Source organism: Blautia sp. AM42-2 (assembly GCF_003480245.1).
Taxonomy (GTDB): Bacteria; Bacillota; Clostridia; order Lachnospirales; family Lachnospiraceae; genus Fusicatenibacter; species Fusicatenibacter saccharivorans.
In genome coordinates this window covers 55,602-113,272 of the sequence record NZ_QUIM01000010.1, presented here as the reverse complement: position 1 = coordinate 113,272, position 57,671 = coordinate 55,602, and the positions used below count along the sequence as shown (strand labels likewise).

52 protein-coding genes, 2 tRNA genes, 1 other RNA gene and 1 pseudogene (1 of these 56 only partly in view) are annotated in these 57,671 nt (G+C 46.8%); 11 read left to right on the top strand and 45 right to left on the bottom strand.

From position 1 onward, the window contains the following. From DW915_RS11785 to pheA, 3 genes are all read right to left on the bottom strand, one after another. Positions 1–1,448 carry the 5' portion of a Ppx/GppA phosphatase family protein gene (locus DW915_RS11785; protein WP_117510294.1) on the bottom strand. The gene continues 94 nt to the left of window position 1, outside the view, so the window shows 1,448 of its 1,542 coding nt (coding positions 1–1,448); its start codon is at positions 1,446–1,448; the stop codon falls past the left edge of the window. 83 nt (positions 1,449–1,531) lie between these two features. Next, complete coding sequence (locus DW915_RS11780; protein ID WP_055222098.1) at positions 1,532–2,860, bottom strand: ATP-binding protein; 1,329 nt, start codon at positions 2,858–2,860, stop codon at positions 1,532–1,534. A gap of 77 nt (positions 2,861–2,937) precedes the next feature. Next, on the bottom strand, positions 2,938–4,068 hold the full coding sequence (gene pheA / locus DW915_RS11775) for a prephenate dehydratase (protein WP_118742177.1): 1,131 nt from the start codon (positions 4,066–4,068) through the stop codon (positions 2,938–2,940). Between the two features lie 413 nt (positions 4,069–4,481). Between pheA and pyrB the strand changes: the two genes are divergently transcribed. Together pyrB and DW915_RS11765 are read left to right on the top strand one after the other, a co-directional pair. Further along, positions 4,482–5,402, top strand: a complete 921-nt coding sequence (pyrB, locus tag DW915_RS11770) for an aspartate carbamoyltransferase (protein WP_022462762.1) — start codon at positions 4,482–4,484, stop codon at positions 5,400–5,402. Between the two features lie 19 nt (positions 5,403–5,421). Continuing rightward, positions 5,422–5,859 (top strand): aspartate carbamoyltransferase regulatory subunit, encoded by a 438-nt coding sequence (locus DW915_RS11765; RefSeq protein WP_022462761.1) that lies wholly within the window; start codon positions 5,422–5,424, stop codon positions 5,857–5,859. A 60-nt stretch (positions 5,860–5,919) separates the two neighbouring features. On the opposite strand, the gene DW915_RS11760 is transcribed toward DW915_RS11765, so the two are convergent. Further along, the gene (locus DW915_RS11760; RefSeq protein WP_118742176.1) at positions 5,920–7,101 is read right to left on the bottom strand and encodes an MFS transporter; all 1,182 of its coding nucleotides are present in this window, start codon (positions 7,099–7,101) and stop codon (positions 5,920–5,922) included. Positions 7,102–7,296: 195 nt separating this feature from the next. Between DW915_RS11760 and DW915_RS11755 the strand changes: the two genes are divergently transcribed. Both DW915_RS11755 and DW915_RS11750 read left to right on the top strand, forming a co-directional pair. After that, positions 7,297–7,581, top strand: a complete 285-nt coding sequence (locus tag DW915_RS11755; protein WP_055222119.1) for an autorepressor SdpR family transcription factor — start codon at positions 7,297–7,299, stop codon at positions 7,579–7,581. Continuing rightward, a complete protein-coding gene (locus tag DW915_RS11750) occupies positions 7,565–8,197 on the top strand; it encodes an SdpI family protein (RefSeq protein ID WP_055267355.1) in 633 nt (210 codons plus the stop codon). Before DW915_RS11755 ends, DW915_RS11750 begins: the two co-directional genes overlap by 17 nt. A 179-nt stretch (positions 8,198–8,376) precedes the next feature. Here DW915_RS11750 and nadC read toward each other — a convergent pair whose 3' ends face one another. The 4 genes from nadC to DW915_RS11730 form a co-directional block, all read right to left on the bottom strand. Further along, positions 8,377–9,237: a carboxylating nicotinate-nucleotide diphosphorylase gene (gene nadC / locus DW915_RS11745; RefSeq protein WP_055228378.1), complete on the bottom strand. Its 861-nt coding sequence runs from the start codon at positions 9,235–9,237 to the stop codon at positions 8,377–8,379. Then, positions 9,203–10,579 (bottom strand): L-aspartate oxidase, encoded by a 1,377-nt coding sequence (locus DW915_RS11740; protein WP_055228379.1) that lies wholly within the window; start codon positions 10,577–10,579, stop codon positions 9,203–9,205. Before DW915_RS11740 ends, nadC begins: the two co-directional genes overlap by 35 nt. 40 nt (positions 10,580–10,619) lie before the next feature. Then, entirely contained in the window at positions 10,620–11,528 is a 909-nt protein-coding gene (nadA, locus tag DW915_RS11735) for a quinolinate synthase NadA (RefSeq protein ID WP_118742175.1), read from the bottom strand. A 379-nt stretch (positions 11,529–11,907) separates the two neighbouring features. Then, positions 11,908–13,122, bottom strand: a complete 1,215-nt coding sequence (locus tag DW915_RS11730; protein ID WP_243033829.1) for an AI-2E family transporter — start codon at positions 13,120–13,122, stop codon at positions 11,908–11,910. Between the two features lie 275 nt (positions 13,123–13,397). Between DW915_RS11730 and DW915_RS11725 the strand changes: the two genes are divergently transcribed. Beyond that, complete coding sequence (locus DW915_RS11725; RefSeq protein ID WP_022462754.1) at positions 13,398–14,552, top strand: DUF4317 domain-containing protein; 1,155 nt, start codon at positions 13,398–13,400, stop codon at positions 14,550–14,552. A gap of 94 nt (positions 14,553–14,646) precedes the next feature. Here the strand turns inward: DW915_RS11725 and DW915_RS11720 are convergent, their stop codons facing one another. The 18 genes from DW915_RS11720 to DW915_RS11635 all read right to left on the bottom strand — a co-directional run bounded on the left by DW915_RS11720 (position 14,647) and on the right by DW915_RS11635 (position 32,705). Continuing rightward, positions 14,647–15,069 (bottom strand): flavodoxin, encoded by a 423-nt coding sequence (locus DW915_RS11720; protein WP_022462753.1) that lies wholly within the window; start codon positions 15,067–15,069, stop codon positions 14,647–14,649. Positions 15,070–15,160: 91 nt separating this feature from the next. Next, positions 15,161–15,715, bottom strand: coding sequence for a DUF3793 family protein (locus DW915_RS11715; protein WP_055228382.1), 555 nt, complete (start codon positions 15,713–15,715; stop codon positions 15,161–15,163). Positions 15,716–15,733: 18 nt separating this feature from the next. Continuing rightward, a complete protein-coding gene (locus DW915_RS11710; protein WP_022462751.1) occupies positions 15,734–16,024 on the bottom strand; it encodes a DUF2325 domain-containing protein in 291 nt (96 codons plus the stop codon). Between the two features lie 364 nt (positions 16,025–16,388). Continuing rightward, positions 16,389–18,476: a heavy metal translocating P-type ATPase gene (locus tag DW915_RS11705; protein ID WP_118742173.1), complete on the bottom strand. Its 2,088-nt coding sequence runs from the start codon at positions 18,474–18,476 to the stop codon at positions 16,389–16,391. A 97-nt stretch (positions 18,477–18,573) separates the two neighbouring features. Next, positions 18,574–18,885 carry a DUF6110 family protein gene (locus DW915_RS11700; RefSeq protein WP_022462749.1) on the bottom strand — a complete coding sequence of 104 codons (312 nt, stop codon included), beginning with the start codon at positions 18,883–18,885 and terminating at the stop codon, positions 18,574–18,576. Positions 18,886–19,061: 176 nt separating this feature from the next. Next, positions 19,062–19,517, bottom strand: a complete 456-nt coding sequence (locus DW915_RS11695; RefSeq protein ID WP_022462748.1) for a transcriptional repressor — start codon at positions 19,515–19,517, stop codon at positions 19,062–19,064. Positions 19,518–19,550: 33 nt separating this feature from the next. Then, entirely contained in the window at positions 19,551–19,685 is a 135-nt protein-coding gene (locus DW915_RS11690) for a FeoB-associated Cys-rich membrane protein (protein ID WP_022462747.1), read from the bottom strand. A gap of 97 nt (positions 19,686–19,782) precedes the next feature. Continuing rightward, entirely contained in the window at positions 19,783–21,933 is a 2,151-nt protein-coding gene (gene feoB / locus DW915_RS11685; protein WP_022462746.1) for a ferrous iron transport protein B, read from the bottom strand. Between the two features lie 116 nt (positions 21,934–22,049). Next, the gene (locus DW915_RS11680) at positions 22,050–22,271 is read right to left on the bottom strand and encodes a FeoA family protein (RefSeq protein WP_022462745.1); all 222 of its coding nucleotides are present in this window, start codon (positions 22,269–22,271) and stop codon (positions 22,050–22,052) included. 19 nt (positions 22,272–22,290) lie between these two features. Next, positions 22,291–22,500, bottom strand: coding sequence for a FeoA family protein (locus DW915_RS11675; protein ID WP_022462744.1), 210 nt, complete (start codon positions 22,498–22,500; stop codon positions 22,291–22,293). A gap of 232 nt (positions 22,501–22,732) precedes the next feature. Further along, positions 22,733–24,907: a M3 family oligoendopeptidase gene (locus DW915_RS11670; protein ID WP_055228385.1), complete on the bottom strand. Its 2,175-nt coding sequence runs from the start codon at positions 24,905–24,907 to the stop codon at positions 22,733–22,735. A 16-nt stretch (positions 24,908–24,923) separates the two neighbouring features. Then, on the bottom strand, positions 24,924–25,520 hold the full coding sequence (locus tag DW915_RS11665; protein WP_055228386.1) for a Maf family protein: 597 nt from the start codon (positions 25,518–25,520) through the stop codon (positions 24,924–24,926). Positions 25,521–25,702: 182 nt separating this feature from the next. Beyond that, an RNA gene (gene rnpB / locus DW915_RS11660) (RNase P RNA component class A) lies at positions 25,703–26,053 on the bottom strand. A 100-nt stretch (positions 26,054–26,153) separates the two neighbouring features. Beyond that, positions 26,154–27,809 carry a nucleoside kinase gene (locus DW915_RS11655; protein WP_055267351.1) on the bottom strand — a complete coding sequence of 552 codons (1,656 nt, stop codon included), beginning with the start codon at positions 27,807–27,809 and terminating at the stop codon, positions 26,154–26,156. A 117-nt stretch (positions 27,810–27,926) separates the two neighbouring features. Next, positions 27,927–28,625 (bottom strand): tRNA (adenine(22)-N(1))-methyltransferase, encoded by a 699-nt coding sequence (locus tag DW915_RS11650; protein WP_022462740.1) that lies wholly within the window; start codon positions 28,623–28,625, stop codon positions 27,927–27,929. 29 nt (positions 28,626–28,654) lie between these two features. Next, positions 28,655–29,797 (bottom strand): RNA polymerase sigma factor RpoD, encoded by a 1,143-nt coding sequence (gene rpoD, locus DW915_RS11645; protein WP_022462739.1) that lies wholly within the window; start codon positions 29,795–29,797, stop codon positions 28,655–28,657. Between the two features lie 105 nt (positions 29,798–29,902). After that, on the bottom strand, positions 29,903–31,681 hold the full coding sequence (gene dnaG, locus DW915_RS11640) for a DNA primase (protein ID WP_022462738.1): 1,779 nt from the start codon (positions 31,679–31,681) through the stop codon (positions 29,903–29,905). A 16-nt stretch (positions 31,682–31,697) separates the two neighbouring features. After that, a complete protein-coding gene (locus tag DW915_RS11635) occupies positions 31,698–32,705 on the bottom strand; it encodes a deoxyguanosinetriphosphate triphosphohydrolase (RefSeq protein WP_022462737.1) in 1,008 nt (335 codons plus the stop codon). Between the two features lie 203 nt (positions 32,706–32,908). Between DW915_RS11635 and DW915_RS11630 the strand changes: the two genes are divergently transcribed. Continuing rightward, a tRNA-Leu gene (locus tag DW915_RS11630) sits at positions 32,909–32,993 on the top strand. Between the two features lie 25 nt (positions 32,994–33,018). Next, a tRNA-Leu gene (locus DW915_RS11625) sits at positions 33,019–33,103 on the top strand. A 124-nt stretch (positions 33,104–33,227) separates the two neighbouring features. On the opposite strand, the gene ilvA is transcribed toward DW915_RS11625, so the two are convergent. The 11 genes from ilvA to pta form a co-directional block, all read right to left on the bottom strand. Continuing rightward, positions 33,228–34,439 (bottom strand): threonine ammonia-lyase, encoded by a 1,212-nt coding sequence (gene ilvA, locus DW915_RS11620; RefSeq protein WP_117802587.1) that lies wholly within the window; start codon positions 34,437–34,439, stop codon positions 33,228–33,230. A gap of 35 nt (positions 34,440–34,474) precedes the next feature. Beyond that, positions 34,475–35,416 (bottom strand): signal recognition particle-docking protein FtsY, encoded by a 942-nt coding sequence (gene ftsY / locus DW915_RS11615; protein ID WP_022462735.1) that lies wholly within the window; start codon positions 35,414–35,416, stop codon positions 34,475–34,477. 60 nt (positions 35,417–35,476) lie between these two features. Further along, positions 35,477–39,037 carry a chromosome segregation protein SMC gene (smc, locus tag DW915_RS11610; RefSeq protein ID WP_118742172.1) on the bottom strand — a complete coding sequence of 1,187 codons (3,561 nt, stop codon included), beginning with the start codon at positions 39,035–39,037 and terminating at the stop codon, positions 35,477–35,479. 7 nt (positions 39,038–39,044) lie between these two features. Then, entirely contained in the window at positions 39,045–39,737 is a 693-nt protein-coding gene (gene rnc, locus DW915_RS11605; RefSeq protein WP_022462733.1) for a ribonuclease III, read from the bottom strand. Between the two features lie 105 nt (positions 39,738–39,842). Continuing rightward, complete coding sequence (gene acpP, locus DW915_RS11600) at positions 39,843–40,076, bottom strand: acyl carrier protein (RefSeq protein WP_022462732.1); 234 nt, start codon at positions 40,074–40,076, stop codon at positions 39,843–39,845. Further along, entirely contained in the window at positions 40,066–41,106 is a 1,041-nt protein-coding gene (gene plsX, locus DW915_RS11595; RefSeq protein WP_022462731.1) for a phosphate acyltransferase PlsX, read from the bottom strand. Before plsX ends, acpP begins: the two co-directional genes overlap by 11 nt. Positions 41,107–41,334: 228 nt before the next feature. Then, positions 41,335–42,120 carry a hypothetical protein gene (locus DW915_RS11590; protein ID WP_022462730.1) on the bottom strand — a complete coding sequence of 262 codons (786 nt, stop codon included), beginning with the start codon at positions 42,118–42,120 and terminating at the stop codon, positions 41,335–41,337. Between the two features lie 207 nt (positions 42,121–42,327). Continuing rightward, complete coding sequence (rpmF, locus tag DW915_RS11585; protein WP_022462729.1) at positions 42,328–42,507, bottom strand: 50S ribosomal protein L32; 180 nt, start codon at positions 42,505–42,507, stop codon at positions 42,328–42,330. Between the two features lie 2 nt (positions 42,508–42,509). Beyond that, positions 42,510–43,037, bottom strand: a complete 528-nt coding sequence (locus DW915_RS11580) for a YceD family protein (protein ID WP_022462728.1) — start codon at positions 43,035–43,037, stop codon at positions 42,510–42,512. A 74-nt stretch (positions 43,038–43,111) separates the two neighbouring features. Then, entirely contained in the window at positions 43,112–44,308 is a 1,197-nt protein-coding gene (locus DW915_RS11575; protein ID WP_022462727.1) for an acetate kinase, read from the bottom strand. Positions 44,309–44,407: 99 nt separating this feature from the next. Next, positions 44,408–45,403 (bottom strand): phosphate acetyltransferase, encoded by a 996-nt coding sequence (gene pta, locus DW915_RS11570; protein ID WP_022462726.1) that lies wholly within the window; start codon positions 45,401–45,403, stop codon positions 44,408–44,410. Positions 45,404–45,618: 215 nt separating this feature from the next. Between pta and DW915_RS11565 the strand changes: the two genes are divergently transcribed. After that, on the top strand, positions 45,619–46,869 hold the full coding sequence (locus tag DW915_RS11565) for a tRNA(Met) cytidine acetate ligase (RefSeq protein WP_118742171.1): 1,251 nt from the start codon (positions 45,619–45,621) through the stop codon (positions 46,867–46,869). Positions 46,870–47,244: 375 nt separating this feature from the next. On the opposite strand, the gene DW915_RS11555 is transcribed toward DW915_RS11565, so the two are convergent. The 3 genes and pseudogenes from DW915_RS11555 to DW915_RS11545 all read right to left on the bottom strand — a co-directional run bounded on the left by DW915_RS11555 (position 47,245) and on the right by DW915_RS11545 (position 50,743). Then, a complete protein-coding gene (locus DW915_RS11555) occupies positions 47,245–47,550 on the bottom strand; it encodes a response regulator (RefSeq protein WP_055228394.1) in 306 nt (101 codons plus the stop codon). 257 nt (positions 47,551–47,807) lie between these two features. Further along, a pseudogene (locus DW915_RS16575) lies at positions 47,808–48,487 on the bottom strand (substrate-binding periplasmic protein). A gap of 54 nt (positions 48,488–48,541) precedes the next feature. Then, the gene (locus DW915_RS11545; RefSeq protein WP_118742169.1) at positions 48,542–50,743 is read right to left on the bottom strand and encodes a hybrid sensor histidine kinase/response regulator; all 2,202 of its coding nucleotides are present in this window, start codon (positions 50,741–50,743) and stop codon (positions 48,542–48,544) included. A gap of 349 nt (positions 50,744–51,092) precedes the next feature. Between DW915_RS11545 and tnpA the strand changes: the two genes are divergently transcribed. Continuing rightward, on the top strand, positions 51,093–51,377 hold the full coding sequence (gene tnpA, locus DW915_RS11540) for an IS66 family insertion sequence element accessory protein TnpA (RefSeq protein WP_243033828.1): 285 nt from the start codon (positions 51,093–51,095) through the stop codon (positions 51,375–51,377). Between the two features lie 18 nt (positions 51,378–51,395). Here the strand turns inward: tnpA and DW915_RS11535 are convergent, their stop codons facing one another. From DW915_RS11535 to DW915_RS11515, 5 genes are all read right to left on the bottom strand, one after another. Then, positions 51,396–51,839 (bottom strand): N-acetylmuramoyl-L-alanine amidase family protein, encoded by a 444-nt coding sequence (locus tag DW915_RS11535; protein WP_118742168.1) that lies wholly within the window; start codon positions 51,837–51,839, stop codon positions 51,396–51,398. A 134-nt stretch (positions 51,840–51,973) separates the two neighbouring features. Continuing rightward, complete coding sequence (locus DW915_RS11530) at positions 51,974–52,585, bottom strand: Ig-like domain-containing protein (RefSeq protein WP_279220270.1); 612 nt, start codon at positions 52,583–52,585, stop codon at positions 51,974–51,976. Between the two features lie 123 nt (positions 52,586–52,708). Then, positions 52,709–54,622, bottom strand: a complete 1,914-nt coding sequence (locus tag DW915_RS11525; protein WP_118742166.1) for a hypothetical protein — start codon at positions 54,620–54,622, stop codon at positions 52,709–52,711. 216 nt (positions 54,623–54,838) lie between these two features. Next, complete coding sequence (locus DW915_RS11520) at positions 54,839–56,134, bottom strand: tyrosine-type recombinase/integrase (RefSeq protein ID WP_005608354.1); 1,296 nt, start codon at positions 56,132–56,134, stop codon at positions 54,839–54,841. A gap of 86 nt (positions 56,135–56,220) precedes the next feature. Continuing rightward, positions 56,221–56,850 (bottom strand): helix-turn-helix domain-containing protein, encoded by a 630-nt coding sequence (locus tag DW915_RS11515; protein ID WP_005608353.1) that lies wholly within the window; start codon positions 56,848–56,850, stop codon positions 56,221–56,223. 171 nt (positions 56,851–57,021) lie between these two features. On the opposite strand from DW915_RS11515, the gene DW915_RS11510 reads away from it, so the two are divergent. Both DW915_RS11510 and DW915_RS11505 read left to right on the top strand, forming a co-directional pair. After that, positions 57,022–57,252, top strand: coding sequence for a helix-turn-helix domain-containing protein (locus tag DW915_RS11510; RefSeq protein WP_004843519.1), 231 nt, complete (start codon positions 57,022–57,024; stop codon positions 57,250–57,252). A 140-nt stretch (positions 57,253–57,392) separates the two neighbouring features. After that, the coding region (locus tag DW915_RS11505) for a DUF3847 domain-containing protein (RefSeq protein ID WP_243033826.1) at positions 57,393–57,671 on the top strand (279 nt) is incomplete at its 3' end.

Sequence of the window (57,671 nt, the reverse complement as noted above, 5' to 3'; positions counted from 1 at the left end):
AAATCGCGGTTGACCGTGAGCGAAAGCTGCAGCTCGCGCTCCTTTAATGTGGCGCGGATCGCCTGAATCTTCTGCAAATGACTCCGGTCGAGCGCATTCGCCAGACGGACGATTGCGGTCAGTTCGGATACTGTCAGATACTGCTCGGCACTCAAGGACGATTCCATCACCAGCTCATCGTAGGACGGGAGCGTAACCGTGTTGTATCTTGCAATCAATGCCACCATCTCACGCTCAATGTGCGACAATCCGATGATTTCATTTGACATGATAATATTATAGGAAGAATCCGCCACATTATTGAAACTGATGTATTTTCCAACGTCATGCAGCATCACTGCCATCTGGAGAAGCAGCCGTTCGCGCTCTTTCATACCGTGCATCTTTTTCGTCGCATCAAACATGGCAAGCGCTGTCATCTCCAGGTTCTGGACATGCGGACGGTTCACTGCGTACCGTTTTCCGATATTTTTTGCCGCCATCAGAATATCATTTTCGAAATTATGACCGCCTTTCAGCAGTTTCATCTGCTCCGCATACTCGTATGCAATACCACGTGTCATATGCACGCCCGGAATCCAGATATGCTCCGCACCCATCATATCAATCAGACATTTATAAATCACAGCAGACGGATACATCAGTGAAGCGTTTTCCAGCGGAATACCAAGTTTTACGGCGAGCTCCATCGGTGACTGGCGGATAATTTTCTCATACCAGGTATTAAAGTTTTCGCGGGAAATGATTTTTGTCGTTTTTTCTTCAATGTTCTGATAAACACTGTCGGTGAAAACATCGCCGATCAGCATAATGTTTTCAATTTTGCGGTCTTTCAGATACATCTTTTTAAAGCTTGATACTTCGTTCCAGATCAGCTCCTCGACCATCTCTTCGTAATGTTCCGTCTCACTCTGAATTCCGGCAAGACGCTCGCGGATGCGAAGACTTCCCATGCGGATGTTCTGTGTTGTGACAAGTGCATCCTTGTCGAACAGGGAAATCTGAAAACTGCCACCGTCAAGATCGAGAATCGCAGTTCCCTTTTCAATGATCTTGTTAAAATTGTCCTCCATCGCCGCGAGCGCTTTATAGCTAAGAAAACGCTGCTCCGAGTTGGAGAGAACAGTGACAGAAAGACCGGTCAGCTGATGAATTTTTCCAAGGACATAGAGACTGTTCGACGCCTCACTGATCGCACTGGATGCCGTTGCACGGTAATCGTCCACGCGATAGCCTTCCATAATCCGCACAAAATCTGCGAGTACACGGCACAGCTCTTCTTCCATTTCCGGGCGAATTTTTCCCAGCGTGTACGTATCTTTTCCAAGCTCCATCCGGTGGCAGATCTTATCCACGCTCCGGATCCCCTGCTTTTTGGAGATCTCGAAAATCTCCAGAATGACGTCGTAGCTGCCGATATCAATGGCAGCAAATGTGGAATACTGCATATATGCTTTTCCTCCTTCTTTTTCAAAGGATATCCCAAAAAGCCCGCTCCCAATACCAAGCGGACTTTTTGACCTTTTTCTTTTTACTGTTTTCCGAGCAGATAATCGATAAACTGCTGTGCGGTACGGCCGGACAGACCGCCGTGGGACAGTTCCCATTTGTTCGCTTCTGCCAAAAGCTCTTCCTCACGCAGCGTCACGCCGTATCGTTCGGCCAGTGTGGAAACAATCTTCTGGAATTCTTTCTTATCCGGTGCACCAAAATAGATGCTGACGCCGAAACGGTATACCAAGGATAGTTTCTCCTGTACGGTGTCGGAAGTATGCATATCCTGTCTTGTTCCTTCTTTATCACTGTAATCCTCTTTAATCAGATGGCGACGATTGGAGGTTGCATAAATAAGAATATTGTCCGGACGTTTTTCCAGGCCTCCCTCAATGACAGCTTTCAGGTATTTGTACTCAATCTCAAACTCTTCAAAGGAAAGGTCATCCATGTAAATAATGAATTTATAATTTCTGTTTTTGATCTGTGCAATCAGCTCATTCAAATCCTGAAACTGATGCTTGTAAACCTCGATCATTCGGAGTCCCTGATCGTAATATTCATTCAGGATGCCCTTGATGCTGGAGGATTTTCCGGTTCCGGCATCACCAAAAAGCAGACAGTTGTTTGCTTTCTTGCCCTCGACAAACGCTTTCGTGTTGTCGATCAGCTTCTGCTTTGGAATTTCGTAGCCGACAAGATCAGAAAGGCGCACATCCGGAATGTTGGTAATCGGGATAATCTCAACGTTCTCTCCTGTATGCGCAATACGAAATGCCTTGTGAAGTCCCAGTTTTCCCACTCCGAAATCTTTGTAAAACTGAACCATATCAGCCATAAATTCATCTGCGGATGCAGCCTTTGCCAGACGGATGGCCAGCTCACAGATACGATCCCGGACTTCTTTGTTGAACAGTTTATTCGGACTGTCCGTGTTCTCATAGGAACTGATGACAGAGGCATCGCCGGACTCAAAAATTTCATCAAAAACACAGATATCAAAATCAAACAGTTCTTTGAAACGGACAAAGTCGTGTTTTGCCATCTGGTTGATGCTTCCCTCTACTTTTCCGACAATCTCGCACGAGGTAGAGAATGCATTTTCTTTGTTTACCAACAGATACGTCAGATAATCATGCCAGAGATTTCCGGAGAAGCCGTAGCGGTTTGCCATCTCGACAAGGCGGTTCAGTGCCTCGTAAAACTGCGGCTCATATGCGCTCATATTCTCACGGAACCGGCGGTCCTTCAGGGAAATCTGAGCATTGACCAGTTTTTTGTAGGTCTCCACCAGTATCGTCATATCGCGCAGTACCTCTCCCTCTGCGAAATCGCGGTAGAGGATACATTCTTCTATTCTAATCATCTTTTTGTCTCTTCCTTCCTGTCATTTTTCATTTTATTTATGCGAAAAGGCCGCTTGGTACGGCCCTCTCTTCTGGATTAATAATTTCCGAAAATCCGGAATTTCGCGGATTCTGCCTGCAATCCGCGCAGTGCGTTTTTGACTGCCGGATCGCTTAAGTTCCCCTCGAAATCCACGAAGAAACGGTACTCCCATTTCCGCTGCGGAATCGGGCGGGACTCGATTTTGGTCATGTTCAGATCGTTGTAAATAAAATGTGCCAGTGCATTGTAAAGAGAACCGCTTTGATGCGGCAGTTCCATGCATACGCTGATTTTCTGTGCATCCTTTACAAAGCGTTTCTGACCGGAAATAATAACAAAGCGTGTCGTATTGCCCCGGGCGTCAAAAATGCCTTCTTTTAAGATCTGCAGTCCGAAGTGTTCTGCTGCATATGGGCTTCCGACGGCTGCCATCGTCAAATCCCCGCTCTCAGATACTTCTTTTGCAGCGGCGGCCGTATTCAGTCGTTCCTCTGTTTTCCAGTTTTCATTGGAATCGAGAAAACGGCGGCACTGGGCCAGTGCCTGCGGGTGGGAAATCACGGTACGGATGTCCTCAACTTTCGCACCCGGCAGTGCCATCAGCACATGCTCGACCGGCAGCTCCTGCTCGCCGACGATGTAGTGCGGGTATTCCACGAGAAGATCGTAAATGTCGGATACGATGCCTGCGGTGGAGTTCTCGATCGGAAGCACAGCGTAATCAGCCTCGCCCTTTGTGATCGCCTCCATCGCCTCTTTCCAGGTGTCTACGTGGAAACTGGTGATCGTATCATCGAAAAATTCTTTCATGGCACCGAAGCTATAGGCGCCCTCCACACCCTGGAAGACAACTCTTCTGCCGTGCGTCGGGAGGTGGTCAACCTGTGTGTAATCGGTCATCTCCTCGCCGCCGTTCTCGGTCAGCAGCTGATACTGGCGCTTCCGGCTGATCGACATGATCTGCTGGAACAGCTCCTGGATGCCTTTTGTATTGAATGCATTTGTTCCCTCGCCTGTCAGCTTTTCCAGCTTCTGGCGCTCACGTTCCGCATCAAAAACGGCTTTTCCTGTCTCTATCTTGTACTGCGCAACCTCCGCCGTCAGCGCCATCCGGTGCTGGAACAGGCGGACGATCTCGTCATCGGTGGCATCGATCTCGTCGCGGATTTTTCCTAAGTCTAGCATATCTGGTCCTCCTGATACTCTGCATTTGTTGCAGATATCAATATTTTACTCCATCTCCGTTTAATTTACAAGAAAAGATCTTCCGAAATTCGGCTTTTGTACAATCTTTTTCCTTTTTGACTGCTATTTCACTTTATTTTTTCACATTTCATATTACTCTGCTTTTCGACCTTTTTCCTGCCATTTTTTATCTTGCATTTATCCTGTTTTTGTGTTAAGGTGGAACACAGAAAAAATAAGTTACTGTTCACTCAGCAGGGAAACACCTGCTGTTTCGCTGCGTAAGAAAGTGATTCAGGCGTGAGCAACCCTCCTTTTGCGAAGCAAAACTTTAAATGAGGGCTGCGAATGTTACCGTTCGCAGGGAAACTGTGAACGGTAACAAAAATAAGGATCTTCATAGGAGGTAATATATGCGACACTTAATGAGTCCCCTTGATTTCTCGGTCGAAGAACTGGATCAGTTAATGGATCTGGCGAACGATATTGAAAAGAACCCGGAGAAATATGCACATGCCTGCGATGGCAAAAGACTTGCTACTTTATTTTATGAACCAAGCACACGCACCCGTCTCAGCTTTGAGGCTGCCATGATGAATCTTGGCGGTACTGTTCTTGGTTTTTCTTCTGCCAATTCTTCTTCCGCTTCCAAAGGTGAAAGCGTAGCCGACACCATCCGCGTGGTATCCTGCTTTGCAAACATTTGTGCCATGCGTCATCCGAAAGAAGGCGCTCCGCTCGTTGCATCGATGTACTCCCGCATTCCTGTCATCAACGCAGGTGACGGCGGACACCAGCATCCGACGCAGACTCTTACCGATCTTCTTACCATCCGTTCTTTAAAAGGCCGCCTGAACAATCTTACCATCGGCTTCTGCGGCGATCTTAAATTCGGCAGAACGGTTCATTCCCTGATTGAAGCGCTGGTTCGTTATACCGGCATTAAAATTGTATTAATCTCCCCGGAGGAGCTTCGTCTCCCGGATTACATCCGTGATGATGTGCTGCGCGCAAACAATGTTCCGTTTGAGGAAGTTATTAAAATGGAAGATGTTCTCCCGAAGCTGGATGTCCTTTATATGACCCGTGTCCAGAAGGAACGTTTCTTCAACGAGGATGATTACATCCGCATGAAGGATTTCTATATTCTGGATCAGTCCAAAATGGATCTTGCTTCTCCGGAAATGCTGGTTCTGCATCCGCTGCCGCGTGTCAATGAGATCTCCGTCGACGTGGATAATGACCCGCGCGCTGCTTACTTTAAACAGGTTCAGTACGGTGTTTATGCACGTATGGCCCTGATTCTGACGCTGCTGAACATCAAAGTCGATTAAGAAAGGAGCATCTTTCGCTATGCTGAACGTAGGACGTATTGAAGAGGGCTTCGTGCTCGACCATATTAAAGCAGGAAAGGCTATGACCATTTACCATGATCTGGGACTGGACAAGCTGGACTGTACCGTAGCCATTATTAAAAATGCCAAAAGTGAAAAAATGGGAAAAAAGGACATTTTGAAAGTTGAGTGTTCGGTTGATAAGATGGATCTTGACATCTTAGGCTTTATCGATCACAATATCACTGTCAATGTCATTAAAGACGGCGAGATTACGGAGAAAAAAGAACTTCATCTGCCGAAACAGGTGGTTGATGTGATTAAATGTAAAAACCCGCGCTGTATCACCTCTATTGAGCAGGGATTAAAACATGTCTTTATCCTGGCTGACCCGGAAAAAGAGGTTTACCGTTGCAAATACTGTGACGAGAAGTATACAGGAAACAGAAATAAATAAGTTCTGTACGGCAAAGCGCCCTGAACCACGTTCGGTTTCGGGCGCTTTCTTTTATCTTTCCTATGCAGTTTTTGCTTCCTTCGAACCCAGGCACACAATCAGCCAGCCGATGAAGGCCGCCAGGGATGCACAAATCAACATCGCGCCAACTCCTGCTGCGTCAATGAGCCAGCCGCCAAACAGGGAGCTCATCACATTTCCTACGGTGATGGTCAGCGCCATATATGCCTGTCCTTTAATCGAATCCTGCGGCTCCATGATGCCGTCCACGTAATAGACGCAGGCGACGTTGATCAGCGCCCAGCCGAACATCTGGAACGGCTGAGCAGCGTAATACGTCGGAATATTAAAGGCCAGGAAGGTTCCCATGCTTTTCAGGGCAAAAAACAGGCCGGAAAGGCGGAACCAGAAAACACTGCTCTTCTTTTTCAGCAGATAGCCGAACAGAAACATCGTCGGCAGCTCGGAAACCGCAGAGATGGTCATTGCATTTCCCATCTCACCGCTGCCGCCTCCTTTTGCCATTGCAATCTGATAATTGAAGCTGTTGATCAGGTTATGCGACGTAAAGATCAGAATACAGCCAAGCAGTACTACCGCGAAGGACGGATACCGTTTCAAAAAATCGACAGGACCTGCTGCGCCTGTCTTTTCTTTTTCTGCTTCTGCTTTTTTCCTGTCCTTTTTAAACGGAAAGCAAAATACGCAGATGAGAAAAAGAATGGTCAGTGCGACAGCCCAGATCGGAATGACATCTGCCCCAAACGATGCGGTCAGTCGGCCGAGCAACCATGATGCAATCGCATACGCAACAGAACCCATGCCGCGCCCGATTCCGTAATCAAGTTTCTCTCCCTGGCGGATTGTCTCCATACCAAGGGAATTTACAAACGGAATCATCAGCATCAACATCGTAATGCTTGCGCCGTACAGCAATGCCCTTACCATTATTGAGCTGCTTCTGGCCGTTGCTGCAAGGAAAATGACGAGAACAAGCTGAACCAGGTTCGCTCCAAGGAGCATTGTTCGTACAGACGGGCTTTCCGGCCGATCTGCGTAGGATGCCAACGCAGGCTGCAGAACCGCTGACAGGATACAGCCAACTGCCGTCAGAAGGCCGATTTGTGTGTTTGTGAAGCCTTTTTCAAGAAGATAGACGCTGGCATACCCCATCAGTGCCGATAATCCCATCCAGTAGCAGCCCTGAATCGTGCCATAGCGCACGGACAGGTGTTTTTTCATGTTTTTTGTCCCCCTTTTTCTACAGCTTTTCCCTTATCGTAGCGTATTCCGCTGAAAATAGCAACTCAAAATCAATCACAAAACTATTTAGAATTTTTTCGAAATGCTTATTGACTTTTCGCTTTCCCTGTGATAAAAAGTATTTAGATGAATTTCTAATTAATTTGCATTCATACTGCCGGAAAGGAGGTTTCCATGGCATTCGCAGAAACGTTTAAAGCTCTCTCCGATCCTGTCCGGCGAAGGATTCTGGAGCTTCTGAAAAACGAAAGACTTTCTGCCGGGGAGATCGGATCGCACTTTGATATGACAGGTGCAACCATCTCCTACCATCTCGGTATTCTGAAAAAAGCAGACCTTGTGCTGGAATCCCGGGAGAAAAATTTTATTTATTATGAACTCAACACTTCCGTCCTGGAAGAAATCATGCTCTGGATTTCAGAGCTCAAAGGAGGCACTTCTGATGTGGAAAAAATATAAAACAACACTGATTCTGACAACACTCATTTCTCTTTTTCCGATGGTGATCGGACTTCTGCTCTGGAATCGCATGCCGGACACCATTGCCACCCATTTTGGCACAAACAATGTTCCAAACGGCTGGAGCAGCAAAACGATGGCAGTGATCGGTATTCCTCTGTTTCTTGCCGCTCTGCAGATTTTTACCGCTGTTCTCACTTTTTCTGATCCGAAGCGGCAGAACATCGGCCCGAAGATGATCCGTCTTGTTCTGTGGATCATACCTGTAACCTCCCTGATAATCTGCTGCTCCATCTACGCAAACGCAGTCGGCATCGCAGTTGATATCGGTTTTGTTAGCAATGGGATTGTCGGCCTTCTCTTTATTCTCATCGGCAATTACATGCCAAAATGCAAACAGAACTACACAACCGGCATCAAGGTTCCATGGACCCTTCACAGTCAGGAAAACTGGAACCGCACTCACCGCCTCGCCGGCTGGGTTTGGATCATCGGCGGCGTTGCCATGATCGTAAACAGCTTTCTGCAGCTTGAATGGATTTTATTTCTCACGATCGCAGCGCTGGTTTTGATTCCGATCGGATATTCCTTTCTCCTGTTTCAGAAAGGAATCTAAACCCGGAGGTTTTTTTACAAGAAACTTCAACGAAACTTCCTAGTCAAAGCGGATATTCGCAATCCGCTTCGCTACTTGCTTGATTCGATTAAAAAAAGCTTCTGTTCTTTCCCCTTCGCCGGGAACAGAAGCTTTTTTGTTTTTTGATTTTTGTATCTGCAAGGAAATGATTCTGGTTTTTATACTTGTTCTATCGGATGCAGATTTTTCAATGATACATCGAGGATCGGTGCAGAATGGGTCAGCGCACCGCTGGAAACATAGTCCACGCCGGCATCAAGGATCATGGCAATATTTTCTTTTGTCACATTTCCGGAGCACTCGGTTTTTGCTCTGCCGTTGATAACGGCTACCGCCTCTTTCATCTGCGCCGGAGTCATGTTGTCGAGCATGATAATATCGGCGCCTGCATCTGCTGCTTCACGAACCATATCGAGAGTTTCGCACTCAACTTCTATCTTGCGTACAAACGGAGCATAATCGCGTGCCATCTCGATCGCTTTTGTGACACTGCCTGCGGCTCCAATATGATTGTCCTTTAATAAAACGCCATCGGACAGATTGTAGCGGTGATTCTGGCCGCCGCCGATTTTGACTGCATACTTTTCAAAAATACGCATATTCGGGGTTGTTTTTCTGGTGTCGAGAAGGGTTGTTTTGGAACCTTCGAGCAGCTTCGCAACGCTTCTCGTATACGTTGCGATTCCGCTCATCCGCTGCAGATAATTGAGCGCGGTTCTTTCACCGGACAGCAGAACGCGGATATCACCGTTTACCGTTGCCAGCAGATCGCCTTTTTTGACTTCATCGCCGTCTTTCACATACGGAATCATCTCGGTTTGCTCATCGAGCAAGGTAAATACTCTTGCAAAAACTTCCATGCCGGCAATAACGCCGTCCTGTTTACAGAGCAGCTGTACCGTTCCCTGGCATGCTTTTGGCATCACGGCGTTTGTCGTTACATCCTCGCTGGAAATGTCCTCCTGCAGTGCAAGCAGCAGCAGATTATCCACATTTAGTGTTCTTGTGATTGGATTCATATTCGTCTTCCTTTCTGATTGCATCCCAGATGCTCTCTTTGCAGCGTTCTGCATATTCTTCCATATTCTGGTAATCTTCTTTTCTAATATCGTACCGTTTTTCCAGGATCTTCCACTCGTCTTCGTCCGGCTCCCCCGCCGTTTCTCTGCGGCCTGCGTTCTCTGTAAGACCATCTGCGACCAATTCGGCAGCAATCTTCTTTGCCGCGCGCTCTGCAAATACCAGGCTCTCCAGCAGAGAATTGCTAGCCAGACGGTTTGCACCGTGCACGCCATTACAGCTCGTCTCACCTGCTGCATACAGATGATCCATCGTCGTTTCGCTATTGCTGTCTACCTTGACGCCGCCCATAAAGTAATGCTGTGCCGGTACAACCGGAATCGGTTCTTTCGTGATATCGTATCCCTCTTCCAGGCATTTCTGGTAAATATTCGGGAACCGTTCTTTTACATCGAGCGGAATCGTTTTCAGGGAAAGCCATACGTGCTTCGTGTGGTCCTTTTCCATCTGGCGGTGGATCTCACGGGATACCACGTCACGCGGCTGCAGTTCATCGGTGAAACGCTCGCCATTTTTATCGAGCAGTACAGCGCCCTCTCCGCGGACAGATTCGGAAATCAGGAAACGGCGGCCTTTCTTTTTGGAATACAGCGTTGTTGGGTGAATCTGTACGTAATTGACATTTTTCAGCGCTACGTTCCTGTGAATTGCAATTGCAAGTGCATCTCCTGTCAGATGCGGGAAGTTCGTAGAATTGTCATAAATTCCGCCGATGCCGCCGCACGCCCAGATCACATCCCTGGCATAAACCGGAACCAGCTTTCCTTCTTCATCCCGGATCAGAACACCCTCGCAGCCATTTTTGCCGGAAAGAATATCACACATTTCCGTGTGCGCAAGAAGCGTCACGTTCGGCAGCTTTTTTACCTGCGCGAGAAGCTTGCTCGTAATCTCCTTTCCGGTTACATCATCGTGGAACAGGATGCGGTTGGTAGAATGTGCGCCTTCTTTCGTATAGCAGAGTTCTCCGTTCTCATCGCGACGGAAATCCACACCCCAGGCGATGAGCTGATTGATAACATTTCGGGAAGAACGGATCATAATGTCGACGGATTCCGGCGTATTTTCGTAGTGCCCGGCATGCATCGTATCTTCATAGAACGCATCGTAATCGCTCTCGTTTTTCAGAACACAAATACCGCCCTGTGCGAGGAAGGAGTCGCTGTCCTCGGTATCTGCTTTTGTTATCATCAGAATATCGGCTTCCTGGGGCAGATGAAGTGCCGCAAAGCATCCTGCCACACCGCATCCTACAATCACTGCATCATAATACTTTTTCATTTCGTTTCCTCTTTTCCGCTTCTGCGTTCTGCTTATTTTGTTACTTTGCAAGCTCGAGCATTCTTAACAGCGGCGCATGTGCGTCTGAAATTTCCTGTTCGCTTAACAGAACTTCATTCTCCTCGTTTTCCAGTGCTTCTATTAATTTGTCCAATGTTACTTTTTTCATATTTGGGCAGATCTGCGTATTTCCCACTGCATAAAACTTCTTATCCGGGCAGCGCTTTTTCAGCTCCGCGAAAACACCAAGCTCGGTTGCAACGAGAAACTCGGTATCTTTACTTGCCTCGGCATATCTGATGATGCCTGCGGTGCTTCCGACATAATCGGCAAGTGCAACGACTTCACTTCTGCACTCCGGGTGAACGAGAAGCTTTGCCTGCGGGCGCGCTTCCTTTGCAGCCTTTGCAGCTTCCGGGCGGATGGCAGCATGTACGTGGCAGAAACCGTCATTTAAGATAATATGTTTCTCCGGCACCTGCTCAGCCACATAGGTACCAAGATGCTCATCAGGGATAAAGAAGATGTCGTGGTTCGGCAGTTCTTTTACAATTTTTACTGCGTTGGAGGAGGTGACACAGACGTCGGAATGACTTTTTAATTCCGCGGTGGAATTGACATAGCATACGACAGCCACATCCGGGTACTCTTGCCGGACTTCCTTGATTTTTTCAATCGCTGCCATGTGAGCCATCGGGCAGTCGGCATGCAGATCTGGGAGCAGTACTTTTTTGCCCGGGTTTAAGATTTTGGCGCTCTCGCCCATGAAACGAACGCCGCAGAGAACGATGACACTGGCGTCCACTTTCGTCGCCATGTCGCTTAAGTAATACGAATCTCCGATGTAATCGGCAATTTCCTGCACCTCATCCGGCACGTAATAGTGTGCCATGATAACGGCATTTTTTTCTTTCTTTAATGTTTCCAGCTTTTCTCTTCTGGTATCCATTGGTTTTGTTTCCTTCCTATTTTTACTATCACGATTCAGAACCCTGAATCGTGATATTTTTTTAACACTTTAGCGCTTAGTATACCACAACTTTTGTCATGTGACAAGACAGTTGTAATATCCATTGTCCATTTTTTTCCTGCCTTTTCCCTTCCCCGTGCTCTATAATAGAAAGTACTTGTCTAAGACATGAAAATCTGTGACGCAGTAATTCACGTTCTGCTGCGCTGAATTTTTGCATTATTTTCCGAGATTGCTATAAAAACACCCGTAAATTTGACGGTTGAATAATTATCTACAAAAAAAACGGCCACAATACCCATATTTACTGGGTTTGTAACCGTTTTATCACCATACAGCTGTCAAAGACGGGATTCTATCATTTCACCTCTGATATGTCACTATTTACCATCTCTTCCGCCGTATCTTCTTCTATTTCTGTCTTTGTCACCTGTTTGATATGCTTTTTTTTCAGATGCAGATATACGAATTCCCGAAAAATAGTATAGAACACGGAAAGCAATGGAATGAAAACAAGCATACCTATAATTCCCATAAGGTTTCCGCCGATCGTAACTGCTGCAAGAACCCAAATCGATGGAAGCCCTACAGACTCACCCACAACATGAGGATAGATCAGATTTCCCTCGATCTGCTGCAGCACCAGAAATACTATAATAAATAAAATTGCCTGTTTCGGATTTACCATAAAGATCAAAAAGCTTCCCACTGCACACCCGATGAAGGCTCCGAAAATCGGGATCAATGCCGTAAACGCAATTAAAACTCCGATCAAAAGTGCATATGGCATCCTCAAAATGCTCAATATCACAACAAACATACAGCCAAGGATCACGGCTTCCAGACACTGACCTGTAAGAAAATTTGCAAATGTCTGATAAGTCAGAGAGCAGACTTTAAGAAAAGCATCTGCTTTTTCCTTTGGAAGAAAAGCGAAAAATACTTTTCGAATCTGCACCTGCAGCGTTTCCTTCTGAAAAAGGACATAGCAGGCAAAGGAAAATGCAACAAAAAAGGCTGCCAATCCACTAACTATGGAACCCACTGCTGACATTGTGATATTCATCATATTTCCTGCACCATTTCCAAGTAGGCTTATCCCCCACTTGATCGCCTGATCCGGATTAAACTGTACCTGATCTACAAGCTTCATGATTTCCTGGTTATTATGGGAAAACTCCCGGATCCAGCTTTGCATCTGCGGAATAAAATCAGCGATACTCATCATCAGGGTTCCTATTGTCCGCGTAAGCTGCGGAATCACACCAAACATCACCAGTACAATCACGCCAACCGCAAATACGATCGTGAGGAACAGGCTTATTGGTCTTGCCAGTTTTTCGACTATCTTATTTTCTTTTTTTGCCCTTCCAAAAATTTTCTTTTCCAAAAAGCTCATTGGCACGTTGGTCACAAATGCGATCGCTCCGCCAAGTACAAATGGAAATACGATCCCCCATATTGCTTTCAACACATCGAGTACCACATTAAACTTCCACAGTGCGACCACAAGAAATGCTGTAAACACAATAAGTTCCCGGATTTTTTTTACAGATTTTTTACTTATATCCACTATCATTCTCCTCTTTTTCTTAATTTCATGCGTATCCATTTAAGCAGCTGAATAATCGGAAAACTTGCAAACGCAAATTTTCAAACTTAAATTACTCCCCTTTATTAGACCTAATCGTATAACAGAATCGGTAGCTCTGTCAAGATTTTTGAAATTATATTTAAAGTGTAAAAAGATATAGTCGCCATTTTCTTTCTTGCCTTTTCCCTTCCCTATAGTCTATAATAGAAAGTACTTGTCTAAGATACGAAATTGCTGATAAAGGAGCATTCTATATGAACAAAAAGGAAATTGCTGAAATTAAAAAACTGTTTACCCCATCCCACTGTGCGATCACGCGAATCTGCGGATGCTATGTGGATGCGGAAAAGAATATTAAGACAAAATTAAAAGAAGCGTTTCTCTCTCTCGAAGAGGAAGAAATGTTTAAGTATTTTAAGATTTTTAAAAGCACCCTCTCCGGTACCATCGGAAAGAATCTGCTGAATATGGAGTTCCCGCTCTCCCAGGAAAGTGAGGGCGGCACACAGGAGTTTCTCTTAAAACTCCGCAACAGTGAGCTGAAGGACGAAGCGCTGATTGATGAATTTTATGAAAAGGTGATGGCGGATTATCTCTATCCGGAAAACTACTATATTATTCTGATTCATGGTGCCTACGATGTACCGGGACGCGCTTCGGATAATCTGGATATGGACGATGCTTCCGATTACGTCTATGAATTTATCCTCTGCAGCATCTGCCCGGTAAAACTCGACAAACCGGGTCTCTGCTACAATGTGTCCCACAATACGATTGAAAACCGCGTGCAGGACTGGGTGGTCGGCGCACCGGAAAACGGTTTTCTCTTCCCGGCCTTCACAGACCGCAACACGGATATCCACAATCTGCTGTATTTCACGAAAAACGCAGAGATGGATCAGCCGGACTTTCTCGACCACTTCCTGGGCTGTCAGGCGCCGCTTTCCGCGAAATCTCAGAAAGAAACGTTTCAGTCTATTATAGAAGAAACTCTCGATTCCGCCTGTGATTTTTCTACTGTTATGACCATTCAGGAGAACTTAAATACCATGATTGAAGAGCGGAAAGACGATCCGGAACCGGTGGTGCTCGATAAACACGAGGTAAAACGTCTGCTCGCCAGCAGCGGCGTACCGAATGAACAGCTTGACGAGTTCGACGAGAAGTACGAATCCATTGCGGATGAGAAAGCAAGCTTCGTTGCTTCGAACGTGGCCAGTACACGGAACTACGAGATCCGCACCCCGGATGTTATCATCAAAGTCAGCCCGGAAAAGGCCCAGCTCATCGAAACCCGTACGATCGACGGAACACCGTATATTCTGATCGAGGCAGCCGATGAAGTGGAAATCAACGGAATTCTTTTAAAACCGTCACGGCCATCCGATGCGGATGATACCGAATTTTAACAGCCAAATGACAGCGAGTCTTTCTCCCTGTCCGAAAAGAAAACGGCAGTCCCAGACAAAAGGGCTGCCGCTTTTTCTTCCTTTTTATTTATGCTTAGCAGAGTGCTTTCCCAAGTGCAATGCATGCTGCCTCAGCTTCATCATCTGGCGCGTCTGCGCAGATCACGCTGTCGCATACCAGCTCGGCGCCATCATTTTTGCAGCTTTCTTCCCAGGTGCGCATCCACTCGCCGTCTCCCCATCCATAGGAACCGAACAGAGCGATTTTCTTTCCGGAGAGTTTGGATTCACATGCGGAGAACATTGGCTCGAACTCGGTATCTTCCAGCTCTTCTGCCCCCATAGCCGGGCATCCGAAAGCGATTGCATCGTATGCATCTACATCATCCGCAGAGAAATCTGCGCAAGTCAGAACAGAAACTTCTGCGCCTGCCTCCTTTGCTCCCTCTGCTACTTTCTGTGCCATCATTTCTGTGTTGCCGGTTCCACTCCAATAAACTACTGCTACTTTGCTCATGTTTCAAATCCTTCTTTCTTTATTTTCTGATTCCGGGGGATTTTTCTTTCCCCGATCCTACTGCCCTTTTTATGGTATGCAGGATTTTATGTTAAACAGCTACGGTGAGCTGTAAAACGCTTCTTCCCTGCTTCCAGAGACGCAGATACACGTTTCTGCATTTCTGATAGCGCTGAAATGTTTTCTGTGTTTCGCACTCATTGCAATAGACCTTCCAGCATCCCTTGCATTTATAATTGTGGCCTTTGTTCTCAATAAAACCGATCACATCACCGAGCGGATAGTTGAGAAACACACCGATCTCATGCGGAAATCCTTCTTTACACTCTGCTACCCGGGTTTTCAGGCGATTCAGTGCATAGGCAATGTCTGTATTTTCATATCCATAGGATTTTAAAAACGCTGCATTCTCCGGATTTTCCAGCTCCTTCTGGAGAAGCCCTTCACGGTACACATAGACCAGTGCTCTCGTCTCATGCTCCCGCAATACAAAGATGTGAATTCCTTTTGGTTCCAGACAGGCACTCCAGTATGAAATCTGATCTTCCAGTTCTTCTTTGGATGAAAATGTCATATTACATAAATTTGCGGCTTTGATGGAAGCCAGCGTTGCCGAACAGTGTTCGATCAGAAATCTCTCAATCATGCCTTTTACGTCTCCTTCTTACATTGCTGCTGCGCAGTGCTCATCTAATACCGAGCGAAGTGCGGTGGCACTGCTGGTATGGATTCTTGCGATCGGAATATTGTTTTTCTTTGCTTCCTGGGAAGCAGTGATGACCATTTTGTGGGATACGGTGTTGGTAAAGAGAATCATCAGATCCGGATTCCCAATTTTTTTCTTAACGGAGCCATGCTCTTTCGGGAACACCTTTGCTTTACATCCATAGTCTTTACAGATATCTGTATATTGACACACCATTCTTTCATTTCCACCGATAATTACGACACTCATCTTCTCTACCTGCCTTTCTGTTGTTATCTTATGCTACTTGAAATTAGTTTATTCTAACTCCTGTGTTTTAAGAAAGAATCCATCTACCGGGATCCCGTATGATTTTTGGTTTTATCCGTTGTACTTTAGTTAGCTACATCTAACTGTTGGGTATATCATACCGTTTTTGTCGGATTTTGTCAAGGATATCCTGCAAATTTTTCCGGCTTTTCTTGAGAAAATTGTATCATTTTCTTTTTCACATCACACTGGTGAAAGAATATTCGCAATGGAAGCAGAGACTTTCCCTGCTTTTGTTAAAAAGCCGCTGGAATCTTAAGAAGAAGACTCCAGCGGCTTTCCCGTTGCTATTCTGTTCTGTTTTTTATACCGGCTCGTCCAGCAGGTTACCCATACTCTTTAAGCCAATGTAAAGAGTAGATGTATTGTGAAGCAGTGCGGAAGTGGTTGGCTGTAAAATGCCGCCCACGCCGAGCAGAATCAGTCCGGCATTGAACGTAACGATAAAGCGGTAATTCTTATGAATCCGTTTCATCAGACGGTTGCTCAGCATACGAAACACCAGAATTTCTGCCAGATCGTCTGCGGCAACGGTGATATCCGCGATCTCACGCGCAATCTCTGCGCCCTCGCTGATGGCGATTCCAACGTCTGCGGCAGAAAGTGCCGGTGAATCGTTAATACCGTCACCGATCATAATGACTTTACGTCCCTCTGCTTTTTCTTTCTCCACAAAGTTTGCCTTATCCTCCGGCAGTACCTCAGCATAGTACTCGTCCACGCCGACCTTCTTCGCGATCGCTTTTGCCGTGCGCTCGCTGTCTCCGGTCATCATGACGATCTTTTTCAGACCTGCTTTTTTCAGCTGACGGATAATTTCGGCCGCCTCCGGACGAAGCGGATCCTCAATGCAGATAACTGCTGCAAGTACACCTTCTAAGGCAAGATAGAGATGAGAATACTCCTCCGGCAGATGACGGAACTTCTCTTCCATTCCTTCCGGAATGATACTGTTCTCATCCTCAAATACGAAGTGATAACTTCCAATAATCGCTTTTTCGCCATTGATCGTTGTAGAAATACCGTGTGCAACGATATATTCTACTTTGGAGTGCATCTCCTCGTGATCCAGATGTTTCTCTTTTGCCGCGTCTACTACGGCTTTTGCCATGGAATGCGGAAAATGCTCTTCCAGGCAGGCTGCGATGCGCAGAAGCTCATCCGGGCTCTTTGTTTCGCTGAAGGATACCACCTCTGCTACGGTCGGCTGCGCTTTTGTCAGTGTTCCGGTCTTATCGAAAACGATCGTATCCGCTTCCGCCACAGCCTCCAGGAATTTACCGCCCTTTACGGTGATCTTGTGCTGGTTTGCCTCGCGGATTGCAGAGAGAACGGAAATCGGCATGGCAAGTTTTAACGCACAGGAGAAGTCTACCATCAGAATAGAGAGTGCTTTCGTTGCATTTCTGGTCAGAAGATACGTCAACGCCGTTCCGCCAAGGGAATACGGTACAAGACGGTCTGCCAGATGCTCTGCCTTGCTCTCCAGTCCGGATTTCAGTTTCTCGGACTCTTCGATCATCGCGGTAATCTTCTCGTAACGGCTGGATCCGCCGGTCTGCTTCACAAGAATGGTAAGCTCGCCCTCCTCAAGAACCGTTCCCGCATAGACAACGGAACCTAAGGTACGGCGTACCGGAACAGATTCTCCGGTCAGAGAAGCCTGGTTTACCATACCCTCGCCGTTGGATACCTCGCCGTCGAATGGAATCAGATTTCCCATATGTACGACAATCTCGTCGCCCGCAACAATTTTTTCAGACGGAACGAGAATTTCCTGGCCGTCTTTTTTCAGCCATACCTTTCCGACGTTCAGCGACATGCTACGTGCCAGATCTCCGACGGATTTTTTATGCGTCCATTCCTCAAGCAGCTCTCCTACGCCGAGCAGGAACATGACAGAGCCTGCGGTTCCATAGTCGCCGCGGAGCATCGAAACACCGATTGCGGTTGCATCAAGAACCGGAACTTCGATCTTTCCCTGTGCCAGTGTCTGGATTCCTTTCCAGATATATTTTACGGAAACAACCGTAGTATAGATGGCACGGATCGGTGCCGGAAGAAGCCATTTTCTTCCAAAGTGGTAAATCACTTTGCTGATCAGCTTTTCCTGATATTCGTTGTTTAACGCTCTGCCGGAGCTCTCAAGCAGTCCGGTCGGCAGCTCTACTTCCTCGTAGTGGAAGAGCTGTATCATCCGAATCACAGCGGCTCGTTCTCCCTCGTAACAGATCACGGCATCGCCGGTTCTGTCATATACCTTCGCGAAAGATACCTGGTTCTGATTCTGCAGATAGTACAGCAGTGTCTCTGCCTGTACGGAGGACATGCGCTTCTGTGCCAGATGGATTCGGATTCTGCCTCTGCTTTCGTGTTTAATATAAAATTTCAAATCTTATGCCTCCTAGAAAAACACCTGCAGAGAATTCTGCAGGCGTTTTGTTTTTTCCGTATGAATACGACGTAAATCAGATGTTGCTGTGTACAGCTTATGCCTCAACCGTATCCTCTGCTTCTGCTTCAACAGCTTCCTCTGCTGTCTCTTCAGCTACATCCTCTACTGCCTCTTCTGCTGCTTCACGCTCTTCGTTGATCTGTTTTGCGTCAGCATAGATGTCCTCCGCATTCTCCTGGATGGTCGTTACCGTATCCATAACAACTTTCTTTGCACGAAGAACAGCTGCGGTGCAGTTGGTGTAAAGTTTTTTCGCATCCTTGCTGGACAGTGCTTTGATACCTGCTGTTCCGAATAATACTCCTGCTGCGAAAAGTCCTGGATGTTTTAAATCTTTGATTGTCATATTACATTTCCTCCTATTGTTAAAATAAATTTTTCCTGAATTTTACATCTTCCCCCGCTGTGGTTCACAGTATAGCACTCACCTGCTCGGTTAGACAATACGTACAGTTCTTTTTGATAATTATTTTCATTAAAACAGGGAAAACGGAAGGAATTTTCACCCGTTTTCCCCGTTTTTCAGCCTTCCACCGCTGAAACAATCACATTTTCAATATCCTGATTCTGAATATAGCCCTTTGCCTTCAGTCCGGATTTCATCACGTCCATCCACATCTCTCCGCTTAAGCGGCAGATGGTATGATCGCTCAGTTCTACGGTACAGCCCTGATCTTTGAAGCATTCTTCTCCACAGGCAATCTTGTAAAAATTTTTGCGGCTGATTGCACCGATGCTCTCCAGTGTATTCACCATGCGATACACCGTAGCAGGCCCGATGCTGCTGTCTTTCTGCAGAGCTTTATAGTAAATTTCTTTACAGCAGGAGCACTCCTCTTCCAGGATAATATCGAGCAGAATCCGTCTCTGTCTGGTTATTCTGCATCCCTGTTCCCGGAGCTTCTGAATAATCAGTTCTCGCTTCATCTGTGTTCTGTGATAATTTCTGGCTTCATGCTTTGTCTGTTCCTGCGGCATACGTTCTACCTCCTGATGATGATTCCTGTCCTGTCAGTCGCAATGTCCCTTGCACTGCCCGCAGTTACCACCACAGCTTCCCTTGCCACTTTTTTTATCTTTAATCATACTGCGTACTGCAAGTCCTACCAGACCAACAACGACTACAAGTGTGATAAAAGTTCCCATAGAAACAACTCCTTTCTTTTCAAAAGAGTCCGCATCCTGCAGCGGATGCCGGATACGGACTCTTCATCAGATACATGTTCTCTATCTGTCACAGCAATTATTTGCTGAACATTTTGTTGGTGGAAACGCTCAGAGTTGCGCTCTCTTTGTAAGGTCTTACCAGCAGATATACAAATCCAATGATGAGCAGAACAGCAACTACCGTTCCGATTCCAAAACCGCCGCCGATGAACAGGTTACCGATCTGATAGATGCACAGGGATACAACATAGGCAAGCAGTGTCTGATATCCGATTGCAGTAAAAAACCATTTGGTATTGTTCATCTCACGTTTGATTGCACCCATTGCTGCGAAGCACGGTGCGCACAGAAGGTTGAATACCAGGAAGGAATAAGCTGCTACCGTAGATAAGCTTCCTGCGAGCTGTCCCCAGATCTCGGCGCCGTCTTCTGCAACTTCACCAAAGCCAAACAGGATACCAAAGGTACCAACAACGTTCTCTTTTGCGATCAGTCCGGAAACAGCTGCAACAGCCATCTTCCAGTCGCCCCATCCAAGAGGTGCAAACAGAGGAGCGATCACGCTTCCGATGGAAGCCAGGATACTGTCATTTAACTGCTCGGCTTCCAGCATTCCGAAGGATCCGTCAACCCATCCGAAGTTCATCAGGAACCACAGAACGATGGTGGACATCAGGATGATGGTACCGGCTTTTTTGATGAAGGACCAGCCACGCTCCCACATGCTGCGAAGAACGTTGCTTACCGTCGGCCAGTGGTAAGCCGGAAGCTCCATAACAAACGGAGCCGGATCACCGGCGAACAGTTTTGTTTTTTTCAGGATGATACCGGAGCAGATGATTGCTGCAATACCAACGAAGTAAGCACTTGGTGCAACCCAGGAAGCTCCATTAAACAGGGCGCCTGCGATCAGGGCGATGATTGGAAGTTTTGCTCCACAAGGTACAAACGTTGTTGTCATGATGGTCATTTTACGGTCACGGTCATTCTCGATGGTACGGGAAGCCATGATACCAGGAACACCGCAGCCACTTCCGATCAGCATCGGAATGAAGGATTTTCCGGAAAGTCCAAATTTACGGAAGATACGGTCCATGATGAATGCAACACGCGCCATGTAACCGCAGGACTCCAGAAATGCCAGGAACAGGAACAGTACCAGCATCTGCGGTACGAATCCAAGTACGGCACCAACACCGGCAACAATACCATCCAGGATCAGACCCTGCAGCCAGTCAGCGCAGTGGATCGCGTTCAGCAGATTTTCAATGGCCGGCGGAATGATCTCTCCAAAGAGTACATCGTTGGTCCAGTCCGTTACAAAAGTACCTACTGTTGTGACAGATACATAATATACAACCCACATAACAACTGCAAAGATCGGAAGTGCCAGCCAGCGGTTGGTTACGATCCGGTCGATCTTATCCGATGTTGTCATGGCGTTTTTCTTGTTCTTTGTGACACAGTCGCCGATGATGCTGGAAATATAAACGTAACGCTCGTTTGTAATAATACTCTCGGTATCGTCATCAAATTTGTCTTCCAGCTGTTTGATCTCGGCAGATACATCCGGAACGGATTTCATCTGCTCTGTGATCTTATCATCTTTCTCCAGAAGTTTGATTGCAAAGAAGCGTTTCTGCTCATTTACAATATCACTTCCGAGTTTGCTCTCAACGGTGCGGATGACTGCCTCCACATCCTTGTCAAACTCATGAACCGGTACAGCAGCACCTTTTTTCTGTGCAATCTGCACTGCTTTATCAGCAGCTTCTTTGATTCCGGTTCCTTTCAGAGCAGAGATGGTTACAACTTCACAGCCCAGCTTTTTCGCCAGTTTGTCGATATGTATTTTGTCTCCGTTCTTCTCAACAATATCCATCATGTTGACAGCCATGATCACCGGAATACCAAGTTCCATGATCTGTGTGGACAGATACAGGTTACGCTCAATGTTGGTACCATCTACGATGTTCAGGATCGCATCTGGTCTTTCATTAATCAGGTAATTTCTGGCTACCACTTCCTCCAGTGTATACGGAGATAAAGAATAGATACCCGGAAGGTCCATGATGGTGACATCTTTGTGGCCTTTGAGCTTTCCTTCTTTTTTCTCGACGGTTACACCTGGCCAGTTTCCTACGAACTGGTTGGAGCCTGTCAGTGCATTGAACAATGTTGTCTTACCGCAGTTCGGGTTTCCTGCGAGTGCAATCTTAATTGCCATTTTTTCCATGCCCCTCTTTCTTTGATTTTTACTGATTTTAATAACTTCACAAGCCTTACCAATATTGGCTGCAGCTTGCTTTTGTTAGCATCCGCTAACAAGCAGGCAAAAAAAATTTACTCTACTTCAATCATTTCGGCATCTGCTTTTCTTAAGGATAATTCGTATCCTCTGACGGTTACTTCGACCGGATCGCCGAGCGGAGCAACTTTGCGCACGAATACGTCAACACCCTTGGTGATTCCCATATCCATGATTCTTCTTTTGACCGGACCGGAGCCGTTGAGTTTTACAACTTTAACGGTTTCTCCTACGGAAGTCTCTTTTAAAGTCTTCATCTTCTCTCCTTCTTTCCTATCAAATCAGGATTTTGGCTGCCATATCTTTTCCAACGGCTACCCTGGAATCTTTCACATTCACGATGAGATTGCCGTCGATTTCCGATACGACTGTCACGTTTCCGCCAACGACGAAGCCAAGATTTTCAAGAAATCTTCTGGTCTCTTCTTTTCCGCCAACTTTTCTGATTGTGTAACATTCGCCTGGATTTGCCATCGTTAAAGGCATAGTCAATTACCTCCTGTGTATGATAATGAGTTTCATCTCTATTTCAGTTGTTAGTATATGCTAACGTACGTTAGATGTCAACTGCTTTTTTACTATTTTTTTGTATTTTTTTCTGAAATTTACTCCGTTACTGAGAAAAAGCCTTCGTTAAGGGCCCTGTTTTTTTGAAAAATAAGGCAGAACAGAGAAATTTCGTATCTCCCTGTTCTGCCCTTTTTGCTTTCCATTTTTTTTAGAAACGGTACATCATCTTATGCCATTTTGCACCGCCATGTGTCGAGTCGGAAAGTTCAATATATTCGTATCCGATCCTTTTGTAGAATGGAATCATATGATCCTTGCACGTAAGAACAACGGCTTTTTTGTCACGCTCTCCTGCGCTTTTTACCATATGACGCATCAGTGCTTCTCCAATGCCCTGTTTCTGGAACTTCGGATTGACGTCCAGTCCGAAAATCATCTGATAATCGCCGTCCGGGTTGTGCAGCGTGGCGTCATGGTAGAGTGCATCCGCCAGATAATCGGTATCCGCACAGCAGCCATTGCAGAAGCCTGCGATTTCGCCGTCTTCGGTTTCCGCTACAAAAAAGCTGTTTTTGCAGGTTTTGTACCGCTCCATGAAGTCTTCATAACCTGCCGCCTCGGCAGCCGGGAAACATAGCGCCTCCACCTCGGCTACCTTTTTCAGATCTTCGTCTTTTACCGGACGGATCGTATACTTTACTTTTCGTTTTAAATAGGGCTTCAGTCCCGCAACGACTTCTTCCACCGTTCCATCCACGAACGGATTCTTCAGTCCGGCCAGCTCCAGCAGTGCAAAATATCCCTTGCTTCCGCCTGCCTGGCAGAGACGGTAATAATCGCCCCACGCCTTTTCCGGCTCTTTTTTGGAACGCTCAAAGAACTGGAAAGCACAGATCTGTGCCAGCGCATAATCAATATAATAGAACGGGTTCACAAAGATATGCTGCTTCTGCATCCAGAAACCGCCCTCCTCGAGGAACTTGTGGCCGTCATAATTTCTCCATGGCATATAGGTCAGCTCTAACTGATGCCAGATCGCACGGCGCTCCTTGGCCGTCATGCCGATATTTTCAAATACCTTATGCTGGAACTCATCCACACATACCATGTACGGAATCACTTCCAGCGCGCTCATCAGGTGCGCATAACGGTAATCATCTGCTTTCTCTCCAAAGAATGCATTCATCCAGGGGTATGCGAAATGCTCCATTGTCATCGAGTGAATCTCCGCCACCTCGCTTGTCGGGAATACCATATCCATAAACGGAATCTGTTTTGCCGCCGTATAAGCCTCGAATGCATGGCCCGCCTCATGAGTCAGAACATCAACGTCCGCGCTCGTACCATTAAAATTGGAGAAGATGAACGGCGCCTTGAACGTATTCAGAAATGTGCAGTAACCGCCTGTCTGTTTTCCCGGCTTCGTCTCCAGGTCAAACAGCTCATGCTCCACCATAAAATCAAAGAACTCACCCGTCTCTTTCGACAGCTCATGGTACATCTTCTGCGCCTTCGCAACCAGTTCCTCCGTCGTTCCTTCCGGAACCGCGTTTCCTTCCGGGAAAATCAGCTCCTCATCGTAATAATGCAGCCTGTCCACTCCAAGCCGTTTCTCCTGCTCCTTCCGAAGCTCCAGGCAGAGTGGTACAATCTTCTCCTTCACCTGCGCACGGAACCTTGCAACATCCTCCGCCGTATAATCGTATCTTCCATAGCTCAGGTAAATAAATTCAATGTAAGAAGAAAATCCCAGCTTCTTCGCAATTTTATCGCGCAGCGGAACCATCTTGTCATACAGCGCATCCAGCTCCCCGGAAATCTCTTCATACAAATCTCCCCATGCCGTCATCGCCTCTTTCCGCATCTGGCGGTCCGTACTCTGCATCGCCTTCAGCAGTCCATAAAAATTACACGTTTCGCCCTTAAATTCCGTCGAAGCATTCGCCGTAATTTTACTGTATTGCTGCGTCAGATTCGCCTCTTCGATCAGATCCTCCACGATACAGTCGTCCGCTAATTTTTGGCCAACCTCCATATTCTTCACAAAAAATTCCCCGAACTCCTCTGCAAACTCTTTGATAAACGGAGACTCCAGAATCACCTTCTCTGCCTTTTGTATCAGCAGATGGATCGCCGGAATCGTCTCATTCCAGAACTGAACCTCTCCTTCATAAAACGAATCTCTGGTGTCCACCGTATATCTTACCTGCGCCACTTCCGCCATTGTCGCCCAGGCATCCTCGCGCGTTTTTTCTTCCATAAAAAGTCCGCGCAGCTCCTCATATGATTTTGCCTCTTTGAGCGCCTTCGTATACGCTCTTACTTTTTCCCGCTCTGCCTCCATGTCCGGCCTTACGTATTCAATTTCCGAAAACTTTTTCATCTTCTCTTACCTCCTTCTATTCCAGAACGCCCAGATTTTTCAACTCATGATAAACCCGGGACGCCGGCAGTCCCATCACATTATAATAGTCTCCCTGGATTCCTTTCACAAACTTTGTCCCAAACACGGTCTGAATTCCGTATCCTCCAGCCTTATCCGACCACACAGGAGCCTCCCCCTCTTTCTCAAGAGCAAGATACCCGTTTATCTCCTCCTCTGTCATCGCATAAAACTCTACATCTGTGCGGTCACAGAACGATACCACACGCTTTGCGTCCCCCTCTGTTACCGCAATCGTAACTCCAGTATACACCTGATGCACCTTTCCCTGCAACTGCTGCATCATGCTTCTGGCATGTTCTATCCCCTTCGGCTTGCCAAGGATCTCCCCTTCAAAAGCCACAACCGTATCCGCCCCGATCACAACGGCATCCCCTTCGGTAATCTCCGCAACATCCAGACATTTCAGCCGTGAAAGCTCCTCCACAACCTTCTCCGGTTCCGCAGACGTCACAACTTCTTCCGCCCCTGAAGCCTGAACCTTACACCGTATTCCCAACATCTCCATCAACTCTCTTCTTCTGGGTGACCCCGAAGCCAATATCACTTTCATCCTGCTGTCTCCTTTATTTTTTCTTTCATGACATGCATTTTTTTCACACCATGCAGCGGTCCGCGGGAATGTGCGGCTTGCGCCAGATGGCCGGATAAAATAAGTACGCCGGGAACAAACACAATCCACTCGTGTCCGTTCCCGGCGTACTTATTTTATCCAGATGCCTGAATTTCCGTCTTATGCAAAGCAAAACGATAAGCCGGGTTATGTCGTGTGTAATCATCTATCCAATGGAACTGTCGCCAGTCCCCTTAAGCGACCCACCTGAAAACATGACGGGCAGCCATATACGTTTTCTATTCGGTCTTGCTTCGGATGGGGTTTACATGGCTTTCTCTGTTACCAGAGAAACGGTAGTCTCTTACACTGCCTTTCCACCCTTACCAGGAAAAACCTGGCGGTATCTCTCTGTTGCACTATCCCTGGAGTCGCCTCCGCCGGACGTTATCCGGCATCCTGCCCTGCGAAGCCCGGACTTTCCTCACCTGGCCCCTTTCGGTCCTGCCAGCCGCGATTACATATCTTACTTTGTCAAAAACGGAACATCAGACAGTTAATAATCATACCACAAACTCTCTTTCTTGTCCATCCCCAAATCGCAGATCCCACAAAGCCATACAAAACAGCCTTTCACACATCAAAGCAGCTTCCCCCCACAAACTCCCGCAGAATCGAATTCTTGGGAATATCCTCAATCGGCACCCCGACAAAATAATCCAAAAACTTCAGCAGCCGCTTTGCCTCCTGGTACTCCGGCTCTCCCTCCTCAATCTGGAACAAAAGCGGCTCCGCATACAGCTTCAGCACCGAAAGCTCATACACCAGCGCTGAATTGAACATCACATCCGCCTTCTCCTGATTCGGGAAAATATTACGATCTTCCCCGCGGCGCACCGACGGCCACATCGCAATCGTCTCCTTCGCCGACGTCGCCCGTGTCCGGCTGTCACGCACCATACGCCGGATCAGCCGGCCATCCGTCGTCGGAATCCGGTTGTGTTCATCCACATTAATCTGCGTCAGCGCACTGATATAAATCCGGAATTTACTTTCCGAAGGAAGCGACCACGTCAGTTTTTCATTCAGCCCGTGAATCCCCTCCAGCACCAGCACATCAGTCTCCTTCATCTGAATAAAATTCCCCTTGTACTCGCGCTTGCCCGTCTTAAAATTAAAATACGGCAGTTCCACACGCTCTCCGTTCAAAAGTGCTGTCATATCCCGGTTCAAAAGCTCGATATCCAGTGCTTCCAGGCATTCAAAATCATAGTCGCCGTTTTCATCCCGCGGCGTATCTACCCGGTTCACATAGTAATTATCAAGGCTGATCGGATGCGGCGTCAGACCATGCGCCGAAAGCTGGATCGACAGCCGGTTGCAGAACGTCGTCTTTCCGGAGGAAGACGGACCCGCAATCAGCACAAATTTAACCTGCTTTCTTTCCGCAATCTGCTCCGCAATCTTCGCAATCTTCTGCTCCTGCAGCGCCTCCGCAATCAGCATCATCTGCTGAATATTGCCCTTCGTGATGCGTTCATTTAAGTCGGCAACCGTGGAAATTCCCATCTGCTCACCCCAGCGCTCCGATTCCCGCTGCACCTGGAACACCTTCGGGGAGAGATTCGCCGCCGGCACCGTCTCCGGCGCCTTTTTCTCCGGCATCTGCAGCACAAAGCCGTCATCGTATAAATAGAGATCAAAATACTTCAGATAACTCGTATCATACGTCATAAATCCATAATAATAGTCTTCAAAATCCCCGAGACTGTACAGATTCACACGGGAGACACGGCGGTAACGGAACAAGCGGTCTTTATCCGTCATGCCATGCAGCCGGAACCGTTCTCTCGCCTCGTGCGTATCGACACTCCGCTTATAAATCGGCACCGCCTTTTCCACCTGTTCATGCATATACGCTTTTACTTCGTCCAAAAACGCCTGATTCAGCGTGATATCGCCGTCCACCGTGTAGAAAAAGCCCGAACCCGCCGAAAAATGCAGCATCACATGGCGGATCTTATCGTAGCCTCCCACATGATACACCGCTTTTACCAGCAGAAGAGAAAGACTCCTCTGATACGTTTTATGTCCGATCTCATCCTCCGTTGTCACAAATTCCAGTTCACAGTCTTTTTTCAGCTGTTTGTGCAGCTCCCGCAGCCGTCCGTCCACTTTCACAAGGACAATCGGCGCGTCCATTGTTTTTTCAAAATCCTTTGCAATCTCATAATAAGAGCAATTTTCCGGATATTCGTATCCTTTTCCATCAATTGTTACCTGAATCAATTGTAATTCCTCCTTCTTGCAAAACTTTCTGAAAATTCAGAAGTGACAGAAAAGGCGCGCCCGAAAATTACAACTGCTGAAATTTTCAGACACGCCCCTCTTGTGCAAACGCTGTCGTTACATCGTATGGAAACGCGCAAGCGCAGATTCCAGTACTGCCTCTTTTTCTTTTAATTCCCAAAGGCGCTGTGCTGCCTTTTCACTGGAGTGATCCGAAAGCTGGCGGATCAGCGTCTGGTTCTGCTCCTGCTGTTTCAGAAGGTATTCCCTCAGCACCGGATTTTCCTTTTCCAGAAGGCGCGGTCCATAGAAAAGCTCCTCCGCCTTCAGATTCTCCTTTTCCCCTGGCACTGCCCGCAGAATCGGATAATATTTTCCATCCTCCTCTACAAAATTCTCCTGTGCAAGGAAAAATCCGTGTTCCAGAAGCCATGCACGCACGCGGTCGATATCCGACTGCGGCTCCAGGATCAGCTCCCGAAAACCGGACAGCAGCGGCTCACCTTCGCTTAAAATTCTTATGGTAAGCCCGCCGCCCATGCCCGCGATGAGAAGAGAATCACCCTCTCCCGCACGCAGGGCATGGAGTCCGTCGGAAAGTCTTGTTTCTATGTAGTCCCCCATCTGGTACTGCGCAATATGCTCCCTGGCCCGCTCCAGCGGTCCGCGGTTCACATCCATGGCGATTGCGGAGGAAATCTTCTTCTGTTCCAGCAGCGCAATCGGCACATAGCCGTGATCTGTTCCCACATCGACCAGGCAGCCGCCCGGGGTGACAAACTCCGCTACCGCGGAAAGTCTTTTTGATAACTGCATTTTCCTGTCGTCCTTTTCTTCCTCGCAGATTAGTCCAGGTAATCTTTCAGCTTTCTGGAACGGCTCGGATGGCGCAGTTTACGGAGCGCTTTCGCCTCGATCTGACGGATACGCTCTCTTGTAACATTAAACTCTTTACCAACCTCTTCGAGGGTTCTCGCACGGCCATCATCAAGTCCGAAACGGAGACGCAGAACCTTCTGCTCACGGTCGGTCAGTGTGCTTAAGACATCCTCCAGCTGCTCTTTCAGCATCGTGAATGCTGCCGCATCTGCCGGTACCGGCACATTGTCATCCTGGATGAAGTCACCGAGGTGGCTGTCCTCCTCCTCGCCGATCGGGGTCTCAAGAGAAACCGGCTCCTGGGAAATTTTCAGGATCTCGCGGACACGCTCCACAGACATATGCATCTCCTCTGCGATCTCTTCCGGCGTAGGTTCGCGGCCTAACTCCTGCAGTAACTGACGGGAAACGCGGATCAGCTTGTTGATCGTTTCTACCATATGAACCGGAATACGGATTGTTCTCGCCTGATCTGCAATCGCTCTTGTGATCGCCTGGCGGATCCACCACGTTGCATACGTAGAGAATTTGTATCCTTTGCGGTAGTCGAATTTTTCCACCGCTTTAATAAGACCTAAGTTACCTTCCTGAATCAGATCCAGAAACAGCATACCACGGCCTACGTAACGTTTTGCAATCGAAACAACAAGACGAAGGTTTGCCTCTGCCAGACGTTTTTTTGCTTCCTCATCTCCCTCTTCCATTCTCTGTGCCAGCTTAATCTCTTCCTCTGCAGAAAGAAGCGGCACTTTACCGATCTCTTTTAAGTACATGCGGACCGGATCCTCAATGCTGACGCCTTCCGGAACGGAAAGGTCGATGTTCTCCATATCGATCTCTTCTTCTTCAGAAAGATCGATGTCATCGTCGTCCAGAAGGAGAAGATCACGGTCTGCCGCATTTGGATCCTCGGTCATGTCTGAGAGACGCAGTACGTCGATGCCGCTTGCCTCCAGGTATTCAAATACCTTCTCCATCTGCTCCGCGTCCAGCGGCATATCGCGGAAAAAGTCGTTGATTTCCTGATATTCCAGGACGCTCTTTTTCTTTTTGCCGTATGCTACCAGCTCTTTTAATTTTTCCATAAATTTTGCTTTATCGAACTCCATTGACTGTCCATCCTTCCATAGCTTGTATATATTCTGTCCCTGCCCTGCGAAATTAAACACACAGAACAGAAGATTCCAGGGTTTTTCTTGGGTATCCAGTTTTGCTTAAAAAGTGAATTCCGGAAGCTCCCCTGCTTTCCACCGCTCCAGGCTTTTTTTACCTGCCATCAATTTCTGCAGCGCCGCCATATCGGTCACATTCATATGCGCCGACTGATATGCAATACTGTTCTCTTTCATATTGCAGATCACATCGTGCAGCGCGCGCCGTTTTTCCTCCTCTGTCTCCAGCGGGATTCTGGCATTAAAAAGGCCCGCAACTTCTTTCTGCTCCTCGGAATCAACAAACTGATTCAAAAGCTTTGCCGGATTTACGCCGCCCTCGTGGTACTGCAGCACAATCATCTCTGCAATCTGGTGGTAGAGAGGGGTGGTAAAATCCGCCGGCGTAATATATTTTTCCAGCTTTCCAATGAGCGCCGGATAAGAGGTCATCCACGTCAGCATCAGCTTCTGTGCTTTTTCGACGCCGCCCTCTTTTTCTTTTTTGTTTGAGGCTGTATTCCGCGGCTTTACGCTCTCCGTCCTTCCGGCTCCCGAGAGTGCCATCTGGCCGACCTGCTTGCGCAGTACCTCGACAGCAATGCCGTACTTTCCCGCCACAGCCTCAAGATAGCTGTTCCGCTCGATCTCATCCTCAATTGCCACAAGGCGGCGCACCGCTTCATGAAGAAAATCGGATTTGCCCTGCGGATCGGCAAGGTCAAAGTCACGCTCCTTCATACGGATCTCGTACAGAACGCTGTTTTCCGCCTCCTCCAGCCGTTTTTCGAACGCCTCACAGCCTTCGTGCTGGATAAACTCATCGGGGTCCTTATACGGCCTTAAATTGACGACACGCGTGGTAAGACCGACGCCCTTCAGCATCGGGATCGCACGGAGTGCTGCTTTGACACCCGCCTCATCGCTGTCGTAGATTACAAGGACCTCGTCGGTGTACCGCTTCATGAGCCCCGCCTGCAGCGAGGTGAGCGCCGTTCCAAGAGATGCCACCGCGTTGTTGAAGCCCGCCTGGTGCATGGAGATGACATCCATATAGCCCTCGCAGATGATCAGATTTTTCCTCCGCGAAGAGCGCGCCAGGTTCAGCCCATAGAGGTTGCGGCTTTTGTCGAAGATCTTTGTCTCCGGCGAGTTCAGGTATTTCGGCTTTCCATCCCCCATCACACGGCCTCCGAAGCCGATCACGCGGCTGTTGGCATCCATGATCGGATAAATGACACGGTTCCAGAATTTGTCCTGCATGCCGTGCACCTCGTCCGCCAGAAACAGGCCCGACTGACGAAGGATTTCATCGTCATACCCTTTTTCTTTTAAGAAACGGTACAGCAGGCTTCCGTACTTATCGGAGTAGCCAAGGCCGAATTTCCGGATCGTATCATCCGAAAGGCCGCGGCCCTTCAGGTAATCATAGCCCTGCTTTCCACGCTCGGTGTGAAGCTGGTAATAATAGAATTTCGCCGCCTGCTTGTTGATCTCCAGCAGCGTATTCTTTAAATCCGCCTGCTCCTTTGCTTCTTTCGAATACTCCATCTGCGGAAGCTCCACCCCGGCCCGGTCCGCCAGAAATTTCAAAGCTTCCACAAACGTAAAGTTTTCATATTCCATCAAAAACGTAAAAACATTTCCTCCGGCTCCGCATCCGAAGCAGTAATACATCTGCTTTCCTGGGCTGACGGAAAAGGAAGGGGACTTCTCATTGTGGAACGGGCAGAGCCCGAAGTAAGAGCTTCCTCTTCTTGTCAGCTTTACGTAGCCGGATATCACATCTACGATGTCATTTTTCATACGAATCTCTTCCACTAAATCATCGGAATATCGCATTTTTTCCTCCCTGTATCTAATAAACCGCCCAGGCTTTCGGCACGAACAGCTCCTCGTATTTGTGCATGGAATACTGATCGGTCATACCGGCAATGTAGTCGCATACCACCTGTGTCTTGTCCTCGCCGCACCCGATCAGATTCCGGTACTCGCGGGACATCTGCTCCGGATGCTCCTGGTAGTAGGTGTAGAGGGAAATCAGCATCTTCTTTGCCTTCTCTTCCTCTTTTTTCGCCTCCGGGTTGCGGTAGACGTTCGCGAACATCAACTCCCGCAACATGCGCATGCCCTCGGCAATCTCCGCCGACTGGCGCACATACTCCGTTCCGCGGCTCTGCTCCACAATATCGTGAATCAGCGTATTGAGCCGCTCGCGGCACGTATCGCCAAGAATAACGCGGATCGTAATCGGGATGTCATCCTCGCTTAAGATGCCGGCACGGATGGCATCGTCCATATCGTGGTGGATGTAGGCGATCTTGTCGCAGAGACGCACAACCTGTCCCTCCAGGGTCGACGGCTTTCCCGCCGTGCGGTGGTTCAGAATTCCATCCCGCACTTCCCAGGTCAGGTTCAGGCCCTGTCCTTCCTTTTCCAGAACCTGCACGACACGGACGCTCTGTTCCGCGTGGCGGAAGCCCCCGGGATGCACCGCATTGAGCGCCGCTTCCCCGGAATGGCCGAACGGCGTGTGGCCGAGATCGTGGCCGAGCGCAATGGCTTCGGTCAGATCCTCATTCAGATTCAGCGCCCGCGCAATCGTGCGGGCAATCTGGGACACCTCGAGTGTGTGCGTCAGGCGGGTCCGGTAATGATCGCCCTGCGCAGCGAGAAACACCTGTGTTTTGTCTTTCATCCTGCGAAAGGCTTTGGAATGGAGAATCCGGTCCCGGTCTCTCTGGTAGACGGTGCGGATGTCACACTCCGGTTCATATCGGTCCCTTCCTCTGGAATTCCGGCTGTGCGCCGCATAAGGACTCAGCTCCTGAAATTCCCGTTCTTCAAACGATTCTCTCAAGTTCAAACGAAGACCACCTCTTTCCCGGTAATATGCCTGTAACAGTTCTTTTCATTGTCCTCCTATTTCCTATATTCGGTGCCCGATTCCGATTTCCTTTTTTATTTTTCAAATTTTTCAAATTTTTTCAAAAAAAGTGTTGACGGCTTACAACTCTGGTGCTATAATACATCTTGTCGTCAGCGAGATGACAAAAACTTAAAGAACATGCGGAAGTGCTGGAATTGGCAGACAGGCCAGACTAAGGATCTGGTGGTCATTGCGATCGTGTGGGTTCAAGTCCCATCTTCCGCATGAAATTTAAAAAACTACATAACATGCGGAAGTGCTGGAATTGGCAGACAGGCCAGACTAAGGATCTGGTGGTCATTGCGATCGTGTGGGTTCAAGTCCCATCTTCCGCAGAACGAAAACCCTTGTGCATGCAAGGGTTTTTTCCTGCTCAAAAAAATCAGAGGAAATTCCTTTCCGGATCCCTCTGATTTTTTATTTTTCTTTTTTTCAGAATTTTCTCTGCAATTTCTGTTTTTACAGGTTCGGCCTTACAATCTTCGGTGTATAACCAGCCTCTTCCAGTGCTTTGACGATACGGTTCTTGTGATCGGTGCCGAATGCCTCCATTGTGATGCGGAGCTCTACTGCAGCACTTCTGTTCGTTGTAAAGAACTGGTTGTGGTCCAGTTTGATGACGTTTCCGTTCTCGTTTGCAATCACCTGGGAAACGCGTACCAGCTCGCCTGGTTTATCCGGCAGAAGAACGGATACAGTAAAGATACGGTCTCTCTGGATCAGTCCGTTCTGGATGACGGAAGACATGGTGATGACGTCCATATTTCCGCCGCTTAAGATCGAAACAATCTTTTTGCCCTTGACATCCAGATGCTTTAATGCAGCCACAGTCAGAAGACCGGAGTTCTCAACGATCATCTTGTGGTTTTCTACCATATCAAGGAATGCTACGATCAGCTCATCATCATCCACGGTAATGATCTCGTCCAGGTTCTGTCTTACATACGGGAAAATCTTGGTTCCCGGTGTCTGTACTGCAGTACCGTCTGCAATTGTGCTGACAGGAGATACGGTCGTTACCTCGCCTTTTTCAAAAGAAGCCTTCATACAGGCTGCTCCGGACGGCTCAACACCGATGACTTTGATGTTTGGTTTCAGCAGTTTTGCCAGTGTGGAAACACCGGTAGCCAGTCCGCCTCCTCCGATCGGAACAAGGATATAATCTACGAGCGGAAGCTCCTGAATCACTTCCATAGCGATGGTTCCCTGGCCGGTTGCAACGGTCAGATCATCGAACGGGTGAATAAAGGTATAGCCATGCTCTGCTGCAAGCTCGTATGCTTTTGCACATGCCTCATCGTACACATCTCCGTACAGAACAACCTCAGCGCCGTAGCTCTGGGTACGCTCTACTTTGATGAGCGGTGTGGTCGTCGGCATCACAATGACAGCCTTTGCACCGTAGCATTTTGCCGCATACGCAACGCCCTGTGCATGGTTTCCTGCAGATGCGGTGATCAGTCCTTTTGCGCGCTCCTCTTCACTTAAGGTGCTGATTTTGTAATAGGCACCGCGCAGCTTATAGGCGCCGGTCAGCTGCATATTTTCCGGTTTTAAGTAGACTTTATTTCCCGTCTGCTCGCTGAAATATTTGCTGTAAACCAGTTTGGTCTCCTGTGTTACTTTTTTTACAATTTCAGACGCTTCCTCAAATTTCGGGAGTGTCAGCATTTCTTCTGCCATAGTCTTTTCTCCTTGTTGTCTTTTTAAGCATTCTCTTCGGATGTATGGAACAGTGCATTTACAAACTGGTCTGCATCAAATTTCTGCAGATCGTGGATGCTCTCGCCCACGCCGATGTATTTGACCGGAATATCAAGCTCGGACTGGATGGCAACGGCGATACCGCCCTTTGCAGTTCCGTCCAGCTTCGTCAGAATGATACCGGTGACATTTGCCACTTCCGCAAACTGTCTTGCCTGCTGCAGCGCATTCTGGCCCGTGGTACCATCCAGCACCACCAGCGTTTCCAGGTATGCCTCTGGGTACTCTTTTTCCAGAATCCGGTAAATCTTGTGGAGCTCTTCCATCAGGTTCTTCTTGTTGTGAAGTCTTCCTGCCGTATCACAGATCAGCACATCCGCATTTCTGGCTTTTGCCGCTGCGACTGCATCGTACACGATGGACGCCGGATCTGCTCCGTTCTGTCCGCCGATGATATCCACGCCGGCGCGGTGCGCCCACTCCGTGAGCTGCTCGCCTGCCGCTGCACGGAACGTATCTGCTGCCGCAAGAACAACCTTTTTGCCCTGATCCTTCAGAAGGCCGGCCAGCTTTCCGACGGAGGTCGTTTTTCCGACTCCATTGACACCGATCACCAGCACTACCGATTTCCGGTTTTCAAATTCATAGGCTGTATCGCCTACATCCATCTGTTTTTTGATGCTCTCGATCAGAAGCTGTTTGCACTCTGCCGGATCGGTAATGTGCTCTTCTGCCACCCGCTCTTTTAAGTGGTCAATAATTTTGGTCGTTGTATTGATGCCGATATCTCCCATGACGAGAATCTCCTCGATCTCCTCATAAAAATCGTCATCAATATTGGAATAGCCGCTGAAAATAGAATCAATTCCAGCTACAATGCTGTCTCGGGTCTTCGTCAGACCGTTGACAAGACGTTTGAAAAAGCCTACTTTCTCCTCCGCCATACCGTTCGCCTCCCTTTATCTTTTCTATCTTACTTCTTTCGTATTGTATCTTATTCGTTTCTATTTGTCCAGTTCTCCCTCGATCAAATCGACAGAAACAAGGGTAGAAACACCCTTCTCCTGCATCGTGATGCCGTACAGACGGTCTGCCGCCGTCATCGTACCGCGCCTGTGGGTGATGACGATGAACTGGGTATTTTTTGTCAGCTTATGCAGATACTGCGCAAAACGCGTTACGTTGGAATCGTCGAGCGCCGCCTCGATCTCGTCAAGTAAACAGAACGGGGACGGCTTTAAGTTCTGGATTGCAAAAAGCAGCGCAATCGCGGTCAGTGCCTTCTCGCCTCCGGAGAGCTGCATCATATTCTGCAGTTTCTTTCCCGGCGGCTGGGAAATGATGCGGATACCTGCCTCGAGTACATCCGTGTCCTCCTCGAGTTCCAGCGTTCCCTTTCCGCCGCCGAACAGCTGGCGGAACACGCGGTCAAACTCTTTCCGGATCTCCTCGAATTTTTCCGTGAACTGCTTGCGCATACCGGCATCCAGCTCATCGATGATGCCCTGCAGTGTCTCTGCCGCCTTGACAAGATCGGTGTGCTGTGCATCGAGAAAGGCGTGGCGCTCCGAAATCTCTTTGTACTCCTCAATCGCATTCACATTGACAGAGCCAAGCTTCCGGATCGCATCTTTTACTTCCAGCACACGCCGCTTTAATTCACTGCGCTCCGGAATCTCCTCCATCTGGAACTCTCTTGCGTGGCCCGGTGTCACTTCGTACTCTTCCCAGAGATACGAGGTCTGTGCCTCTTTTGTCTCCTCCAGCTTTTCTTTCTGGCTGTTCAGACGGAAGCACTCTTTGTCCATCAGGGAAATCTGGTCGGAGAGCTGATCCCGCTTCTCGAAAAATTCTTTGTGATCTGCGCTTAATGCTTCTTTTTTCTCCTGCAGTTCCACAATCCGGCGGTCTTCCTCTTCTTTTGCCTGCACTGCTGCTGCAATCGTCTTCTGGATCTCCACGATGTCCTGCTGTTTCCTTTTGACATCGTCTTTTTCCTCCGCCGCTTTTTCCAGCATGGTGCGGCTTTCCGCTTCCAGTTTTCCCGTCTCTTCCTCAAGACGGCGGATGTTCTGGGCAAGGAATCCATCCTTCTGGGACAGATTTGCGTAATTTAACCGGATTTCTTCAAGATCCTTCGTATATTCTGCTTCCCGGCGGCGAAGCCCTGTAAGCGCCTCCTGCGCCTTCTGGATATTCTCCTGCAGCGTGCTTTCCCGCTCCACCGATTCCTGCATTTCCTGACCGATGACTTTCCGGTTCCGCTCAATCTCGGCGATCTGATTTTCAATCTCGAGACTCTCCTTCTGAAGCGCTTCAAAATCCAGACGGATTTCCGTCTTTTTCTCGCGCGCTTTTTCCAGATTCAGGCGCACCGTATTCTGCTCGATGTACTGCCGCTGCAGTTTTTCATTCAGCTCGGTGCGGAGATCGCGGATTTCATTCCGCTTATTTTTCTTCTCTTCAAGTTCCTGCTGGATTTCCCGCAGTTCCTTCGCAAGACCCTGTACGCTCTTTTCGAGTTCCTCAATCTCACGCCGTCTTCCGAGCAGGTTGCTGTTGTTCCGGAACGAACCTCCTGTCATGGAACCGCCCGGGCTCAAGAGCTCGCCCTCGAGGGTTACCATGCGGAGCGTCTGACGGTATTTCCGCTTGATCACAATGGCATGGTCGATCGTGTCGACCACCAGCGTTCTTCCAAGCAGCTGTGCCACAAGGCCCTCATACACCGGGTCGTACGAAACAAGTGCATTTGCCACACCGAGCACACCAGTTTCTCTTGCCGCATCCTCATTCACCTGCGTTTTTTTCCCGCGCATACTGGTGAGCGGAAGGAACGTCGCACGGCCGAAATGGCCCCGTTTCAGGTATTCAATCAGGTATTTCGCCGTCGCCTCATTGTCGGTGACAATATTCTGAATGCTGCCGCCAAGTGCGGTCTCGATCGCCGTCTCGTACTTTTTCTCCGCCTGCAGAAGATCCGCCACAACGCCGTGGATGCCGGGATTCCGGTCTTTCTGCTCCATGACCTTCCGAATACTGTTTCCATAGCCGTCGTACCGCTCGGTGATGTTCTTTAAGGATTCGAGCCTTGACGCTTCTCTGTGGTAATTGGTCTGGCCGGCTTCCATCTCTTTCGTCTGGTTCGAGAGATCCGCCGTCAGCGCGGTAATCTTCTGATCTGCCTCCTGGTACTGCTGTTTCAGGCTGCTTACCGTCTCTTCGAGCGCTTCAAACGCGTTCTGCAGTTCTTCCATCTGCCCGTTCTGTTCGGACTCACTCGTCTTTAAATGCAGCACCCTCTGGCTTAATTCTGCCTTTCGGATGCCGATCTGCTCGAGCATCGCATCGTAGCGCTGCATTTTTCCCTTCGTGGAACCCCGCTGGTTCAGAAGGCCGATGACTTCGCTCTTATCCTGTTCACTCTGCAGCTCGACTGCCTGGATCTGCTCCTGGCATTCCGAGAGAGCGGCCTCTTTCTCACTCTTTTCCGTCTCTGACGCAAGAAGTGCTTCATGAAGCCCGTCCTTTTCTGCCTGATATGTATTTTTTTCTGCCGTCTTTGTGCGGCTCTCCGCGCGGATCGCCTCCAGACGTTCTCTTAATGTGTCGCTGTTCCTCTCCGATGCATGAATCTGCTCATTCAACACCTCGATCTGGTTTTCGAGCTGCTGACGTTTCAGTGCATTCTCCCCCGCCTGATCGCGCGCAGAAAGAATCGTCTGGTCCAGTTTTTCCTGCTCCTGTTCCAGCTTTTCATACTCCTGTTTCGTATGCTCAAAAGCCTCTTTCGTGCTCTTTAACTGCTCTTCTGTAATCCGGTACCGGTCTTCTACTTTCGCGAGATCGTTCCGGATGCGCTCCATCTCGAGCAGAAACATATTGATATCGAGGAGCTTTAATTCCTCTTTCTTCTTTAAATAAATCTTTGCCGTCTCAGACTGGCGTTCCAGCGGCTCTAACTGCCTTGTCAATTCCGAGAGAATGTCGTTGACGCGCACCAGATTCTGCTGCTCTTCCGCCAGCTTCTTTTCGGTCACGGCCTTCCTTCTCTTGAATTTGACAATTCCTGCCGCCTCGTCAAACAGCTCCCGGCGCTCTTCCGGCTTACCACTTAAAATCTTATCAATCTGACCCTGTCCGATGATGGAATAGCCTTCTTTTCCGATACCGGTATCGTAGAACAGCTCGTTGATGTCCTTTAACCGGCACGATGCGCCGTTCATCAGATACTCGCTCTCACCGGAGCGGTAGAGCCGTCTCGTCACCGTGACTTCCTCGAAATCGACATTCAGCTTGTGGTCGGAATTATCGAGTGTAATTGCAACCGACGCGTAGCCGAGCGGCTTTCTCGTCTCGGTTCCGGAGAAAATAACATCCTGCATATTTCCGCCGCGGAGCTGCTTGGCGCTCTGTTCGCCGAGCACCCAGCGCACCGCATCGCCAACATTGCTCTTTCCACTGCCGTTCGGCCCTACAACGCCGGTAATACCGTCGTGGAACTGCAGAATGGTTTTGTTGGCAAACGATTTAAATCCCTGCATTTCAATGGATTTGAGATACATAATTCACCTACGCTTTTTTTCTGGCAAGAATTGCATCGTATGCCGCTGCCTGTTCTGCCGCTTTTTTCGTTCTGCCCTTTCCGGTACCGAGCGCTTTCTTTCCGACGCTGACCTGTGCCCAGAAGCTCTTGTCGTGATCCGGTCCCTCTTCTTTTAAGATGGTGTAAACAATCTCTTCATCCGTCTCACCCTGGATCAGCTCCTGCAGAATCGTTTTGCTGTCGTAGAAAAGCTGTTTGTGTTCGATATCGTTTAAGATATAGTTCAGAACGAACGTTTTTGCCGGTTCAAAGCCGCCGTCCAGGAAAATCGCACCGATCGTTGCCTCCATAGCATCCGAAACGATGGAATCGCGGTGACGGCCGCCGGTTGCCTCCTCGCCCTTTCCAAGGAGCAGAAAGCTGCCAAGGTCAATCTCACGGGCACAGAATGCCAGTGCCGGTTCACAGACGAGGCTGGCGCGTTTTTTCGTCATCTCGCCCTCCGGGAGACGCGGGAATGTCTTGTATAAAAATTCGCTGGATACAACTTCCAGCACGGCATCTCCTAAGAACTCCAGACGCTCGTTGCACTCCAGGCGCTCCATATGGTGCTCATTTGCGTAGGAAGAATGGCGCATCGCCATCTCCAGCAGTCCGAAATTCTGAAATTTATACTGGATCTTCTTTTCCAAATCCACGAGTTTATCAATATTATTCATAACCTGTTTTAAGCCTGTCCTTCCTCATAGTTACCGTTTGCAGGTGTTCTGCGGACGGTAACAAAGGGGCTGTCCTGTAGCAAACAGCCCCTTCGCCATTTTCTATTATTCTGCCAGTTTCTTTTTGATCGCTTCCACCGCATCCTCAACCGATACGATGTGCTCTGCTTCTTCTGCTTCGATCTGGATATCAAATTCTTCTTCAATTCCCATCACAATCTGAAATACATCCAGGGAATCCGCTCCCAGATCATCTGCAAAGGTTGTCTCCATGGTTACTTCATTCGGATCTACGTTTAATACATCCGCAATGATCTCCTGTAATTTTTCAAACTCCATCTTTCGCTGCCTCCCTGCTGCTCTTATAGTCTGCCAGATGCTCCTGCACTTTCTGCGGAATCTTCTCCTCGCTGAATGAAATGCACTGGAGAATGGAATTTTTAAATTCGTTGGCTTTTGAGCTTCCGTGCGTTTTTACAACGAGTCCTTTTAAGCCAAGCAGCGGTGCTCCGCCGTACTCACTGGCATCAAAAGACTTCAGTGTCTCTTTCAGCGCCGGTTTCACAAGAAGGGCTCCGATTTTACTGCGCAGAGATGTCATCATGCCCTGTTTTACCTTGGAAATCAGGGTCGCGCCGACGCCCTCATACAGCTTTAAGATAACGTTTCCGACAAACGCCTCACAGACAACAACGTCTGCGGCTCCGTTTGGAATTTCTCTTGCTTCGATACTGCCGACAAAGTTGATATACGGGTTTTCTTTCAGAAGCGGATACGTCTCTTTGACGAGCGCGTTTCCTTTTTCTTCTTCCACACCGATATTCACGATTCCCACACGCGGATTTTTAATGCCGACAACGTGTTCCATATAGATGGAACCCATCATGGCAAACTGCACCAGATGGGACGGTCTTGCATCAACATTCGCACCGCAGTCGATCAGAAGGGATACACCGTCTTTCGTCGGGATCAGCGGAGCCAGCGGCGGGCGCTCTACGCCCTTGATGCGTCCTACGATCGTCTGTCCGCCGACCAGGACTGCTCCGGTGCTTCCGGAGGAGACAAACGCGTCTGCCTCTCCGCAGCGCACTTTTTTCATGCCGACAACGATCGAAGAATCTTTTTTGTGGCGGATCGCATTGACCGGCGGCTCTCCCGTCTCAATGATCTCGGTTGCCGGAACGATCTCAACCCGCTCCTTCGGGTACGTATATTTCTGCAGTTCTTTTTCGATGACATCCACCTGGCCGACCAGCTGGACTTTGACACGTTCATCTGCGTTTACGGCCTCAACGGCGCCTTTTACCGGCTCCACAGGCGCATAATCGCCGCCCATCGCGTCCACTGCAACTCTGACTAAGTCACTCATGTTTTTTCCTCTTTTCTCTTTTCTAAAGCGCGTTTGAAAACTCTTTTTCTTTCAAAAAACCGTTTTCAACCACGCTCTAAAAGCACTCATGCAAGTGCTGTATTAACTATACTAAACTCCTTTGCAAAAATCAAGCACAAATGCCCATCCGCGCTTTCTCCTGTATTCCAAAAAAGCGGGTGGATTTATCTTTCCAAAATCCACCCGCTCTGTTTTATCTTATTTTTCTTAAGAAACCTTGACTCCGCTCGAATTCATCTCATGACCGTCTATGGTTGTATTCCGTGCCATGACACCGGTATCCGGATCCAAATAATATTCCTCACCATCCTGCGTGAACCAGCCGGTCTGCATCTGACCGTTGTCCGCCAGATAATACCATTCTTCTCCGCTCCAGTACCATCCTGTCACCATGTATGAATTTTCATCAAACACATACCAGTAGCCGTCGATATTCTGCCAGGTATTGGTTGCATAGCTTCCATCATTATTCTGATACTGCCATCCGTTTTCATTCTGAACCCATTTCCCTGCCGGAATTACCGTAACTTCTGTTACCGTACTCGTCGCCATGGAAACGGTATTTCCAACCGTGTTTGTTGCCACAACGTAATAGTAATCTTTGCCCTCCGCCGAAGTATCGACCTGGTATGTCACTTCTGTTGCGCCTTCAATCGGCGTTCCTCCGCCGTTGGAATTTACGTTGTTCTTATACCACTGATATGTTACTGTGCCTTCTCCCGTTATTCCTGCCTCACAAGTCAGCTTTCCAGATGTATTTCCAACGGGAATCTGCAGGCTCTCCACCGGATTTACCGAAAAAATCGGCTTTTCCAGATTGGCATCTACATGAACAGCATCGCTGTCCTCTTTTGAAATATCTACACTGGCCGAAGACGAAACCGTCGTCTCAGTTCCCATCATTTTATCCATCAGACTGTCTGTGGAACATCCTGAGAGGAATACTACACTGCACATGCATGCTGCCAGAAATATGATTCGTCTATTCTTCATATGCTTTGCACTCCTTTTTTATAATTGTTACGAAAATGTTGCAATATTGTTTCAATTCTCACCGAGACCATTATAGCACATCACGACACACCACGTCAAATCTTTTATATGACGCTTCCAGACAACCCGCAGAGACAACAAAAAAGCCCCCGGTGACGGGAGCCTTTTGCTGCATTGCACATCGGAACTGATTCCGATTTATGAATATTAGTCCATTGCAACGACTTCTTTTTTGTTGTAAGAACCACAAGCTTTGCAAACTCTGTGCGGCATCATAAGAGCACCACATTTGCTGCATTTTACAAGGTTCGGAGCAGACATTTTCCAGTTTGCTCTTCTCTTATCGCGTCTTGCTTTGGAAGATTTATTCTTAGGACAAATGGACATAGTTACACCTCCTTAAATTTGCTGAATATATCTTTGATTGCAGCCATTCGGGGGTCTAGCCCTGTGGTATCACAGTCACAGGTCTGAATATTCAGATTCGCACCACAACGGCTGCAGATTCCTTTACAGTCATCTTTACACAGCACTCGAATCGGCCATTGGACTATGAGCTCATTACGAACCAGTTCTTCCACATCGAGCTCGTCTCCCTCCACAAACGAAGAGTCCTCTTCTTTTTCCTCGCGTTCTTCCTCTGACAGATTCAGATCAATCTGCAGATCGAACTTGAGCTGGAATGGAGTCGCTACCGGTGTCAGGCATCTTGCACATGGAATCTCCATTGCAAGGTCTGCACTGCCGGTGATCGTGATCACACGATTGCCTTCATGCGTAAGGCCAAGGATAACAGGATGTTTTTCGATTACCCGATAGTCCTGCCCGCCGATCGAAAAAATTTCGGATGTAAGCGGAATTTCATACTTTTCGGACTTTCCGTCCTGCGCAAATAACTTGGTCAGACTGATTTTCATATTGTTCTCCTAATCACACTTTACCAATTATACCCGGGAAGGTAAGAATTGTCAACTGCTTTTTGAATTATTTTTTATTTTCCTTTTACTAACTCTACAGTCTCCTCGCAGATTGCGATTTCCTCGTTGGTCGGGATCACGCATGCTGTAATCTTGGAGCCTTCTTTGGTGATGATCTTCTCAACGCCGCGGCAGTTATTTGCCTCAGAATCGAATTCCAGACCCATGAACTCAAATGCTTTGCAGATGGTCTCACGAAGCGGAATAGCGTTCTCTCCAAGGCCTGCGGTGAAGGTGATCACATCTACGCCGCCCATAGCTGCGATGTAGGAACCGATGTATTTGATAATACGGTAAGCGTATGCTTCCAGACAGTTGATGGCATCCTGATTGCCTGCCTCTGCTGCTGCAGATACATCACGGTAATCGCTGGAGATGCCGGTCATGCCGAGCATACCGGATTTCTTATTCAGAATGTTCAGAACCTCGGATACGGTCAGGTTCTCTTTGTTGCACAGATACTCAACAAAAGCTGGATCGATATCTCCGGAACGGGTTCCCATGATCACACCTTCAAGCGGGGTAAGGCCCATGGAGGTATCTACACATTTGCCGTTCTTTACAGCGGAAAGGGAAGCACCATTTCCCATATGGCATACGATGATCTTCAGATCGTTGTAGTCTTTGCCAAGGAACTCTGCGGTTCTCTTGGATACGAATTTATGAGAAGTTCCGTGGAAGCCGTATTTACGGATTGCGTATTTCTCATAGTACTCTTTCGGAATACCGTACATATATGCTTTCGGAGGCATGGTCTGATGGAATGCGGTATCAAATACTGCTACGTTCGGAACGCCCGGCATCAGTTTCATGCAGGCATTGATTCCCATCAGGTTTGCCGGATTGTGCAGAGGACCAAGGTCAGCGCACTCCTCGATAACTTTGATTACTTCGTCATCGATGATAACAGAGTTTGTGATCTTCATTCCGCCGTGCAGAACGCGGTGTCCGATGGCATCTACTTCTTCCAGGCTCTTGATGACGCCGCTCTTCTCGTTTACCAGAGCGTCCAGAACCATCTGGATTGCCTCTACGTGTGTCGGCATTGCTGCTTCTGTTACCTCTTTTTCGCCGTTCTTTGGCTCATAAACGAGGCGTCCGTCGATACCGATTCTCTCACAGAGTCCTTTTGCCAGGACATCACGGTTATCGTAATTGATCAGCTGGAATTTCAGAGAGGAACTTCCGCAGTTTACTACTAATACGTTCATTTCTAAATTCTCCTATTTTAAAATTCTTATTAAAACTTCTGGCCGGCCTGTTCTCCGCAGCCGGCCAGAAAACCGCTTGTAATTGGTTTTGTTTCGTGCTTACTGTGCCTGGCACTGTACAGCAGTGATTGCTACAACACCAACGATATCCTCTGCGGAGCATCCACGGGACAGATCGTTGACTGGAGCTGCGATACCCTGCGTCATCGGGCCGTATGCTTCTGCTTTTGCCAGTCTCTGTACCAGTTTGTATCCGATGTTTCCGGCATCCAGATCCGGGAAGATCAGAACGTTTGCTTTTCCTGCTACTTTGCTGTCCGGAGCTTTGGATGCACCTACGCTTGGAACGATAGCGGCATCAAGCTGCAGCTCGCCGTCGAGTGCGAGATCCGGGTTTGCTTCTTTTGCAATTCTGGTAGCCTCAACAACTTTGTCTACATCAGCATGTTTTGCACTTCCTTTGGAGGAGTGGGAAAGCATAGCAACTCTTGGCTCGTTTCCGGTCAGCATGCGGTAGGACTCTGCGGAAGACTCTGCGATTGCAGCCAGCTCTTCCGGATTCGGGTTCTGGTTCAGACCACAGTCACCGAATACGAATACACCGTCATCGCCGTACTCGCAGTCCGGAACTACCATCAGGAAGAATGCGGATACGAGTTTTGTGCCTGGTTTGGTCTTTAAGATCTGCAGGCATGGACGTAAGGTGTTTGCGGTAGAATGGCAGGCACCGGAAACAAGTCCGTCTGCATCTCCCATTTTAACCATCATAACGCCATAATATGTATAGTCATTCAGGATGGTCTCTCTTGCTTTCTCCGGAGTCATGCCTTTCTTTGCACGAAGCTCTACCAGCTTATCTACATAAGCCTGTGTTTTCTCGTTTTTCTCTGGATCTACAATAGTAGCTTTGGAGACATCCAGTCCCTCGCTGCCTTTCTTTACTGCCTCTTCGCTTCCGATGATGATCAGATTTGCAAGGTCCTCTTTCAGGATCTGTGCAGCAGCCTCATATGTTCTTCTGTCTTCTGACTCTGGCAGTACAATTGTTTTTTTGTCTGCTTTTGCTCTTGCTTTAATTGTGTCAATAAATCCCATGATCTTTTGACTCCTTTCGATAAATTTACTCGATATTCTCATTGTAGTACGCTTTTTGCCCTTTCGCAAGTATAAAATTCAAAACAACTGGACAAAAAATCCAAAACGGAGGAATTCTTGCATTCCTTTTCTGTTTTTGTTACGATAGGGCTATGTGATCCGCGGTTCCTCTCTGTTTGGAATCGTGCTATTTTTTTCGAAAGAAGGTACGTTTTATGACCATTACCGCAGTCATTGCAGAATATAATCCTTTTCATAACGGCCATGCTTATCAGCTGGCAAAAGCCAGGGAGCTGACCGGGGCGGACTATCTTGTCGTGATTATGAGCGGCGATTTCGTCCAGCGCGGCGCACCTGCGATTCTTGACCAACACGACCGTGCGGAGCTGGCGCTTCTTGGCGGCGCGGACCTTATCTTACAGCTTCCGTGTCACTTTGCACTCGGCAGTGCACAGCATTTCGCACGCGGGGCGGTATCGCTTCTTACTGCGCTTGGCTGTGTCGATTTTCTCTGCTTTGGCAGTGAATATGGAGACACGGCGCCGTTTCTGGAACTCGCTGATGTTCTGCTCCACGAGCCGGAGGAATACCGTAAGCTGCTCTCCGGTCTGCTTCGGAACGGACTTTCCTTCCCGACGGCGCGCGCACAGGCACTTTCCGCTTATTTTTCTGACAGCGCTTCCTTCTCTTCGCTTTCAAAAGAAGAACTTGATACCTTTTTAAAAGAACCAAACAATATTTTAGGCATTGAATATGTCCAGGCACTTCTGCTGTCACAAAGCCGCATTCGGCCGGTAACGATCCGCCGGGAGGGCAGCGGCTACCACGAAGGAGCGCTTTTCACACAGGCACTCCCTTCTGCTACAGCAATGCGGAATCTTCTTTTTTCCAATCCGCATAAGGATCCGGAACTGTCCGCGCTCGCCTCCTGCATGCCGGAAGCAGTCTATCCCGCTTTCCAGGACGCCGTCACCGCACACGGCCTGCTTTCCAGCGATGATTTCAGCCTGCTCCTCGCCGCGCGGCTCCTCACAGAAACGAAGGAATCCCTTTCCTCTTATCTTGATCTTTCGCCGGATCTTGCCAATCGCATCCTCCGCCAGCGCCACGCATGCTCCTCATTCTCGGAGTTCGCCCTGCAGCTCAAAACAAAAGAGATGACCTACACCCGCATCAGCCGTGCCCTGATGCATCTGCTTCTGAACCAGAAAACATTGTACCCGGCCGGCTATAACCGTGTTCTCGGTTTCCGAAAAAGTGCCGGTGCATTGTTAAAAGAGATTAGAAGACGTTCTTCTCTGCCGCTCATTGCCAAGGCAGCCGACGCCCCGCGGCTTCTTACCGGCGATGCACTTGCCGCCTTTGAGAGCGATATACAGGCCTCTCTTTTTTACGAGACTGTCCGTTCTCACAAAACAGGGACACAGTTCGTCCATGAATACACAAAAAAGCTGGTTCTGTTATAGAACCAGCTTTTTTCCAGCAGCATCATCATCTGCTGCTGTGGAACTGTATAGTCCTCCACAAACAGGAAAACATTTTTTGTATCTGCACTTTCTCTTGTAAAGTCAAACTGCATGAAACGCATCTTACCATTCAGTATAAAATTGATCATAACATGATGCATGATGTGTTCTGCTGTTCCCTGTGTGATTGCTTCCATCGTCATCTGCTGTTTTATCCGATTAAGATCATCTATATTGCCAGATGCATAACGCATGAGTATCTTCAAAATCAATGTACAGGATTTCTATATAATGATTTTTAAGAGCTTTTTCATATATTGCAGCCTGAACCGCTTTCTCCAACAACTGAATTCCTCCTTGTTTTCTCATGTACTATTAATGCTTCATAGCACTCCCGCTATAAATTACTTTCATCAGTAATTCCACATCAACAGGCTTAGCAACATGTTCATTCATCCCTGCTTCTTTTGCCCTTATTCTGTCCTCCGTGAACGCATTTGCTGTCATTGCAATGATCGGTATTTTCTTTGCATCCTCTCTGTCCAGAGACCTAATCATCTTTGTAGCTTCATAACCATTCATGACCGGCATCATAATGTCCATAAGAATGACATCAAATTCACCAGGTTCACTATTTCTGAACAGTTCAACAGCTTCCTGACCATCCCATGTTTTTGTCACGTCGGCACCTTTTTTCTTTCAGGAAATCCTCTCTTAGCTGCCCGCCGTTTTCTGTTTCCATTTTAATATTTGTACTCATTTGTCTGGCACTTTCAATGGCACGGAGGAGACTTTTGGATTCCGAAGATTCATTATAATGGGTGTAGTGGAACACTGCACTTTCACATAGTTTACAATCTCCACCATTCTTTTCTCTGCTTCTGCTTTTTCTGCGTGGAAGAAATAAAACAGAGAGACTACAGCTACACAGATTCCTATCAGACCGCCGAGCAGCTGGATCCGTTTTTCTCCACCTCCAGATACTTCTGGGGATCATCCAGGTATTTTTCAATGATTTTCAGGGATGTGCCATCCAGACGCATCTCTTCCTGTGTCTGGCCCATCTGCTCACAGATTCCCCTGTCATCCTCTTTTGCAAAAGCAACGCCTATTCCGGTGATCATCAGAGGCTCTTCCAGGATACGGAAGCTTGCATCATAATCCTTCCTATACTGAACGATAGATTCCTCGTGTGCAGCAACCGCATCTACATATCCTTTTCCCAGAAACGTATAGATCAGCTCCCGGTGTCCCAGGATGATCAGATTTCCCAGCTTTGGGATCCTCTCATCCGTCCGGTTCAGAAAGATGCTTTCCGGTTTGGTTGTGGACTGGACAGCGGTAATCGTCAAGACGTCCTTCCATAGAAAAAACAGCCCATGATACAATCAATCTCGCCGCTCTCCACCAGTTCTTTTTTCTCCTCCCAGTTGATCTGGACAACCTTCACCTGTTATCCCATTCTTTTGAATGCTTCCGTAGCCAGTTCTACATCAATTCCTGTCGGTACACCATCCTCATTCAGATAATTGTATGGTGGATAGCTGTCGCTGCCGAGGGTAATAACAGGCTTTTCGGTTTCTTCTTTCGTGTTATCTGTGTTTTTGCACCCTGCCAGGGTGACTGCTAAATATCAAAAGTCCTAATAAAATTGCTATAGTTCTTCTTAATTTCAATGAATGATTATGTTTTTGCGTTTACTACCCCTTTTTGTCAGCAGTTTTGTGATCACTCTTTTTAATTGCGGAATATCAATCGGCTTTCCAATATGTTCATTCATCCCGGCCTCCAGACATGCTTTCCGATCTTCCTCAAAAGCATTTGCCGTCATGGCAATGATTGGAATCTTTTTGGCATCTTCACGTTCCAGCATACGAATTGCTTTTGTTGCTTCCAGCCCATCCATGACCGGCATCATCACATCCATGATGATGACATCATACTCATCCAACCTGGAATTCTGAAATATTTCAAATGCCTCTTTTCCGTTTTTCGCTTCTGTAATGTTCAGATGCTCCTCCTCCAGGATTGCATGGGCTATCTCCATATTAATGACATTATCTTCAACAAGAAGCACCCGTTTTCCTGACAGATCCATATCCTGTGAGTAGCTGTCCTTCTGTGAATCATTATTTTCAACCAAATAATCTATTTCAAATGGAACCGTAACCGTAAACGTGCTTCCTACATTTTCTTCGCTTTCCAGTTCTATCGTTCCACCCATCCGTTCAACAATATCTTTGACAATCGAAAGTCCCAGACCGGAGCCACTGAATGTTGTAGTTGACTGTTTGCCTTCCTGCGCAAAAGCATCAAACGCATGTTTTTGAAATTCTTCACTCATACCAAGACCGGTATCTGAACATACAAACTGAAAAACAGCTATATTCCCATCATCCGATAATTCTTCGCAATGAACATTCACTGTTCCATGAAAATGATTGTATTTAATCGCGTTGGAAGAAAGATTCATTAAAACCCTGCTCAGATGTACCGGACTTCCAATCAAATATCTGTGGCGGATTGTGCTTGCTTCCACGCCGCCTTCAAATCTTACACCATTCTCATAAGCACTCATTGCAACAACCGTCAGATTATTCCTTAACAGTTCTGCCAGATCAAAGGATTTATGTTCCAACACAAGGGAACCGGATTCCAGTTTGCTGATATCCAGGACATTGTTGATCAGATTTTGCAGATAATCGGCGGACTGAAGTACCTTCTTCCTGCATTCCCTTAACTTGACCACATCATTGTTATATTTTTCAGCGATATGGATCATCCCCACGATTCCGTTTAGCGGTGTACGGATATCGTGGCTCATACGCCGGAGAAAGGCTGTTTTTGAAAGATTCGCGCGATGAGCATCTTCCATGCTTTCCTTAAACTGTTTCTGATACATGAGTTCCCGTGATTTTTCTTCCGTAATATCTCGTACGACATAAAGCACATCCACAGCGTTTCCATGTGCATCTCTGCTCTTTACAATAAATCTGGCCAGCCGCCATTCTCCGTTTACTCCCATAAATTCAATCGAAACAAAATTCGTATTACGAAGTCTCTCTGTCAATGTATCAAAGTCAAGAAACTCCCGGTATTTTTCTCTCCCTTCCTGGGCGGCAAATGCTGTTGGAAGCCTTTCCATAACATCATCAATTTTCCCCTTTTGTCCAAGGATTTTTTGCACAAGGTCATGGCCTTTCAAAAGCTCATATGTCCGCTCTTTAACATTGGCTTGTACGATTGTTACATACAACGTAGCAATTGCGGCAATAATCTCTGACCTCTTTGTTGCCTCATCAAGAGCCTTTTTCAACAGTACCGTACTTTTCAGATTTTTCCTCACACATCCAAGATGTCCGCCAACATCAGACAGCAGTGTAATGGAAATCTCATTCTGCCTCAAATCAGGATTATCTACCCCGATAAATCCATTCATCTGATGATTGGCATAAATCGGCACCGCAATCAAGGAACATATTTCCTGTGTTTTTAACAATTCATATTCTTCCGGTTCAGAATTTTTTGTCGCTTCCAGATCATGAATCACGATTACTTCCTTGTTTTCAAATCGTTTCACCCAGTTCGGCATCGAACTGACCGGGATTGCCTGAAGGTTATCTATCTCTGGTGCCACTCCATCGGCACACCATTCAAATGTATTGCTCAGGCTGTCCTTCTGATCGGTTTCCCAGTCAAAAACATATACCCGGTCTGCCCCTGTATAGTTTCCAATCGCCTGCAACAAAGAGTGAATGATTTCTGACAGCTCCTGCTCATTTTCCACCTGATCCATAAGCGATATCTGATGCAGGATCGTGTCCATACTATGTAATTTTATTTGATAGAGTTCCTGAATATCTTTTGTTTTCATTTCCTATCCCCCCTGCAGTAAAACTATTATGGTTACGTCTGTGAAATAACACCGTAAGAAAGGATCCTGCTACGGCAGGATTCTCCGCCTAAACTTATGCAAAAAAACTGGTTTTATTATACTCTAACACTTTACTGCACACAAGAAAAACATTACCTTTTAGCGTTAAAAGGCAAAAAAAGGACAGCCGGTACATGGTAAACGGTGAAAACTGAGTAGTTTTTTATCAGTTTCTATTTGTGCCATAATTAGATCAAACGTAAAGGTCAAACCACTCGCCTTTCACTAAAGTTATTTTTAGTGCATACTTGAAAAAAACAATGGAGTTTTTCAAGGAAGACTAAAGACTATGGATCAGTGTACTCATGAAGTACGTGCAGAATACTGGAAAAAAATTATTCAGGCCTGCAGTCAACGACCAGCAGGTCAATCAGATAAAAACTGGATGGATGAGAATGGAATCAGCGAACAAAGTTATTATCACTGGCAAAGACGGTTCCGGCGACAGACATATGAAGAAATGAAGGAAAATACTTCTGTTCCTGCAGTGGCAGAAAAAGCGGAACTGACCTTTGTTGAAATTTCAAATTTGCTCATTTATAGTTACATATCAAACGGGCAGATTCGAAGTTGAATCTGCCCGCATAGATTTTTATGCCTCTTTTGTTTTTCCTTTTACCCATACGCCATTGGCATCCACATAATATCTGTCCTGGTCTACCCATTCAGAAACGGCCATGCTTCCATCATCTTTTACATAATAAATTCCGCTGATCCATTTTGATTTCTGCATTACTCCATTCTTATCCATATAATACCATTTTCCGCCAACCTTCTGCCAGCTATTAACTGCCATTTTTCCATCGGCGTTCAGGTAATACCGTTTTCCGCCTTCTGTCAGCCAACCGGTCTGCATTGCTCCATTATTCTGTAAATAATACCACACTTTATTTACATACTTCCAGCCTTTTGCCATAGTTCCATCGGCATTCAAATAATACCAGGTTCCCTTTTCCAACAGCCAACCGGTCTGTATTGCTCCATCGGCTTTGAAATAGTACCAGTTTTTATCTTTATACTGCCAACCGGTCTGCATCCAGCCCTGCGCATCAAAACAATACCAGGATTTTCCAATCTGGCAGATTTCATTTTTCGGATAAGAACCGTCGCTGTAGCGGTACCACCATCTGTTTCCGGATTTGATCCATTTCGCAGGTTGCTGTTTGTTTTCTACCTGGATCTGACATCTTGCGTAAGCTCGGTTCCTTCCTGGATTCCCTTTACATTTCCATTCGCATCTACTACAGCAATTGACTCATCACTGCTGGTATATGTCAGGACTTCATCTGATTTTATACTTGGATATATAACGGTGTTCAGCGATTTACTTTCGCCTTTTACAACACTCTGAACTGTATCCTGAAACGTAATTCCAAGAACACGGTCACAGCTTTGTGAAACATCCTGATACGGGCGATCAAATTGTTCTGCGAGCCGCGATAAAGCATTGGAACTGCCTTCCCCGTATATTGTAACCTGTCCACATCCAGATAAAGTCTGGCATCCAAAATACTCGCAGCTATAGATTCCTGCCCCTGGTGCCGCATATAATGTTTTCAAGTTTTCACAATACAAAAATTCACTTCCCCAAAAGTCATCAGACAGCGTGTTTATACTTGCCGGAAAGCAAATATTTTCTAATTCTTTGCAGCTGTCAAACACCTCGCCTCCAAGGAAAGTAAGTTTGGATTCTGATGCAAAAACTACCTGTTTTAACTTTTCAGACATCCACATGGGTCCTTCTATTTTCGCCACACTGGACGGAATATACAACTCTTCCAGATTCCTGCAGGTTTCATTTTCTTCATTTTCATATGTCTTTCCTCCCTCTTAATTATGATTTATTTTCACTAAAACTTCCCGCACACAGAATGTTTGTATGCGGGAAGTTTTAATTACTTTTATTTATCCTATAAGCTTACCATTTCTAAAAAAGCAACTCTTTCCATTGACCCAATGACGTCCTTCATATCCGCGGCCATATGCATCAAAGCAATAGGTATCTTTACCCAGTTTGTACTGCTGATCTGTCAATAATACTCCGTCCTTTGATGCATAATAAGTAATCTTATCAAGATAGAAATTTTCTAATACAAAAGTTGTATTCTCATACATTCTTCCCTGTGCATCAAATCCATAATATTTGCCGTTGATCTTCGCAGTGGTATTCTTCAGAATCATGCCATCCTGTGCATAATACCAGAAACCATCTACTTTTGACCACTGATTATTTGCCATTTTTCGCATGTTTCCCTTGGAATCTATGATATAGCGTGTTCCATAGCTGTCATAAACGGCTGCATTTCTCAGCAGTTTTCCGTTTTCAAAATAGCAGGTCACACCGTTGATACTGTGGGTTCCCTCATATCCGATTCCATCTGCATCATAGTAATAGACATCCCCGTTGGTATCTTTCCAGGATGTATTTCTTATCAGACTTCCGCTGGCCGATGCGCGGTAATATACTGTTCTTCCATATTTATCCTGTTCTTCAAATGTCTGATTTTCATACATATGACCATCATAGTCAAACGCATAATACGCATTGCCTATCTTCCGTATCGCACTTGTTACAAAAGCACCATTGGCACGATAATACCAATACTTTCCTATTTTGTACCAGCCATCTTTTTTTGCCTCATGCAGAACACCATTGCTGTCCGCTATATAAGATTTGTACGTTGTATCCGTATACAGACAATCTCCGATAAAATATTTCTTTCCGCCAAGTGTAATAAGACCATATACGCGCTTTCCATTTCCGTCATAATACTGCCAGTAATACTGAGTTTTATCATCAAGCGCATCGTAATCTTTAATTTTTATCCATGTATTTTTCAACAATGTTCCATCTTCTGCTGCTGCAGGTCCAGAATATACATGTTGCAATATTTCATCATTAATCTGAACCCCATTTTTACTGGTCAGCATCTTTCCATATTTACTGAACACATAAGTTTTGTCGCCGATCTTATATGCCCCATCTTTTACCATCTCACCGTTTTCATCTACATAATACCAGTTTTCACCAACTTTGTTCCAGCCTTTATACGGAAGTGGAACCAGTTTTCCCTCTGCACCGACTACATAAATTTCACCATCAATCTGCGTATACCCAACCGAGCACATCCATCCATAGCTGAATAAATATTTATTTCCATTGATCTCAACTACGTTATCTACAGTCTTTCCATCTCCATCACAATAATAAATGCCATTGTATGCTTCCTGCATTTTATTTTTTTGAATTTTTCCATCTTTTCCTACAAAATATTGGCCTTCATATCCCAAAAGAAGTTCTGTCCCTTCCGGTGCCATGCATCCGCTGTCATAGAAATAATACCTATCGTTTCCGATCGTAGCAAATGTACCTTTCAACAGTTTTCCATCCTGCACATAGTACCAGTTCTGGCCAACTTTGCTCCATCCTTCCTTCATTTCGCGCAGATAGCCATTTGCGTCTGCAATATAATTTTTCCCATCATAAACAGCTACTTCGTTCTGCCACATTCTTCCATTTTCATCAAAACCATACGATTTTCCATTGATCAGAACTACCGTATTTTTATAATAGCTGTTATCTTTTGCATAATACCAGGATTCTCCTTGCTTTAACCAGCCATTTTTATTTACCGTCAGCGTTCCATCGCTTTTCACAAGATATATTGTGCCCGCTTCCTCTACGACTCCGTGGGTCTGCATGATACCATCCACAAAATAATATCTGCTTCCATTGATTGTTCGAATGCCTTCTGCCATTTCGGCATCTGCACCGAAGTAATGCCAGTATTTACCGTCAAGCTTCCAGCTGTTTGTCATCAGCGCACCGCCTGTCTTGGCTAAATATCTCTTTTCTGTTCTCCGCCACTCTCCATTTTCATCATAAAAGTCCTCATATAAACTGGAATTTATATAATTATTCCTCTAACTTTCCCCATTTTATAGGCTTTCCCGCCTGTCCATTAGTGAAATGATATGTAGTTTCCCTTATTTTTGCCCTTATGAGATAATCACAAGGGAAATAAGGGAAATTTTTTAGTCATTGCCCACCACTTTATCAAGAAGCCGAACTGATTTTCGTTTCGCATCTCTTGTGGAGTGAGCATAGACGTTCATTGTGGTACTGACATCTGAGTGTCCCAACAATTCCTGCACATCTTTTGGGGCAGCTCCATTTGCTAAAAGGTTGCTTGTATAGGTGTGACGTAACTGGTGGAAATGAAAGCCTTCAAATCCCTCTAATGTTTTTGCCACCTTTCTGCAAACAGTCCCCAAAGTAGTTGGAAGTTCCAAACAACCATCCGGTCTTAAACAGACGAAAGAAATTTCTTTATAATCTGTCGGGACTTCCTCTGTTCTGTCTAAACAATAATATTCGTAGTACACTCTGTTTTTCTCTTTGACCTCTTTGTAGTAGTTCGTGTGATAAAGTTCTCCGTACTGCATTCGATTTTTTAACTGCTCTTTCCGGGCATTACGGAAAATCTCTACCAGTGTATCTCCAAAATCAACAACCCTTACTTTTTTCCGCTTGGTTGGTCCGATGATATATTTGCGCTTTGAGCCATCATATCGGATGCTGCGTCTTATGGTAAGGCATTGTTCTTCCAGATTTACGTCCTGCCATGCCAAACCGCAGGCTTCTCCAATACGAAGCCCGGCATAATAGGCTATCTGGATTGGAAGTATTGCGGCTGGGTTCTTTTTTTGCAGATAAGCAAGCAATCTTTCATAATCTTCTCGTGAAATTGGTTGGACATTTCCGTCCATATCCTCATCGGAAAACAAATCCACTTCATCCGTCTGATACCGCAGTTTAATATACTGCATGGGATTGAACGTAATATACTGCTTTGGAAATACTGCAAAACGGAAGGACTGCTGCATGACTGCGGAAAAAGAATGGATATAATCTTTGCTGTAACCCTTTCTCTCTTTTCCGTCGGGATGAACTCCCCCGAAGGAAAGCAAATCGAAGAAGGATTGCAAATGTTCAGAGGTTACATTTTTCAGTTTCCGTTCTGCCAATGGGTGTTTCTTGATATTTCGGATTGTTCCGAGGTAATTCTCCACCGTACCATTGCTGAGCGTACCTGTTTTTAATTCCTCCTCTGCCCACACATCCAAAAGCTGTCCGACTGTGAGATTTTCCGCTTTGGCAACAAATTTCTTTTTCTCATAATCATCCATTGCCTGACGGAGCAGCTTTTCAGTTTCACTTTTGCTTTCTGTTCCAACGCATTCTTTCTGAACAAGATTGCCGCTTGCGTCCTCTACATAGAAGCGGTAGTACCATTTCTTTCCTTTTTTTCTTACAGATCCTTTTGCCATAATCGTATGTCTCCTTTCGATATTAGACAATCGGAACTGATGAAATGCTTCGTGCGTGTAAGTATATCATAACTCCGGTTGTCTTACTATACCGATTCGGAATCTTCGTATAAGACTTCTGATAAAAGATTTGCAAGCCTTTGTTCTGCTGTTTTTGGTTTCTTGGAATAGAGCCTTACAACGTCTGCCATCTCATTAAAAGCATTGATGGTGTGAGTGATTTCCCTTAAGAACATAATCTCATTATATTCATCATTCGATTCAAACCCTATTGTTTTGGCAATATCCGTCTGACCAGCATTCCCCTTGAAGTTTTTGCAGGCGAACTGGAAGGAATCCAAAAACAGACCATATTGTTTTAACATCAGCAGTAATAAATCTTTTGAAAAAGCATCTTCTTCTTTGGTAAGGGCAAGCGGTAACTGTTCCAGAATATCTCCCATCGCATCACGAATCTGTAACTCTCTCTTATCCGTAATGTCGGTTTCATATTCATCTGTTTCCCCTTTGAGCCATTCCACAGATACATGGAGTGCTTCCGAAAGACCTTCCAGCACCATTTTTTTCGTATTGTCAATCGAACCATTCTCATAACGCAGGATTGTAGAAGCGGTAACACCCATCTTTTCTGCGACATAAGGCTGTGTCAGATTCAATTCCAGACGGCGCTGTTTTACTCTGCTGCCTATCAGCTTGCGTAGTTCTTTATCTTTCATGCTGACTGCCTCCTTTTTCGGTATGTATGAATTATAGCATTGTTTTTCTGTAATTGCAATATGCAACTTAAAAATTATTTTTAATATTTCGTAACGCTTGACAAAAAGATATGAAAAGGATATACTTACATCACAAGAATTGCATAATGCAATTTATAAGGAGGTGATTATATGACGCAAAGAAAAATTGCATTATCCATCGAAGAAGCTGCTGACTATACGGGAATCGGCAGAAACACCTTAAGACAGCTTGTAGAATGGAAGAAACTTCCAGTATTAAAGGTTGGTCGCAAAGTCCTGATTAAAACCGATATTCTGGAAATGTTTATGGAAGCGAATGAAGGTCGTGATTTGAGGGATAGAGGAAATGTAAAAGCCGTAACAAGAACTGCGGCAAATTAAAAAGGCGGCTTCCAAAGAAACCGCCAAAGGTTCTATCAGACCGAAGCCATGATATACCTACACGCAAGAAGATTATACCATGTGCTTCTTCTGATACGCAACCGAGAACTTATGTTTGTAAAAGAAAGGGGAATGTAATCATGGCAAAATCAACAAAAAGTTATGAAGAACGAATGCTTGAAATGGAAAAGAAGGAACAGGAAAGCCTTGAAAAAGCAAAACGATATGCAGCACAGAAGAAAGAACTTCTGAAACGAAAGAAAGCCGAAGAAAGTAAAAAACGAACCCATAGGCTCTGTCAGGTTGGCGGTGCGGTGGAATCCGTTCTCGGTGCGCCTATCGAGGAAGAGGACATCCCAAAGCTGATTGGTTTTCTGAAAAAGCAGGAAGCCAATGGGAAATTTTTTTCAAAGGCAATG

Coding starts and splice junctions, on each gene's coding strand:
- DW915_RS11780 (WP_055222098.1), bottom strand. CDS start 2,860: ATGATTAGAATAGAAGAATGTATCCTCTACCGCGATTTCGCAGAGGGA.
- pheA (WP_118742177.1), bottom strand. CDS start 4,068: ATGCTAGACTTAGGAAAAATCCGCGACGAGATCGATGCCACCGATGAC.
- pyrB (WP_022462762.1), top strand. CDS start 4,482: ATGCGACACTTAATGAGTCCCCTTGATTTCTCGGTCGAAGAACTGGAT.
- DW915_RS11765 (WP_022462761.1), top strand. CDS start 5,422: ATGCTGAACGTAGGACGTATTGAAGAGGGCTTCGTGCTCGACCATATT.
- DW915_RS11760 (WP_118742176.1), bottom strand. CDS start 7,101: ATGAAAAAACACCTGTCCGTGCGCTATGGCACGATTCAGGGCTGCTAC.
- DW915_RS11755 (WP_055222119.1), top strand. CDS start 7,297: ATGGCATTCGCAGAAACGTTTAAAGCTCTCTCCGATCCTGTCCGGCGA.
- DW915_RS11750 (WP_055267355.1), top strand. CDS start 7,565: ATGTGGAAAAAATATAAAACAACACTGATTCTGACAACACTCATTTCT.
- nadC (WP_055228378.1), bottom strand. CDS start 9,237: ATGAATCCAATCACAAGAACACTAAATGTGGATAATCTGCTGCTGCTT.
- DW915_RS11740 (WP_055228379.1), bottom strand. CDS start 10,579: ATGAAAAAGTATTATGATGCAGTGATTGTAGGATGCGGTGTGGCAGGA.
- nadA (WP_118742175.1), bottom strand. CDS start 11,528: ATGGATACCAGAAGAGAAAAGCTGGAAACATTAAAGAAAGAAAAAAAT.
- DW915_RS11725 (WP_022462754.1), top strand. CDS start 13,398: ATGAACAAAAAGGAAATTGCTGAAATTAAAAAACTGTTTACCCCATCC.
- DW915_RS11720 (WP_022462753.1), bottom strand. CDS start 15,069: ATGAGCAAAGTAGCAGTAGTTTATTGGAGTGGAACCGGCAACACAGAA.
- DW915_RS11715 (WP_055228382.1), bottom strand. CDS start 15,715: ATGATTGAGAGATTTCTGATCGAACACTGTTCGGCAACGCTGGCTTCC.
- DW915_RS11710 (WP_022462751.1), bottom strand. CDS start 16,024: ATGAGTGTCGTAATTATCGGTGGAAATGAAAGAATGGTGTGTCAATAT.
- DW915_RS11700 (WP_022462749.1), bottom strand. CDS start 18,885: ATGACAATCAAAGATTTAAAACATCCAGGACTTTTCGCAGCAGGAGTA.
- DW915_RS11695 (WP_022462748.1), bottom strand. CDS start 19,517: ATGCCGCAGGAACAGACAAAGCATGAAGCCAGAAATTATCACAGAACA.
- DW915_RS11690 (WP_022462747.1), bottom strand. CDS start 19,685: ATGGGAACTTTTATCACACTTGTAGTCGTTGTTGGTCTGGTAGGACTT.
- feoB (WP_022462746.1), bottom strand. CDS start 21,933: ATGGCAATTAAGATTGCACTCGCAGGAAACCCGAACTGCGGTAAGACA.
- DW915_RS11680 (WP_022462745.1), bottom strand. CDS start 22,271: ATGAAGACTTTAAAAGAGACTTCCGTAGGAGAAACCGTTAAAGTTGTA.
- DW915_RS11675 (WP_022462744.1), bottom strand. CDS start 22,500: ATGCCTTTAACGATGGCAAATCCAGGCGAATGTTACACAATCAGAAAA.
- DW915_RS11670 (WP_055228385.1), bottom strand. CDS start 24,907: ATGAAAAAGTTTTCGGAAATTGAATACGTAAGGCCGGACATGGAGGCA.
- DW915_RS11665 (WP_055228386.1), bottom strand. CDS start 25,520: ATGAAAGTGATATTGGCTTCGGGGTCACCCAGAAGAAGAGAGTTGATG.
- DW915_RS11650 (WP_022462740.1), bottom strand. CDS start 28,625: ATGCAGTTATCAAAAAGACTTTCCGCGGTAGCGGAGTTTGTCACCCCG.
- rpoD (WP_022462739.1), bottom strand. CDS start 29,797: ATGGAGTTCGATAAAGCAAAATTTATGGAAAAATTAAAAGAGCTGGTA.
- dnaG (WP_022462738.1), bottom strand. CDS start 31,681: ATGCGATATTCCGATGATTTAGTGGAAGAGATTCGTATGAAAAATGAC.
- ilvA (WP_117802587.1), bottom strand. CDS start 34,439: ATGCTGACACTCCCGAAATTTGAGGAAGCGTCTGAAATTGTAAAAAAA.
- ftsY (WP_022462735.1), bottom strand. CDS start 35,416: ATGGCGGAGGAGAAAGTAGGCTTTTTCAAACGTCTTGTCAACGGTCTG.
- smc (WP_118742172.1), bottom strand. CDS start 39,037: ATGTATCTCAAATCCATTGAAATGCAGGGATTTAAATCGTTTGCCAAC.
- rnc (WP_022462733.1), bottom strand. CDS start 39,737: ATGAATAATATTGATAAACTCGTGGATTTGGAAAAGAAGATCCAGTAT.
- acpP (WP_022462732.1), bottom strand. CDS start 40,076: ATGGAGTTTGAAAAATTACAGGAGATCATTGCGGATGTATTAAACGTA.
- plsX (WP_022462731.1), bottom strand. CDS start 41,106: ATGAGTGACTTAGTCAGAGTTGCAGTGGACGCGATGGGCGGCGATTAT.
- DW915_RS11590 (WP_022462730.1), bottom strand. CDS start 42,120: ATGAAGAATAGACGAATCATATTTCTGGCAGCATGCATGTGCAGTGTA.
- rpmF (WP_022462729.1), bottom strand. CDS start 42,507: ATGTCCATTTGTCCTAAGAATAAATCTTCCAAAGCAAGACGCGATAAG.
- DW915_RS11580 (WP_022462728.1), bottom strand. CDS start 43,037: ATGAAAATCAGTCTGACCAAGTTATTTGCGCAGGACGGAAAGTCCGAA.
- DW915_RS11575 (WP_022462727.1), bottom strand. CDS start 44,308: ATGAACGTATTAGTAGTAAACTGCGGAAGTTCCTCTCTGAAATTCCAG.
- pta (WP_022462726.1), bottom strand. CDS start 45,403: ATGGGATTTATTGACACAATTAAAGCAAGAGCAAAAGCAGACAAAAAA.
- DW915_RS11565 (WP_118742171.1), top strand. CDS start 45,619: ATGACCATTACCGCAGTCATTGCAGAATATAATCCTTTTCATAACGGC.
- DW915_RS11545 (WP_118742169.1), bottom strand. CDS start 50,743: ATGAAAACAAAAGATATTCAGGAACTCTATCAAATAAAATTACATAGT.
- tnpA (WP_243033828.1), top strand. CDS start 51,093: ATGGATCAGTGTACTCATGAAGTACGTGCAGAATACTGGAAAAAAATT.
- DW915_RS11535 (WP_118742168.1), bottom strand. CDS start 51,839: ATGCAGACCGGTTGGCAGTATAAAGATAAAAACTGGTACTATTTCAAA.
- DW915_RS11525 (WP_118742166.1), bottom strand. CDS start 54,622: ATGACAAACAGCTGGAAGCTTGACGGTAAATACTGGCATTACTTCGGT.
- DW915_RS11520 (WP_005608354.1), bottom strand. CDS start 56,134: ATGGCAAAAGGATCTGTAAGAAAAAAAGGAAAGAAATGGTACTACCGC.
- DW915_RS11515 (WP_005608353.1), bottom strand. CDS start 56,850: ATGAAAGATAAAGAACTACGCAAGCTGATAGGCAGCAGAGTAAAACAG.
- DW915_RS11510 (WP_004843519.1), top strand. CDS start 57,022: ATGACGCAAAGAAAAATTGCATTATCCATCGAAGAAGCTGCTGACTAT.